The following is a 54,391-nucleotide window of genomic DNA, read 5'->3' on the forward strand; positions in this document are numbered from 1 at the left end:
GTAGTTGGGGGCTTCCCCCTGTGAGGATAGGACGTTGCCAGGCAATTGAAAAAGACCGATCTGCATCTTGCAGGTCGGTCTTTTTGTGTATGTTCATTTAGAGTTAAATTATTTGCAATTCACTTTTAAGATGATTACTATTAAATCAAACAATAGTCAAAGATGGTCAGAGAGGTGGTGCCCATGCAAAACATCACAGATATCATCGAAGCCTATTTAAAACAAATCTTAAATGATGAAACAAAAGTTGAAATCAAACGTCAAGAAATTGCCCAGCGTTTTGATTGTGTTCCTTCCCAAATCAATTATGTCATCAACACACGTTTTACAGTCGAAAAAGGCTATTTTGTCGAAAGTAAGCGTGGTGGTGGAGGGTATATCCGGATTCAGAAAATCGTTTTGCTAGATAGTCACGATCTCTTAGACGAGATGAGTGCCTGGGTCGGTGATCAATTAACCGAACAGGCTGCTGAAGATTATTTGATTCGATTAATGAATGAACAATTATTAACGCGACGTGAAGCGATTATCATCCAAGCGTTGTTACGAAAAGAAAGTCTACCGATGGATGTAGAAGATCAACACCGGATGCGAGCGCATCTGATGCAATCACTTCTCCAAACCATCAAGCGATTGTAGCATTGGAGGAATGCCATATGCGATGTCAACGTTGTTTAGAGCGCGAGGCAATCGTACGTGTCAAACTTCCACAAGAAACGGAAGGAGCAGAGCGTGTTTTATGTTCTGTATGTGTCCGAGAGCTTGCGCGCGAGTATCAAGGTACAACGTGTCCTTCTTGTGGTATGACACGACAACAGTTGTTGCATTTGAGAAAAGTTGGTTGTGCGACGTGTTACACCGTATTTAAGGATGAAGTCGATGGAATGGTCCGTCAATTCCAGCATGGCCACTCCAAACATTATGGATCACGCCCTGATGAAGAATCAGTCGAAAAGCGTTTGAAGCAACAGTTAAGCCGGTTAAAAGAACAACTCAATCGGAAGGTCTTGTCAGAAGATTACGAAGAAGCTGAACTGATTAAACAACAGATTGTTAGCGTCGAGGAGGATTTGCGCCATGTTTAAAGAATTATTGACGCATCCTTTAAGTGAAAAAATGAATCAACAAGCCCCTTATGATGACATCGTCGTCTCGACACGGATTCGTTTAGCTCGAAATGCGATGCAATATCCGTTCTCGACGATGCTGTCGGAAAAAGAGGCGAATGAACTGATTGATGAAACGGAACGCCAGTTGAGTGGACTAAAAGGATTCCGATTTGGACGGGTCGACCAGGCGGATGCGCTGACACGGACTGCTTTAGTGGAAAAACACTTAATCAGTCCCGCACTTGCATCCCATCCACGGACGGGATTGTTCATTAGTGAAGATGAACAGATTAGCGTCATGGTGAATGAAGAAGATCATTTCCGGATTCAAACATTGTTTCCGGGTCTACAACTCGAAGAAGCTTTTCGGATCGCGAAACAAGTCGATCAATTGATTAGTGAACGTTTTAAGATTGCCTTTGATGATACACTCGGTTATTTGACAACCTGTCCGAGCAATGTCGGGACGGGACTTCGCGCTTCTGTCATGCTGCATCTACCTGGACTTGTCTTGACGAATCAAATTCAAGGATACGTCAAGCACTTGAGACAGCTTGGTTTTGCGATTCGTGGCCGGTATGGTGAAGGCAGCGACGCCTCTGGGCGGATGTTTCAACTGTCGAATCAACGGACTCTTGGAGCGAGTGAAGATATGCTGATTACGGATTATCTTTTTGCTGTTGAAGCATTAATTGAGGCAGAACAGGCCGCAAGAAAAGGATTAATGGAGATGTATCAAGAAGAACTAGAAGACCGGTTATACCGGTCGTATGGCATTTTAACATCCGCCCGTTTAATTACGGCACGAGAAGCAACGGAACGTCTATCCGATGTTCGCTTAGCAGATGGGCTAGGATTAGCTGTCAATCTCGCACCGAATGTGTTTCATCATTTACTTGTATCCTTACAAACAGGTTTTCTACAAAAGCATTTCGGGAATCAATTAACAACAAGAGAACGGGACATCGAGCGAGCGAATGTGATTCGTCAGATGTTAACCGAACAGAAACACAGGGATCACACACAAGGAGGTTTTGCGTAATGATGTTTGGACGATTCACAGAACGTGCCCAACGCGTACTCGCACTTGCACAGGAAGAAGCAGTACGACTCGGACACCATAATATCGGGACAGAACATATTTTACTCGGGCTTGTACGTGAAGGAGACGGGATTGCTGCGAAAGCTTTAACAGCACTCGGACTCAGTTCAGATAAAATTCAAATGGAAGTCGAAGCATTGATCGGTCGTGGACAAGATGGTGCGACGACGATTCACTATACGCCGCGCGCAAAAAAAGTCATCGAACTTTCAATGGATGAAGCACGTAAGCTCGGTCATTCGTATGTCGGCACGGAGCACCTCTTACTCGGCTTGATTCGTGAAGGTGAAGGTGTTGCGGCACGCGTCTTAAACAACCTTGGAATCAGTCTTTCTAAAGCACGTCAGCAAGTATTGCAACTGCTTGGGAACAGCGAAACGACAGCTAACGCATCACAAGCAGGCTCAGGCGTCGCGACGCCAACGCTAGATGGCTTGGCACGCGACTTGACGCAACAAGCACGTGAGACACGTCTCGACCCAGTCATCGGACGCGCAAAAGAAATTCAACGTGTCATCGAAGTCTTGAGTCGTCGGACGAAAAACAACCCGGTTTTGATTGGGGAGCCAGGTGTTGGTAAAACAGCTGTCGTCGAAGGACTCGCCCAACAAATCATCAACAATGAAGTGCCGGAAACGTTACGGAATAAACGCGTCATGGTTCTCGACATGGGGACGCTCGTCGCCGGGACGAAATACCGTGGTGAGTTCGAAGACCGTTTGAAAAAGGTCATGGATGAAATCCGTCAAGCTGGAAACATCATTCTCTTCATCGACGAATTGCACACATTGATTGGTGCAGGTGGAGCAGAAGGCGCAATCGATGCGTCAAATATTTTAAAACCATCACTCGCGCGCGGTGAACTCCAATGTATCGGTGCGACGACACTTGACGAATACCGCAAATATATCGAAAAAGATGCAGCGCTTGAGCGTCGTTTCCAACCAATTCAAGTCGCTGAACCAACAGCGAACGAAGCAACACAAATCTTGTTTGGTCTTCGTGACCGTTATGAAGCCCACCACCGTGTCACGATCACGGATGAAGCGATTCAAGAAGCGGTGACGCTTTCTGACCGTTACATCTCAGACCGTTTCCTACCGGATAAAGCAATCGACTTGATTGACGAAGCGGCTTCAAAAGTTCGTCTTCGTTCATATACAGCACCACCGAACTTAAAAGAAGTCGAAGCAAAACTTGAAGGCATCCGAAAAGATAAAGACGAAGCCGTCCAAAGCCAAGAATTCGAAAAAGCAGCAAGCTTACGCGACACAGAGCAAAAACTTCGCGATGAGCTCGAGCGCTTAAAAGAAGAATGGCAGAACAAACAAGGCAATGAGAAGCTTGAAGTCACAAAAGATGATATCGCGCAGGTCGTCGCGAGCTGGACGGGTGTACCCGTAACGAAAATCGCTGAAGAAGAAACCGATCGTTTGCTCCGTCTCGAAGAAATTCTTCATAGTCGGGTCATCGGTCAAAATGAAGCGGTCAAATCAATCTCAAAAGCAATCCGTCGCGCACGTGCCGGACTCAAAGATCCTAAACGTCCAATCGGTTCATTCATCTTCCTCGGTCCAACGGGTGTCGGTAAAACAGAGCTTGCCCGTGCCGTCGCAGAATCGATGTTTGGTGACGAGGATGCCATCATCCGAATCGACATGTCAGAATACATGGAGAAACATGCAACAAGCCGACTCGTCGGTTCACCTCCTGGATATGTCGGATATGAAGAAGGCGGTCAATTGACTGAAAAAGTACGCCGTAAACCGTACTCCGTCATCTTGCTTGATGAAATTGAAAAAGCTCACCCTGAAGTCTTCAACATCTTGCTTCAAGTGCTCGATGATGGACGTCTTACGGATTCAAAAGGCCGGACAGTCGATTTCCGTAATACGATCATCGTCATGACGTCGAACGTCGGTGCAAGTGCCCTCAAACGGAATAAATACGTCGGGTTCACAGTGTCGGACGATACGGACCGCGAATACAAAGACATGAAGGGGAAAGTGATGGACGAACTGAAGAAAGCCTTCCGTCCTGAGTTCTTGAACCGGATTGACGAAACGATCGTCTTCCACTCACTTGAGAAAAAACACATCGAAGAGATCGTCAAACTCATGGCGAAGACTCTCGAAAAACGCCTTGCGGAACAACAGGTTCACTTTGAATTGACACCTGCCGCGCTTTCGAAGATTGCCGACATCGGATACGACCCAGAATACGGAGCTCGCCCAATCCGTCGTGCACTTCAACGAGAAGCTGAGGATCGTTTGTCGGAAGCATTGCTTGCGGGAGACATTCAAAAAGGAGAACGTGTTGCACTTGATGTAGAAAACGATGAATTCATCGTCCGCCGCCACCAAGTGGAACCGGCAACGACAGAATAAGTGATCAACAGGGTCCAGCTTTCGCAAGTACGAAGCGAAAGCTGGGCTTTTTCTTGGATAGAGAAAGGATGAACAGAGTGGCTAAAATGAAGACGAAATTTGTTTGCCAAAGCTGTGGGACGGAGTCACCGAAATGGATGGGACGCTGCTCCGGCTGTGGGGAATGGAATACGATGGTCGAAGAAGTCGTCGAGGAGAAGAAAGCACGACGCGGTTCCGCTTTTGTCCATACGACGACGAAACAATTGAAACCGGAACGTCTCGCAAATATCGTCTCACAAGAAGAAAGTCGTGTCTTCACGGGGAGTAGTGAATTTGACCGTGTGCTCGGCGGCGGGATTGTGCCCGGATCGATGGTCCTCGTCGGAGGTGACCCGGGAATTGGGAAATCGACGATTCTGTTACAGACAAGTGCGCGCCTTGCACAACGCGGCGAAAAAGTCCTCTATATCTCAGGTGAGGAATCGCTCAAACAGACAAAACTCCGCGCTGAACGGCTCGGTTTACCGACTCAAGACTTATTCGTGCTCAGTGAAACGGACATGAATATGATTGAGCGGGTCGTCGACGAAGAAAAACCAGGCTTTTTAATCATCGACTCGATTCAAACGGTCTATATCGATGAAATTCAGTCTGCCCCTGGTAGCGTCACGCAAGTACGTGAATGTACGGCGATGCTGATGAAAATCGCGAAGAGTCGCGGCATTGCCATCTTTATCGTCGGTCACGTCACGAAACAAGGTTCGATTGCCGGACCTCGTTTACTCGAACACATGGTCGATGCCGTCCTGTACTTCGAAGGGGAACGTCACCATACGTTCCGGATCCTCCGTGCCGTCAAAAACCGGTTTGGTTCGACGAACGAGATTGGAATCTTTGAAATGCGGGAGTCTGGTTTAGAAGAAGTCTTGAATCCATCGGAAATCTTCCTCGAGGAGCGGACGTCCGGTGTATCGGGTTCGACAATCGTTGCTTCGATGGAGGGGACACGGACTGTTCTCGTTGAGTTACAAGCCCTGATTTCACCGACATCATTCGGTAATCCACGCCGTATGGCAACAGGGATTGACCAAAATAAAGTGGCCTTGCTGATGGCAGTGCTTGAGAAACGATCTGGTTTACTGCTCCAGACACAAGATGCCTATTTGAAAGCAGCTGGTGGCGTCAAGCTCGATGAACCGGCGATTGACCTCGCCGTCTGTGTCGCGATTGCCTCGAGTTTTCGCGACAAGCCGACACGTCCGACAGATGTCGTCATTGGTGAAGTAGGTTTGACGGGAGAAGTCCGGCGCGTCTCACGGATTGAGCAACGCGTCGCAGAAGCTGCGAAGCTCGGATTCACACGAGCCATCATTCCGAAAAACAATCTCGGGGGATGGACCTATCCGGACGGCATCACGGTCATCGGTGTCGAAAGTGTTGACGAAGCGTTACGCGAAACCATCCCGTTTTAAACGCCTGAAATGTAGGAAAAGATGGGGAGGCTGTAATGGATATGTAAACAGTTTCCCCACCTTAAGGCGTAGGTGATTCAAATAAATACATGTTACAATGAACTTAAAATAATAGAAGGAGGTGGGAAGATTGAAAATCATCATTCGAATCTTTTTCGCGTTACTCGGTCTTGCGCTTGGTGTCTTGTTATTGCCCCAGTTATTTCAATTAATTGAAGCGGCGACAGGGATGACTTTCCCGGAATGGTTGATGACGACATACGTAACCGGAACGATTGGTGCACTCATATTTTTATTAATTGGATTATTCATTACGGATGCGGTTATTCGACTTCTCCGATTTTTAGAAGAAAAACTAGTAAAGGCGCCCGCTGCAGATTTATTCTTTGGAACATTTGGTCTCTTGCTAGGTCTCGTGATGGCATTTCTCGTCAGCATGTTGATTGAACTTGTCGGGATTCCGCTGCTTAGTAATGTCTTAACCATTTTCGCGACTGCCTTATTCGGATACCTCGGCTTTACGGTCGGATATCGCAAACGGCATGAGTTGACGAAAATCTTTTTACGGTCAAACAGTAGTAACTCGGATAAAAAGTCGACACCGGAACCCGTTGTTGTCGCAAAATCAAACAGTAAAGTACTCGATACGAGTGTTATCATCGATGGACGGATCACAGATATCGCGAAGACCGGATTTGTTGAAGGGAAACTGATCGTTCCGCAGTTCGTGATTGGGGAACTTCAATACATTGCCGATTCATCGGATACATTAAAACGAAATCGTGGACGCCGGGGGCTTGACGTCTTAAAAGAACTCCAATCAATCCCTGGAATGGAAGTCGAAATTTATGATGGTGACTTCGAGGATGTACCAGAAGTCGACATCAAACTGATTAAGCTGGCAGAGTTGATGAAAGGAATTGTCGTTACGAACGATTACAACTTGAATAAAGTGTGTGAAGTCCGGAACGTACCCGTCTTGAACATCAATGATTTAGCAAATGCCGTCAAGCAAGTTGTGATTCCGGGTGAAGAGATGATGGTGCTTGTCATCAAAGAAGGAAAAGAGCAAAAGCAAGGGATTGCCTACCTCGAAGATGGCACGATGGTCGTCGTCGAAGGTGGTAAACACTTGATTTCGAAAACGATTGGTGTTGTCGTGACGAGTGTCCTTCAGACGTCTGCTGGACGGATGATTTTTGCGAAGCCACAAGAAAAATAAGGGACTGCCACAACTGTGGCAGTCTTTACTTATGAGAAAAGAGGGAATGCAGTGATAGAACAGACATACCGCGTCGTCATTCCGGCAGCTGGTGCCGGAAAAAGAATGGGCGCAGATCGTAATAAACTGATGCTGCTGTTACGGGACCGTTCAATCATTGAGTGGACACTCGATGTGTTTGAAGCCGATCCCTTATGTGAAGAAATCATTCTTGCCATCAATCCGGCGGAACAAGTCTGGTTTGAGCAAGTGACGGACCGATACGCAACGCCTGTACGCCTTGTTGCCGGAGGACGGGAACGGCAAGAAAGTGTCTTACGCGGACTGGAAGTCATCGAAGCACCCGGTATCGTGTTGATTCATGACGGCGCCCGGCCATTCATCGAACAGACAGCGATTCATGCCGTCGTCGCGGCGGCAGTCGAGCACAAAGCAGCGATTCTCGCCGTCCCGGTCAAAGATACGGTCAAACGGATCATCGGAGAGACGATCGTCGAAACGGTTCCGCGTGACGAACTGATGGCAGCTCAAACACCGCAAGCCTTCGATCTCGACACGATCCGAACCGTCCATCAAAAAGCAGCAGAACACTATTTAGGTACAGATGATGCAAGTTTGATAGAATGGGACGGAGGAAAGGTGACGCTCGTCACCGGTCAGTATGAAAATATTAAAGTGACGACACCGGATGATTTATGGTTTGGTGAAGCGATCTTAATGAAACGAGGGAAATAACGATGATTCGAATTGGACAAGGTTTTGATGTACATGCATTCGCAGAAGATCGGAAACTCATTTTAGGTGGGATTGAAATCCCACATACGAAAGGATTACTCGGTCACTCGGATGCGGACGTCTTGCTCCATACGATTGCGGATGCAGCACTCGGAGCGATTGCAGAAGGGGATATCGGCAAACATTTTCCGGACACCGATCCTGAGTTCAAAGATGCGGACTCTGCTAAACTGCTCGAACATGTCTATGCACTCGTCAAGCGTAAAGGATATGAATTGAGTAACTTAGACGCGACCGTCATCGCGCAAGCGCCTAAATTACGCCCGTACATCGATACGATGCGTGCGCGGATTGCGGAACTGCTTGAAGCGGACATCGAGCAGATCAATGTCAAAGCGACGACGACGGAATGGCTCGGGTTTACAGGGCGCGAAGAAGGAATTGCGTGCCAAGCTGTGATTCTGCTGAAACGAATCGAAGAATAAGGTATACTAATTAAGCGAATTTGAGACTAAAGGAGTGATCGGCAATGGCAGAAGTACGTGTACGTTATGCACCAAGTCCGACCGGGCACCTTCATATTGGGAATGCACGGACGGCTTTATTCAACTACTTGTTCGCACGTCATGCGGGCGGGAAAATGATTTTACGGATTGAGGATACGGACCAAAAACGAAACATTGATGGTGGCGTTGAAAGTCAGATGAAGTACCTCGAGTGGCTCGGAATCGATTGGGATGAAGGTCCAGGCCGCGGTGGCGATTACGGTCCTTACTTCCAAATGGAACGGCTTGATCTTTATCAAAAATACACAGACGAGTTACTTGAAAAAGGACTCGCCTACCGTTGCTACATGACCTCGGAAGAACTTGAGGCGGAACGTGAAGCACAAATTGCACGTGGTGAAGCACCGCGTTATTCAGGTGCACACCGAGATTTATCGCAAGAACAAGAAGACGCATTCGTCGCGGAAGGACGGACACCATCGATTCGGATTCGTGTACCGGAAAGCGTGACATATACGTGGAACGATATCGTCAAAGAAGACGTATCGTTTGAATCAAAAGACTTCGGGGACTGGGTCATCGTCAAAAAAGACGGGATTCCGACGTATAACTTCGCCGTTGTCGTCGACGATCACTTGATGGCAATCAGCCATGTCTTACGTGGAGACGACCACATCTCGAACACGCCGAAACAGATGATGATTTATGATGCGTTCGGTTGGGAGTATCCAACATTTGGTCACATGACGCTCATCGTCAACGAAGAGCATAAAAAACTGTCGAAACGTGATCAATCAATCATTCAGTACATCGAGCAGTATAAAGACCTCGGGTATCTCCCGGAAGCGTTACTTAACTTCGTGACGTTGCTTGGTTGGTCGCCGGTCGGAGAACAAGAAATCTTTACGAAAGAAGAATTCATCGAGATCTTTGATGCGTCCCGCCTGTCGAAGAGTCCAGCTGTTTTCGATCAACAAAAACTCGCTTGGATCAATGGGCAGTACATGAAACATCAATCGTTCGAAGAAGTATTCGAAGCGAGTCTTCCATTCCTTCAAGCAGCAGGACGCGTCTCAAACAAGCCGTCAGCAGAAGAACTCGACTGGGCGAAGAACCTCGTCGGACTTTACCGTGAGCAGATGACACACGGAGCGGAAGTCGTTGAGCTTTCAGAGATGTTTTTTGAAGATGAAGTGGTGTATGATGAAGAAGCAAACACTGTCTTGAGTGGCGAAACGGTTCCGACCGTCTTAGCTGAATTCGCGAACCAATTGCGGACACTTGAAGAGTGGACGCCGGAAGCGATCAAAGCATCGATTAAGGCAACACAAAAAGCAACCGGTCAAAAAGGAAAAAATCTGTTCATGCCAATCCGCGTCGCAACGACGGGGCAAACACATGGTCCAGAACTTCCGAATACGATTCAACTATTAGGAAAAGACCGCGTACTTGCGCGACTAGACGTATAAATAAAGCGTAGATGAGGAAAGTAGTGTCAATGTTTCTTCTCCAGAGACAAGCTTGTGTGGTGCGAGAGCTTGAAGAAAATTGCCATGAAATGCCCCTCTGAGTGCTACCCGAAATCAGTGAGAGTAGGCGTAGACGTATCTCCGGCGTTAACGGACACGGAGAGGGACGATTGATTCGTCCAAACAGAGTGGGACCGCGCTAATTAGCGTCTCTGTGCAGCGATGCACGGAGGCGCTTTTTCTTATGGAGAGGAGATTGAACATGACACGTATACGAGAAGACATTCGCAATGTATTCAACCAAGACCCGTCTGCACGCAGTAGCATTGAAGTCATCTTGACGTACCCCGGCTTACATGCGATTTGGATGCACCGTGTAGCCCATCGGTTATGGAAGTTGAACTTAAAGTTACTGGGGCGAAGCATTTCACAGTTCAGCCGCTTCTTGACAGGGATCGAAATTCATCCGGGTGCGACGATTGGTCGTCGCTTCTTCATCGACCATGGGATGGGTGTCGTCATCGGAGAAACAGCCATCATCGGCGACGATGTGACGATTTTTCAAGGCGTGACGCTCGGCGGGACGGGCAAAGAGACGGGCAAACGTCATCCGACGCTCGGTAATGGCGTGCTCGTTTCAGCCGGAGCACGTGTACTCGGTGATATTTCGGTCGGGGATGCATCAAAAATCGGGGCAAGCTCAGTCGTCCTAAAAGACGTCCCTGCTAACGCAACCGTCGTCGGGATTCCGGGACGTGTCGTCATCCAGGACGGAATGAAAGTCGAGGCCCCTCTCGATCACCGTCTACCGGATCCCGTTAGTGAGTGCCAGGAACGGATTGAAATTGAAATCGAAGAACTAAAACGGGAAATTGAACGAATCAAAGGAGGACTTCGGAATGATACAACTCTACAACAGCATGACCGGAAAAAAGGAACCATTTAAACCGTTAGAAGAAGGTAAGGTCAAGATGTACGTCTGTGGACCGACCGTCTATAACTATATCCACATTGGTAATGCCCGCCCGGCAATTGTCTTCGATACAGTCCGCCGCTACTTTACGTACCGCGGTTATGAGGTTCAGTACGTCTCGAACTTTACGGATGTCGATGATAAAATCATTCGGACGGCAAATGAACTCGGTGAAGATTATCATGACTTAACGAAACGTTTCATTGCCGCGTATCATGCAGATACGGGCGCTTTGAACGTCCAACAAGCGGACGTCCATCCGCTCGTTACGGAGACGATGGATGATATCATCGACTTCATCAAAGTTCTCGTTGAAAAAGGGAATGCCTATGCTTCAGGCGGAGATGTCTACTTCCGGACACGGAGTTTTGAGACGTATGGTCAGTTGAGTCAGCAATCGATTGATGAATTACAATCGGGCGCGCGGATTGAAGTCGGCGAGAAAAAAGAAGATCCACTCGATTTCGTTCTTTGGAAAGCCGTTAAGCCGGACGAACCGTCTTGGACAAGTCCATGGGGTGAAGGACGTCCGGGCTGGCACATCGAGTGCTCGGCGATGGCAAAGAAATACCTTGGCGATACGATTGATATCCATGCCGGTGGACAAGACTTGAAATTCCCGCACCATGAAAATGAAATTGCCCAGTCGGAAGCATGCAATTCTCAAAAATTCGCGAACTACTGGATGCACAATGGATTCGTCAACATCGAAAACGAGAAGATGTCGAAATCACTCGGAAACTTTTTGACGGTCCATGAAGCGATTCAAGTCGTCGATCCAATGGTCTTACGCTTCTTCATGCTGTCTGTTCAGTATCGTCATCCGATCAACTACAGCCGTGAGCTGATTGATCAAGCGGTCAACGGTCTCGCGCGAATTCGGGAGTCGGTCGCAAACGTCGAGCATCGTCTCGCGATGACGGCAGATCTCGGAACGGCAAACGAAAAATGGTTAAAGCGGATTGAAGACATCAAGCAACATTTCATCACGTCGATGGATGATGACTTCAATACAGCGAACGCTGTAACGGATTTGTTCGATTTATCGAAAGAAGCAAATCTTTATCTTGCAGAAGCACAAGCGTCAAAAGAAGTTCTTGAGCGCTTCCTGACCGTTTTCAATGAATTGTCGGGCGTATTAGGTGTAACGTTGACGGTCGACCGCGGACTGCTCGACGAAGAAGTCGAACAGTTGATCACAGAACGAAACGAAGCACGGAAAAATCGTGATTTCGGACGGGCAGATGAAATCCGCGATCAGTTACGCGACCAGGGCATCTTGCTTGAAGATACAGCACAAGGGATGCGGTGGAAGCGCGGATGAAGAACTATAAACAATTGAACGCGCTCGCGCTCGCCTATATGGGAGATGTCGTCTATGAGATGCATGTAAGAGAGCGACTACTTGACCGTGGTTTCGTCAAACCAGGCGAGTTGCATAAAGCAGCGGTCCAGTATGTCCGGGCGCAAGCACAGGCGACCGTCGTTACACATTGGCTCAATCAGGGAACACTGACAGAAGAGGAACAAGCCGTCGTCCGGCGTGGGAAAAATGCGAAGTCCGGTTCTGTACCAAAAAGTACGGATGTCCATACGTACCGCTACGCGACGGCGTTCGAAGCATTGTTAGGCTACATTTATCTTTCAGAAGGAGGGGATCGTCTTGAAGAACTCATCGGGCAAGCGTTCGAATTACTCGAAGCCGAAACGACAGACGGAAAATAACCCAGTCGATCAAGGACAGCGCCCTAAGACTGGCGAAAAACGAAAACGTGTTGAAAAGAAACAAGAGGACCCGGTCGTCATCGAACCACTCGCGGAAGGGCAGGATTTCCTTTACGGACGAAATCCTGTTCTCGAAGCGTTACGAAGTGGACGCGAAATGAATAAACTCTTTATCCAGGAAGGTCAACAAAAAGGTCCACTCGCCGTCATCCACGCGATGGCGCAAGAAGCGAATGTCCAAATTCAAATCGTCCCCCGTTCAAAACTGCATGGTCTGACAGGGAGCGACAACCATCAAGGTGTCGTTGCGGCAGTTGCCGCCTATGAATACGCGGAACTCGACGATATCTTTGCCCTAGCAGAGAAGAAGGATGAGACACCACTCATCGTCTTACTCGACGAGCTGGAAGACCCGCATAACCTCGGTTCGATTCTTCGGACGGCAGACGCTGTCGGAGCGCACGGGGTCATCATTCCGAAACGCCGCTCGGTCGGATTGACACAAGTCGTCGCAAAAGCATCGACGGGTGCAATCGAGCATATTCCGGTCGTTCGCGTGACGAACTTAACGCGGACGATGGAAGACCTCAAGAAAAAAGGGCTTTGGTTCGTCGGGACGGATGCGCGTGAAAGTGATGATTACCGGACGCTTGACGGAACGATGCCGCTTGGAATCGTCATTGGTAGTGAAGGAAAAGGGATGAGTCGCCTCGTCCGAGAGAAATGTGATTTCCTTGTCCACCTTCCGATGGCGGGCCATGTCACGTCACTCAATGCTTCCGTTGCCGCGTCACTCTTATTGTATGAAGTGTACCGGACGAGAAAGCCGTACGCGCGATGAAATATGACCGTCTGATCGTTGATGGCTACAATATCATTGGCGCATGGCCGGAATTCCGGACATTGCGGGAGCAAGATTTTGAATTAGCACGGGAACGATTGGTCGATGCAATGGCGGAATATCAGGCAGTGACAGGAATTAGTGTCACCATCGTCTTTGATGCCTATCTTCAGCCAGGGCGCGAGTCACGCTTAAAAAAGAGTGGACTCGAGGTCATTTATACACGCGAGAATGAAACTGCTGACGAATGGATAGAAAAAACGGCAGCCGAGTGGTTACAAGACATCCGTGTCAAGCTGACGGTCGCGACGAACGACTTCACGGAACAATGGGTGATCTTTACGCTCGGCGCACTCCGCATCTCGGCACAAGAGTTGAGACGGGACTGGAAAGCAGCGGTCGCCGTCATTCAGGGACAGACGACGATGTCGAAGACGAGCAAGAAACCGCGGTCGACTATCGATTTGCCGGCAGATGTCATCGAACGGCTTGAACAAATCCGAAGAAGAAAAAATTCAGATCAGTAAGGGGGTCTCCCCTTAAAAATAAACCGTTTTCTTGACGTACCTGTCGAGAAGGCGGTTTTTTTAAGGGCGAAATACAGATAAAAAGAGGTCATGCCAATTTTCACTGTCGCAGGATAGGAAATTATTGTATAATTGTAGGCAATTGATTAGTTCGTCATAGAAGCTTGGAGGGATGAAGGATGAGTTTGGTTTCGTTCGACCAGTTTGAGTGCATGTCTGATGAGGCGCTTGTGGAACAAGCGAAGGTATTCGATAATAGCGATGCCCTTGAATTTTTGATCGAGCGCTATCGTAACTTCGTACGTGCGAAGGCCCGGTCATATTTTTTGATTGGTGCGGACCGCGAAGATATCATTCAAGAAGGTATGATTGGCCTATACAAAGCAGTACGTGACTACCGGACTGATAAGTTGGCTTCTTTTAAAGGATTTGCCGAACTCTGCATCACACGGCAAATGATCACGGCAATCAAGACGGCGACCCGTCAAAAACATATTCCTCTCAATTCGTACATCTCGCTTGATAAACCAATTTATGATGATGAATCTTCTGAACGGACGTTGCTTGATATCATCACTTCGACGGCACCATCGGATCCGCAAATCTTGATCGTCAACCGAGAAGAGTATGCAGACATCGAAACGAAGATGGATGAAATTCTTAGTGACTTAGAACGAAAAGTGTTGGCACTTTATCTCGACGGAAGAACGTACCAAGAGATTTCGGATGATCTCGATCGCCACGTCAAATCAATTGATAACGCGTTACAGCGTGTCAAACGGAAACTGGAGCGATACCTCGAGGCACGTGAGTTGATTGTCTAACCGCGAGGTGGATTGACCAATCCGACTACCGTATGCTACTGTATAAATAGCGCCTTACTAGCGAGACGCCGCTCATAGGCGTTTTTTTTTACGCTCTTTTTTGGAGGAATCTCCTCCGTTCGAGAGAGAGAGCGGCAAAGAAGGAGGTCTTTTGAGATGGCGAAGAAAGTAGGCCTTGCTTGTGATATTTGCGGTGCCCGCGATTATACGACGATGAAAAAAGAGGATGTCACAGTCCGCTTGGAATTGAAAAAATTCTGTCGGCGTTGTAACGCGCATACGATTCATAAAGAAGCGAAATAAGGCTTCATCTATCCCGATTTAATACATCCTGGAGGGAAAGTACGATGAAATTTTTGCGTGACGTATGGAATGAACTGAAAAAGACGAGCTGGCCAAAACGAAAAGAATTGACGAAGTACACATTGACGGTAATCGGTATGGTTATCTTCATGGGCGTCTTCATCTTTGGTATCGATTCTGGTCTCAGCGCACTCATGAGTTGGTTGATTAAGTAAAAGAAGAGGTGGCGTACCATGGATAAACAGTGGTTTGTCGTCCAAACGTACTCTGGATTCGAAAACAACGTCAAGGCTAACCTTGAACGTCGGATCGAGTCTATGAACATGGACGAGAAAATCTTCCGTGTACTCGTTCCGATTGAAACGGTACAGGAAGAAGTAACGAATAAAAAAGGCGAAACAAAAATCAAAGAGCGTGAAGTTAAGATTTTCCCGGGGTATGTCCTCGTTGAAATGGTCATGACGGATGATTCTTGGTATGTTGTTCGTAACACACCGAACGTAACCGGATTCCTCGGTTCAGTGGGTGGTGGATCGAAACCGACGCCGCTTCTTCCTGAAGAAGCTGAAAACATCCTTGGTTCAATGGGACTTGTCGACATGAAGAGTCGTTATGACTACTCACTCGGTCAAATCGTCCGAATCAAAGAGGGTGCCTTCGAGAACCTTGAAGGAACGGTTGAAGAGCTTGATACAGAAACAGAAAAAATGAAAGTTTCTGTAGATATGTTCGGTCGCGAAACGAAAGTAGAACTCGATTTTTCACAAGTTGAAAAAATCGATTAAGTTTCCTATTGCGAATGTTTTGTTTTAATGGTACAATTTTTCCTGTTTGATGTTGTGCTTATTTCGATAAATAACTCGTCGAATAGAATGAGTGGGAGGACGCGCAACGTCCAATTAAACCACATTAAAGAATTAAGGAGGTGTGTCTCGTGGCGAAGAAGGTTATGAAACTAGTTAAACTTCAAATTCCTGCGGGCAAAGCAAACCCAGCTCCACCAGTTGGACCGGCACTCGGTCAAGCAGGTGTGAACATCATGGGCTTCTGTAAAGAGTTCAACGCTCGTACACAAGACCAAGCCGGCTTGATTATCCCTGTAGTCATCACGGTTTTTGAAGATCGTTCATTTACGTTTATTACTAAAACTCCACCAGCAGCAGTTCTCTTGAAGAAAGCAGCTGGAATCGAGAGCGGTTCAGGCGAGCCTAACCGTAAGAAAGTAGCGACTGTCAAACGTGACAAAGTTCGCGAAATCGCTGAAACGAAAATGCCAGACCTCAACGCAGCATCTGTTGAAACAGCGATGTTGATGGTTGAAGGTACTGCACGTTCTATGGGTATCGTAATCGAAGACTAAGTCTTTCGAATTACAATGAACAACGATGAGGGTCGCAGGCGGATAGTTAATTGAAGCCTTGCTACCCTTTCATTATGTGGGAGGATTTTCCGCACAACCACAAAGGAGGAACCTAAAATGGGTAAGAAGTACAAAGAAGCTGCTAAACTTATCGATCGTACGGTTTCATACGAACTCGCTGAAGCTGTAGACTTAACTAAAAAGTCTGCAACAGCGAAATTCGATGAAACGATTGAACTTGCTGTTCGTCTCGGAGTCGATCCGAAGAAAGCAGATCAACAAATCCGTGGAGCAGTCGTATTGCCACACGGTACTGGTAAAACACAACGCGTTCTCGTCTTCGCGAAAGGTGAGAAATTGAAAGAAGCGGAAGCTGCTGGAGCAGATTACGCTGGTGATTCTGAGTATATCGCTAAAATCCAAAAAGGATGGTTCGACTTCGATGTTATCGTTGCGACACCTGACATGATGGGTGAAGTTGGTAAACTCGGTCGTGTTCTCGGACCTAAAGGCCTCATGCCTAACCCGAAAACAGGAACTGTTACATTTGACGTCACAAAAGCAATCAACGATATCAAAGCTGGTAAAGTTGAGTACCGTGTCGACAAATCAGGTAACATCCACGTTCCTGTCGGTAAAAAATCATTCGATAACGAGAAGTTGGTTGAAAACATCACTACCGTTATGGAAACTCTCGTAAAAGTTAAGCCTGCTACTGCTAAAGGTGTTTACCTTAAAAACATCGCGATCGCTTCTACAATGGGTCCTGGTGTTAAAGTATCTTCAGCTGACTTCGCGAAATAATTTCGTCTAAAACGAACTTGACAACGTTCTAAGAACGCTGTTACAGTATAAAACGTTGATATATTCGACATACCGTAGACAGAAGGTGCTCATCGATTGAGCTTAAACCCTTCCGAGGTGTTCTTGCTCAGAGAGCCTGTTTGTTCAGGTATCCTTTTTGACGATTACGCCTCCTCTGCCCTGCAGAAGGAGGCTTTTTATTTGAAATCGAGCAGCCCCTCGCGCCGGTACAATTTATTTACCAGGAGGTGCAACAGAAATGGCAAACGAAAAAGTTATCGCTGTCAAAGCGGATCTCGTATCTGAGATCGCTGAGAAAATGCAAGCGAGCGCTGGAACAATCGTCGTCGACTACCGTGGTCTCACAGTAGACGAAGTCACTGAACTTCGTAAACAACTCCGCGAAGCGGGTGTTGAATTCAAAGTTTACAAAAACGGTCTCCTTCGCCGCGCAGCAGTTCAAAGCAACCTTGAAGGTCTTGACGAAGTATTCACTGGTCCTAGTGCGATCGCATTCAGCAATGAAGACGTTATCGCGCCAGCTAAGATCTTGAACAACTTCTCTAAAGAACACAAGGCTCTCGAACTTAAAGGTGGTATCATCGAAGGCAAAGTCACTTCAGTAGAAGATGTCAAAGCCCTTGCAGAACTTCCATCACGCGAAGGTCTCCTTTCAATGCTCCTCAGCGTGCTTCAAGCGCCAATCCGCGGTCTCGCGGTGGCAACGAACGCAATCGCAGAGCAAAAAGAAGAACAATCTGCTTAATGTCCGCTTAGCGGGATAGGCAAACACACAATTTTTCAAACCCCAACGTGGGCTAAATCAAAGGAGGAAAACCATAATGGCTTTCAACAAAGAGCAATTTATCGAAGACCTCAAGGGCATGACTGTTCTTGAACTTAACGAACTCGTAAAAACAATCGAAGAAGAATTCGGCGTATCAGCAGCAGCTCCAGTAGCAGCAGCAGGTGCAGGCGCAGCAGCAGCTGAAGAGCAAACTGAATTCGACGTAATCCTTACTAGCGCAGGTTCTGGTAAAATCAACGTCATCAAAGCAGTTCGCGAATTGACAGGCCTCGGTCTTAAAGAAGCGAAAGCACTCGTTGACGGAACTCCGGCTCCAGTTAAAGAAGGCGTTTCGAAAGAAGACGCTGACGCAATCAAAGCTAAGCTTGAAGAAGCTGGCGCAAGCGTAGAAGTTAAGTAATTTTCTTCTTCCGCAGACAAAAGAAGCTCGCTTTGCGGGCTTCTTTTGTTTTCATCTTTAATCAAGAGAGGGGAAGGAAACATGGCAGACCATTATTATACGAATGATCCCTCCTCAAAACGAGATCCGAAATCATGGGAGTTCGTCCTACGCGGCGAAACGTTCCGCTTCACATCGGACCATGGTGTGTTCTCAAAAGGTGGCGTCGACTTTGGTTCGCGTCTATTGATTGAGGCATTCGTTGAGCCGGATGTACCGGGTGCGATTCTAGATGTCGGTTGCGGATATGGACCGATGGGGATTTCACTGGCAAAAGCGACCGGGCGTGACGCGAAACTCGTTGATGTTAACGAACGGGCACTTGAACTAGCGGCTGAAAATGCACGTGCGAATGGTGTTTCCGTGACGACCGGTGTAAGTGACGGGTATGTTGGCGTAGGTGATGAGACATTTGCAGCGATCGTGACGAATCCACCGATTCGGGCAGGAAAAGCAGTTGTTCATCGGATTTTACGTGAAGCTTATGATCACCTCGTAGTAGGGGGCGCCCTCTGGGTCGTCATTCAGAAAAAACAAGGGGGACCATCAGCGAAGAAACTGATGGAAGAAGTCTTCGGTTCTTGCGAGACAGTAACCCGCGATAAAGGGTATTCAATATTTAAATCAATTCGGTCTTGACAAATCGGGTGATTTGTCGTTGACCTTGTGTTGTGTCTATGATAGTATTATAAAATGCCATTGGAGTGATTTTTGGATAAGCAGGTTGAAAGTAGCTGGCGTTCTCGACTACAGATGATTGAGTAGACAAGACGTCGCTTTTTTGCGCTTATCGGTCAAAAAATGGCTTCAATGTTCGATATTACACCCGTCCTTCTCTAGAAGAAGAAGTGGGTCTGAGAGGTGAATCAGTTGACTGGTCAACTTGTTCAGTACGGTCGTCACCGTCAGAGAAGAAGCTATGCACGTATCAGCGAAGTATTAGAACTTCCAAATCTAATTGAGATTCAAACGAATTCATACGAATGGTTCCTACGGGAAGGTCTTCGTGAGATGTTTCATGACATTTCGCCGATTTCCGACTTCACAGGAAATCTCGTATTAGAATTCATCGATTACTCGCTCGGTGAGCCGAAGTATTCGATTGATGAATCGAAAGAACGCGACGTGACCTATTCGGCACCACTGCGCGTTAAAGTCCGTCTTCAAAACAAAGAGACGGGTGAATTGAAGGAACAAGAAGTCTTCATGGGTGACTTCCCGCTTATGACGGAGTCGGGAACATTCATTATTAATGGTGCGGAACGAGTTATCGTTTCTCAGCTTGTTCGTTCGCCAAGTGTGTATTACAACAATAAGTTAGATAAGAACGGTAAACGTGGATTTTCGGCAACGGTCATCCCGAACCGTGGAGCATGGCTCGAACTTGAGACAGATGCGAAAGATATCGTATATGTCCGAATCGACCGCACGCGTAAGATTCCTGTAACGGTTCTTTTACGTGCTCTTGGTTTCGGTACGGATCAGGAAATCATCGATCTCCTTGGAGATGATGAGTACCTCCGGAATTCGCTTGAAAAAGATAATACAGAATCAACGGAAAAAGCCCTCATCGAAATCTATGAGCGTCTACGCCCGGGTGAGCCACCGACAGTTGAAAATGCGAAAGCACTTCTCGTGTCACGGTTCTTCGACCCGAAACGTTACGACTTGGCAAACGTTGGTCGCTATAAAATCAATAAGAAGCTTCATCTGAAGAATCGTCTGTTCGGACAAAAGCTTGCGGAAACGCTCGTTGACCCTGAAACAGGTGAAGTAATCGCAGAAGCTGGAACGGTTCTTGACCGTCGTATGCTCGACAAAGTCTTGCCATTCCTTGAAGGATCTGTCGGTTACATCGAAGCGACGCCAACTGGCGGCGTAACACAAGGCGAAGCCTTCAACTTACAGTCGATCAAGGTGTTCGCACCGGACGATGCTGAAGGTGAACGCATCATCAATATCATCGGTAACGGTAACATCGATCGTGACATCAAGCACATTACGCCTGCTGACATGATTGCTGCAATCAACTACTTCTTCAACTTGTTGCATGAAGTAGGAACAACAGACGATATCGACCACCTCGGTAACCGTCGTCTCCGTTCTGTCGGTGAATTGCTCCAAAACCAGTTCCGTATTGGTCTTTCACGTATGGAACGTGTCGTTAAGGAACGTATGTCGATTCAAGATCAGAATGCGATCACGCCACAGGCATTGATCAACATTCGTCCTGTTATCGCGTCAATTAAAGAGTTCTTCGGTAGCTCACAGTTATCACAGTTCATGGACCAAACAAACCCGCTCGCTGAGTTGACGCACAAGCGTCGTCTATCTGCTCTCGGACCCGGTGGTTTGACACGTGAGCGTGCTGGCTTTGAAGTTCGAGATGTTCACTACTCGCATTATTCCCGTATGTGTCCAATCGAAACGCCAGAGGGACCAAACATCGGTTTGATCAACTCACTGTCTTCGTTCGCGAAAGTCAATGAGTATGGTTTCATCGAAGCACCATACCGCCGTGTCAATCCGGAAACGGGTGTTGTCACGGATGAAATTCACTACATGACGGCAGACGAAGAAGATCTCTACGTCGTTGCGCAGGCAAACATGTTGTTGACGGAAGAGAAGACGTTCCAAGATACACACGTCCTCTCGCGTTTCCGTGGACAAAACTTGTCTGTTGAGCCATCACGTGTCGATTACATGGATGTTTCTCCGAAACAGGTTGTTTCGGCAGCGACAGCATGTATTCCGTTCCTTGAGAACGATGACTCGAACCGTGCCCTCATGGGAGCAAACATGCAACGTCAGGCCGTACCACTTCTCGATCCAGAATCTCCGATTGTTGGAACTGGGATGGAGTACGTGTCTGCGAAAGACTCAGGAGCTGCCGTTGTTGCAAAACACTCTGGTATCGCTGAGCGCGTAACGGCTCGTGAAATCCTTGTCCGTCGTACGACGGAAGTCGATGGCAACATCGTTCAAGGTGAACTTGATCGTTATAAAATCCAAAAATTCATTCGTTCTAACCAAGGAACGTGCTATAACCAAAAACCAATCATCAAAGCAGGCGATCCTGTCGATAAAGGCGAGATTCTTGCAGATGGTCCATCAATGGACGGTGGGGAACTTGCGCTCGGTCGTAACGTACTCGTCGGTTTCATGACATGGGATGGTTACAACTACGAGGATGCCGTCATCATGAGCGAACGTCTTGTGAAAGATGATGTCTACACGTCGATCCACATTGAGGAATACGAATGTGAATCACGCGATACAAAACTCGGACCGGAAGAAATCACTCGTGATATTCCGAACGTCGGTGACGACGCCCTGAAAAACCTCGACGACCGCGGAATCATTCGTGTCGGTGCTGAAGTAAAAGATGGGGATATCTTAGTTGGTAAAGTTACACCTAAGGGCGTAACGGAATTGACAGCTGAAGAACGCCTGTTACATGCGATCTTCGGTGAAAAAGCACGTGAAGTGCGTGATACATCACTCCGTGTACCACACGGCGGCGACGGTATCATCCTTGACGTCAAAATCTTCGATCGTGATAACGGCGACGAACTATCTCCTGGTGTCAACCAGTTGATCCGTGCGTACATCGTTCAAAAACGTAAGATTCACGAAGGAGATAAAATGGCAGGTCGTCACGGTAACAAAGGTGTTATCTCACGTATCTTGCCAGAAGAAGACATGCCGTACATGCCAGACGGCACACCAATCGACATCATGTTGAACCCACTTGGTGTACCATCACGGATGAACATCGGGCAGTTGCTCGAGCTTCACCTTGGTATGGCTGCACGCCAACTCGGAATCAAAGTCGCATCACCGGTATTTGATGGTGCACGTGAGGAAGATGTTTGGGCAACGATTGAAGAAGCCGGTATGGATCGCGACGCGAAGACTGTTCTTTATGACGGTCGTTCGGGTGAAGCGTTTGATAACCGCATCTCGGTCGGTGTCATGTATATGATTAAACTCGCCCACATGGTCGATGATAAGCTTCACGCACGTTCGACGGGTCCTTACTCACTCGTTACGCAACAGCCGCTCGGTGGTAAAGCCCAGTTCGGTGGACAGCGTTTCGGAGAGATGGAAGTTTGGGCACTTGAAGCATATGGTGCCGCGTATACACTCCAAGAGATCTTAACGATCAAATCGGATGATACGATCGGTCGTGTTAAAGCGTATGAAGCGATCGTTAAAGGCGAAAATGTACCGCAACCGGGCGTACCGGAATCGTTCCGAGTTCTCATTAAAGAACTTCAATCACTTGGTATGGACGTTAAGATGATGTCTGCTGAGGACGAAGAGATCGAAATGAAGGACGACGACGAGGACAACATCCCGAACGCGACTCCAGCACTCGAAGAAGTTCAAGCGCCTGTCGCACCAGTTGTTACTGAAGAGGAATAAGCGAAAGGGAGGTCCACCCCTTGGTAGATGTTAATAGATTTGAATATATGAAAATCGGCCTCGCTTCCCCCGAAAAGATCCGTTCGTGGTCTTTCGGGGAAGTGAAAAAGCCGGAGACGATCAACTATCGTACGCTCAAGCCAGAGAAAGACGGCTTGTTCTGTGAACGGATTTTTGGTCCAACGAAAGACTGGGAATGTTACTGTGGGAAATACAAACGAATCCGTTATAAAGGAATCATTTGTGACCGCTGTGGCGTTGAAGTCACGAAGTCGAAAGTCCGTCGTGAGCGCATGGGTCACATCGAGCTTGCAGCACCGGTTTCGCACATTTGGTACTTCAAAGGAATCCCAAGTCGTATGGGTCTTGTCTTAGATATGTCACCACGTGCGCTCGAAGAGATCATTTACTTCGCATCGTACGTCGTTACAGATCCGGGCGAATCGACACTCGAGAAAAAACAACTCCTTTCAGAAAAAGAATACCGTGCATACCGTGAGAAATTCGGTAGCTCATTCACAGCTGAAATGGGTGCGGAAGCAGTTCGTAAATTGCTCCGCGACGTTGAACTCGAAAAAGAAGTAGCTGGTTTACGTGAAGACCTTCGAATGATTCAAGGACAACGTCGTACACGTGCGATCAAACGTCTTGAAGTCTTAGATGCTTTCCGCAACTCAGGCAACAACCCGGAATGGATGGTTCTCGAAGTATTGCCAGTCATCCCGCCGGAACTTCGTCCGATGGTCCAGCTTGATGGTGGACGTTTCGCGACATCAGATTTAAACGATTTATACCGTCGTGTTATCAACCGTAACAACCGTCTCAAGCGTCTTCTTGACCTTGGCGCTCCGAACATCATCGTTCAGAATGAAAAACGGATGTTACAAGAAGCGGTTGATGCCTTGATCGATAATGGTCGTCGTGGCCGTCCGGTCACTGGACCAGGTAACCGTCCATTAAAATCTCTTTCACATATGTTGAAAGGGAAACAAGGACGTTTCCGTCAAAACTTACTCGGTAAACGTGTCGACTACTCTGGTCGTTCGGTTATCGTCGTTGGTCCAAACTTGAAGATGTATCAATGTGGTCTTCCAAAAGAAATGGCCCTTGAGCTCTTCAAACCGTTTGTTATGAAAGAACTCGTCTCACGTGGTATCGCACCAAACATTAAGAGTGCGAAACGTAAAATCGAACGCGTTCAACCTGAAATCTGGGATGTACTTGAAGAAGTCATCCGCGAGCATCCGGTTCTCTTGAACCGTGCACCGACACTTCACCGTCTCGGTATTCAGGCGTTCGAACCAACACTTGTCGAGGGTCGCGCGATTCGTCTTCACCCGCTCGTATGTACGGCTTACAACGCCGATTTTGATGGTGACCAAATGGCGGTCCACGTACCACTTTCTGCAGAAGCACAAGCAGAAGCACGTCTTCTCATGCTCGCTGCACAAAACATCTTGAACCCGAAAGACGGTAAGCCTGTTGTTACACCATCGCAGGATATGGTCCTCGGTAACTATTACCTCACACTCGAACGCGAAAACGCGATCGGTGAAGGTAAAATCTTCTCGACTGTGAATGAAGCACTCATCGCCTACCAAAACGGGTATGTTCACTTCCATTCACGTGTTGCGATTCCTGCCGGCGTTCTTAAGAACCCGACGTTTACAGAATCACAAAACGAGAAATTATTGGTTACGACTGTCGGTAAGTTGATCTTCAACGAGATCCTCCCAACGACTTTCCCATACTTGAATGAGCCAACAATGAGTAACTTACAGGAAGCAACGCCTGAGAAGTACTTCCTTGAAAATGGAACGGATGTTGCTGCTGAAATCAAGAACCGTCCAATCATTGAGCCATTCAAAAAAGGATTCCTTGGAAATGTCATCGCGGAAGTCTTCAAACGTTTCGAAACGACGGAGACGAGCCGTATGCTCGACCGCATGAAAAACCTTGGTTTCAAACACTCGACACGTGCCGGTATCACAGTTGGTATCTCGGATATCATCGTACTTCCGGACAAACAGGAAATCCTGGTCGAAGCACAAGATAACGTGGATCGCGTTATGAAATCGTACCGCCGTGGTCTCATCACGGAAGACGAGCGCTATGAGCGTGTCGTCAAGTCGTGGAACGACGCGAAGGATGAAATTCAGTCTCGTCTGATGAAATCCCTCAACCGTCTAAACCCGATCTTCATGATGAGTGACTCTGGTGCCCGTGGTAACGCGTCAAACTTTACGCAGCTTGCAGGGATGCGTGGACTCATGGCCGCTCCAAGTGGACGGATTATCGAGCTCCCGATCAAATCTTCGTTCCGTGAGGGTCTGACGGTTCAGGAATACTTCATCTCGACGCACGGTGCGCGTAAAGGTCTTGCCGATACAGCCTTGAAAACTGCCGATTCAGGTTACCTGACTCGTCGTCTCGTTGATGTAGCGCAAGATGTTATCATTCGTGAAGATGATTGTGGAACGGATCGTGGTATCCGTGTCATGGCTCTTCGCGAAGGAACGGAAGAAATCGAAAGTCTTTACGACCGACTCGTCGGACGTACGGCATTCGAAAAAGTCGTTCACCCGGAAACGGGAGAAGTTCTTGTTTCTGTTAACGAACTCATCGACGAAGATATCGCGCGTACAATTACGGACGCTGGTATCGACAACGTTGAAATTCGTACTGCCTTCACTTGTAACACGAGTCATGGTGTCTGTAAGAAATGTTACGGACGTAACCTTGCAACGGGTAACGATGTTGAAGTCGGTGAAGCAGTCGGAATCATTGCGGCACAATCAATCGGTGAGCCAGGAACGCAGCTTACAATGCGTACCTTCCACACAGGTGGGGTTGCCGGAGATGATATCACGCAAGGTCTTCCACGTATCCAAGAGTTGTTCGAGGCCCGTAACCCGAAAGGTCAAGCGGTCATCTCGGAAATCGACGGACAAGTCATCGACTTTACAGAGTCGCGTGACAAACGTGAATTGACGATTCAAGGTCTGAGCGAAACACGCACATACACGATTCCATTCGGATCGCGTCTTCGTGTCCAACTCGGTGAAGAAGTCATTGCCGGTCAAGTGTTCACAGAAGGATCGATTGATCCGAAAGAACTCTTAAACGTTAAAGGTGTATCTGGTGTTCAGAACTACCTTCTTCAGGAAGTTCAAAAAGTATACCGGATGCAAGGAGTTGAAATCGGTGACAAGCACGTCGAGGTCATGGTTCGTCAAATGATCCGCCGCGTTCGCGTCATCGAGTCAGGTGAGACAACACTTCTCCCTGGTTCACTCGTTGATATCAGTACCTTTAAAGAAGCATGTAAAGAAGCGCTCCGTGCAGGAAAAGCACTCGCTTCCGCTAAACCAGTTCTCCTTGGTATTACAAAAGCATCGCTTGAGACAGACTCGTTCCTATCAGCTGCTTCGTTCCAGGAAACTACTCGTGTCCTTACGGATGCAGCAATCAAAGGGAAGAGCGACTACCTTCGCGGCTTGAAAGAGAACGTTATTATCGGTAAACTAGTTCCAGCTGGTACAGGAATGACACGTTACCGTCAAATCGGACTCGAAGTAGCTGGTGAAGCACCTGTAGAAGCAGATTCTCCTGTAGAATAAAACGCCTTGACACGTCGGTATGGCGGTGCTACTATGATATAGTGTTGCCAACCGGCCGTGTTATTTTGGAGGATATCTTCATGTCTTACAAAAAAGTAGTCGGCGCAGATTTGAAGTTTGTCGGTCAAAAGCAAACGCTCAAAGCATTGCGATCTGGCAAGGCGTCGGAAGTGATCATCGCGGATGACGCAGATGAACACGTAAAACAAGCATTGCTCGATGCGGCGAAACAAGCTAACGTTCCGGTTGTGAACGTGCCTTCTAAGCTTGAGCTTGGTAAGGTTTGTGGAATCGATGTCGCGGCAACTGCTGTTGCCATTAAGAAAGTTTGATAATACGTTTTGTGTGGCGATGGAATGCCTGAGCCACGCAAAACGTTTCATTATGACTTTCGATGAACCACCCGGCTCGGTGGTTTTGAAACTTGTCATGAATTCAGGAAGGGAGGATCTCAAAGATGCCTACTATCAATCAATTGGTCCGTAAAGGACGTCAATCAAAAGTTGTGAAATCAGATTCGCCAGCGCTGAACAAAGGGTACAACAGCTTCATTAAAGCTCGTACTGACATCAGCTCACCACAAAAACGTGGTGTTTGTACTCGTGTAGGTACAATGACTCCGAAGAAACCGAACTCGGCTCTTCGTAAGTACGCACGTGTACGCTTGACGAACACAATGGAAGTAACAGCTTACATCCCAGGTATCGGCCACAACTTGCAAGAACACAGTGTTGTTCTTATTCGCGGAGGCCGCGTAAAAGACTTACCAGGGGTACGTTATCACATCGTTCGTGGTGCACTTGATACAGCTGGAGTTGACGGCCGTATGCAAGGTCGCTCGAAATATGGTACTAAACGTCCAAAAGCAGCAAAAAAATAATCTAGATATCTGAAGATATCACCTCACTATATGAAAGGAGGGACTCGGAATGCCACGTAAAGGTCAAGCAGAACGTCGTGATGTAATGGCTGATCCGATCTACAACTCTAAACTCGTTACCCGCCTTATCAACCGTCTTATGTTAGATGGTAAAAAAGGTACTGCTCAACAAATCTTATACAAAGCTTTCGAAACTATCGCTGAACGTTCAGGTCGCGATGCAATGGAAGTTTTTGAAGAGGCGATGAACAACATCATGCCAGTTCTTGAAGTAAAAGCACGCCGTGTAGGTGGAGCTAACTATCAAGTTCCTGTCGAAGTCCGCCCTGAGCGCCGTACGACACTCGCACTTCGTTACCTCGTGAACTACTCACGTCTCCGTAACGAGAAAACTATGGATGCTCGTCTTGCTAATGAAATCATGGACGCTGCAAACAACACTGGTGCTTCTGTTAAGAAGCGCGAAGATATGCACAAAATGGCGGAAGCGAACAAAGCGTTTGCTCACTACCGCTGGTAAATCCGGAATTAACCACCTCATCTATGCCATTTTGTATGGAAATATGAGGTGGCTTTCGGGTATAGTCATGACGTGTGGCAACGCACGTACACTAAATTAAAATGCGAAAGGAGAATGTTTAAAGATGGCAAGAGAATTCTCCCTTAAGAACACCCGTAATATCGGGATCATGGCCCACATCGATGCTGGTAAAACAACAACGACTGAGCGTATCCTCTATTACACGGGTCGTATCCACAAAATCGGTGAAACGCACGAAGGTGCTTCACAAATGGACTGGATGGAGCAAGAGCAAGAACGTGGAATCACGATTACATCGGCAGCAACAACTGCACAATGGAAAGGTAACCGCGTAAACATCATCGATACTCCTGGACACGTAGACTTCACTGTTGAAGTTGAACGTTCACTCCGTGTACTTGATGGTGCGGTTGCAGTACTTGATGCTCAGTCTGGTGTTGAGCCACAAACTGAGACAGTATGGCGCCAAGCTACAACTTACGGCGTACCACGTATCGTTTTCGTAAACAAAATGGATAAAATCGGTGCAGACTTCCTGTACTCGGTCGGAACGCTCCGCGATCGCCTTCAAGCGAACGCACACGCAATCCAAATTCCAATCGGCGCTGAAGATGAATTCAAAGGAATCATCGACCTCGTTGAAAAGAAAACATACATGTACGGTAACGACATCGGTACTGATATCGAAGTAACGGATGGTTTCCCTGCAGAATTCGCAGACGAAGCTGAAGAACTTCGTGCATCATTAATCGAAGCTGTTGCGGATTACGAAGAAGAAATGATGATGAAATACCTCGAGGGCGAGGAAATTTCAATCGAAGAGTTAAAAGCGGGTATCCGTAAAGCGACTCTTACAGTTGATTTCTACCCTGTACTCGTTGGTTCGGCATTCAAGAACAAAGGTGTCCAGCTTATGCTTGACGCAGTCCTTGACTACCTCCCATCACCAGTCGACGTAAAAGCAATCACAGGAATTAACATGGATACAGATGAAGAGATCGTTCGTGAGTCTACTGACGAAGCGCCATTCTCTGCACTTGCATTCAAAGTTATGACTGACCCGTATGTTGGTAAATTAACGTTCTTCCGTGTGTACTCTGGTACAGCTTCGGCAGGATCATACGTTAAGAACTCAACAAAAGGTAAACGTGAGCGTCTTGGACGTATCCTTCAAATGCACGCGAACAGCCGTGAGGAGATCCCAATGGTCTTCGCTGGTGACATCGCTGCAGCTGTAGGTCTTAAAGATACGACTACTGGTGATACGCTTTGTTCTGAGAAAGACAACGTCGTTCTCGAATCAATGACATTCCCAGAACCAGTTATCTCGGTCGCAATCGAACCAAAAACGAAAGCCGACCAAGATAAAATGGGTCAAGCACTTGCTAAGCTTGCTGAAGAGGATCCAACGTTCCGCACTGAAACAAACCCAGAGACTGGTCAAACGATCATCTCAGGTATGGGTGAGCTTCACCTCGACATCATCGTTGACCGTATGCGTCGCGAGTTCAAAGTCGAAGCTAACGTTGGTGCTCCACAAGTAGCTTACCGTGAAACGATTCGCCAAGCAGCGAAAATCGATTCTAAGTTCGCTCGTCAATCAGGTGGTCGTGGTCAGTATGGTCACGTCGTCGTAGAATTCGAGCCGAACGAAGAAGGTGCTGGCTTCGAGTTCAACAACAAAATCGTCGGTGGTGTTGTTCCGCGTGAATACATCCCAGCGGTTGAAAACGGAATCGAAGAAGCACTTCAAAACGGTATCCTTGCTGGTTATCCAGTAGTTGACGTTAAAGCAGCACTCGTTTTCGGTTCATACCACGATGTCGACTCAAACGAGATGGCATTTAAAATCGCGGCTTCAATGGCAGTCAAACAACTTAAAGATAAGAGCGGCGCTGTTATCCTTGAGCCAATGATGAAAGTTGAAATCGTCATCCCAGACGAATACATGGGAGACATCATGGGTGACGTTACGTCACGCCGTGGACGCGTTGAAGGTATGGAAGCTCGTGGGAACGCACAAGTCGTTCGCTCGATGATTCCACTTTCGGAAATGTTCGGATATGCAACAGGACTTCGTTCGCGCACACAAGGTCGCGGTACGTACTCAATGCACTTCGATCACTACGAAGAAGTACCGAAATCAGTTGCTGAAGAAATCATCAAAAAATCAAACGGCTAATCCTTCACAGGTTGTCACGATTATTTGATTAGTGTAAGCTAAGGAAGGTGTACGTTATTCGACGATTCACCTTCCTAGTTATAAAAAATTATTAGACACATAGAGGAGGAATTCAGAATGGGTAAAGAAAAATTCGACCGTTCTAAACCGCACGTTAACGTTGGTACAATTGGCCACGTCGACCACGGTAAAACAACTTTAACAGCAGCTATCTCAGCTGTACTTGCAAAATCACAAGGTAAAGCTGCAACTAAGTTTGACCAAATCGATGGTGCTCCAGAAGAGCGCGAGCGCGGTATCACTATCGCAACAGCTCACATCGAGTACGAAACAGAAAAACGCCACTATGCACACGTTGACTGCCCAGGTCACGCTGACTATGTTAAAAACATGATCACTGGTGCTGCACAAATGGACGGCGCGATCCTCGTTGTTTCTGCAACTGATGGTCCAATGCCACAAACACGTGAGCACATCTTGCTTTCACGTCAAGTAGGTGTTCCTTTCATCGTAGTATTCATGAATAAAGTCGACATGGTTGACGACGAAGAGCTTCTTGAACTCGTTGAAATGGAAATTCGCGAACTTCTTTCTGAGTATGACTTCCCAGGCGATGACCTCCCAGTTATCCAAGGATCTGCTCTCGGCGCGCTTAACGGCGAAGCTAAATGGGAAGAAAAAATCATGGAACTCATGACAGCTGTTGATGAGTACATCCCTGAGCCAACTCGCGACACTGAAAAAGACTTCATGATGCCAGTTGAGGATGTTTTCTCAATCACTGGTCGTGGTACAGTAGCTACTGGCCGCGTTGAGCGTGGAGTTCTTAAAGTCAACGACGAGATCGAAATCGTTGGTCTTCACGAAGAAACTAAAAAATCAGTATGTACTGGTGTAGAGATGTTCCGTAAGCTTCTTGACTATGCTGAAGCTGGCGACAACATCGGAGCTCTTCTTCGTGGTGTATCACGTGACGACATCGAGCGTGGACAAGTTCTCGCGAAACCAAACACAATCACACCGCACAAAACTTTCAAAGCGCAAGTTTACATCCTTTCAAAAGAAGAGGGTGGCCGTCACACGCCATTCTTCGGTAACTACCGTCCACAGTTCTACTTCCGTACAACTGACGTAACTGGTATGTGCCAACTTCCTGAAGGTACTGAAATGGTTATGCCTGGGGACAACATCGAATTGACTGTTGAACTCATCGCACCAATCGCTCTTGAAAAAGAAACTCGTTTCTCAATCCGTGAAGGTGGCCGTACAGTAGGCGCTGGATCAGTTACAGAAATCGTTGAGTAATTTTTAAGCAAAAAGGTCTTCCGTCTCCCGTGACGGAAGACCTTTTTTTGTTTTCTGAAAAACAGTCTTGCAACATGGTCAGACATCTTATATACTGAGGAAAGTGTTTGTGCGAGTGGTGAGAGACTTGAAAACAAGTTCTAATTTATTTTGCTTGCATTCTTGCTTGGAATTAAGTAAACTAGAATATGTTGGTCACAAACACAACGCGATGAAGCGGGAGGTTATGACACACCAGGCGGCATTGCCATGGCTAGTGTGGAAATTTCCGCGGAGAATGTCTATTTACGAAATAGGCGAAAAGGAGGGAAACAACATGGCAAATGAAAAAATTCGGATCCGTTTGAAAGCATACGATCACCGCGTGCTTGATCAATCGGCTGAGAAGATTGTCGACACAGCAAAACGTTCTGGTGCTACTGTATCTGGACCGATCCCACTCCCAACGGAGAAAGCGATCTACACAGTACTTCGTGCCGTTCACAAGTACAAAGATGCTCGTGAGCAGTTCGAAATGCGTACACACAAACGTTTGATCGACATCGTTAACCCAACACCGAAAACAGTTGATGCGCTTATGCGTCTTGAACTTCCGTCGGGCGTTGACATTGAAATCAAACTTTAATTTTTCTTCTATAAATAGTTGATACTAGCCAGAAGATCAAAATCATTCAATATTAGGAGGTGTATCTCATGGCTAAAGGAATCTTAGGAACTAAACTCGGTATGACACAAATCTTCAACGAGTCAGGCGAAGTAGTACCAGTTACTGTCGTTTCAGTAGAAGGTAACGTTGTTCTTCAATTGAAGACAATGGAAGTGGACGGTTACGAAGCAGTCCAACTCGGCTTTGGTGATATCAAAGAAGGTCGTCAAAACAAACCGCAAAAAGGTCACGCTGCGAAAGCAAGTGCGACACCTAAGCGCTTCATTAAAGAAATCCGTACATCTGTAACAGATTTCGAAATCGGTCAAGAGATTAAAGCAGATACTTTCGCTGCAGGCGAAATGGTTGATGTAACAGGTACGTCGAAAGGTAAAGGTTTCGCTGGAGCAATCAAGCGTCACAACCAATCACGTGGTCCAATGGCTCACGGTTCGCGTTACCACCGTCGCCCAGGTTCAATGGGTCCTGTCGCTCCAAACCGTGTATTCAAAGGGAAATTGCTCCCAGGACGCATGGGTGGAGAACAAATCACTGTTCAAAACCTTGAAATCGTAAAAGTTGATGTAGAACGTGGCTTACTCCTCGTCAAGGGTGCTATCCCAGGCGCACGTAAGAGCCAAGTTGTCGTCAAAACTGCGGTTAAAGGCAACTAATCCGTTTGCAAGGAAAGGAGGAATAACGAATGCCTAAAGTAGCTTTGCTTAACCAAACAGGTACACAAGTTGGAGATATTGAGCTCGCAGATGCCGTTTTCGGAATCGAGCCAAACGAAGCAGTCGTATACGATGCAATCGTCATGCAACAAGCTTCACGTCGCCAAGGTACACATGATACAAAAGGTCGCTCGGAAGTTCGCGGTGGCGGCCGTAAACCATGGAAACAAAAAGGTACTGGTCGTGCACGCCAAGGTTCGATCCGTTCGCCACAATGGGTTGGCGGTGGAACAGTCTTCGGTCCAACACCACGTTCGTACGCTTATAAACTTCCTAAAAAGGTTCGTCGTCTCGCATTACGTTCAGCACTTTCTTCGAAAGTCGCTAACAACGAGTTCATCGTTCTTGAAGGTTTGACAATCGATGCTCCGAAAACAAAAGATATGATTTCGGTCTTCGCTGCTCTTTCAATCGAACGTAAAGTTCTTGTCGTTACTGCTGATTACAACGAGACAGTCGTTCTTTCAACACGCAACATTCCTGGTGTCACAGTCGTTGACGCTGCTGGAGTAAACGTCCTTGATCTTGTCGGACACGACAAAGTCATCTTCACGAAGGATGCAGTTGCGAGAGTAGAGGAGGTGCTTGCATAATGGCACATACACACGACATTATCAAACGTCCTGTAATTACTGAACGCTCAGTGAACCAAATGGCTGAGAAAAAGTACACGTTCGAAGTAGACGTGAAGGCATCTAAGACTCAAATCAAAGATGCTGTTGAAGCGATCTTCGGCGTTAAAGTTGAAAAAATCAACACACTTATCTCAAAACCAAAAGCAAAACGCGTAGGTCGTCACGCTGGTTACACAGCACGCCGCAAAAAAGCGGTCGTCACGCTTACTGCAGATAGCAAAGAACTCGATTACCTCGGTTAATCGGTACTCTGTAGAAAAGGAGGGAACTCTCGATGGGAATTAAAAAGTTTAAACCGACCACTAACGGTCGTCGTAACATGACTGCACTCGACTTTGCTGAAATTACGGCTTCACGTCCTGAAAAATCGTTAACTGAAAAGCTTTCGAAAAAGGGCGGACGTAACAACCAAGGTCGCTTGACAGTACGTCACCAAGGTGGCGGACACAAACGTAAATACCGTATCATCGATTTCAAACGTAACAAGGATGGCATCGCTGGCCGTATCGCTACAATCGAGTACGATCCGAACCGCTCTGCAAACATCGCTCTTGTACACTACATCGATGGTGAAAAACGCTACATCCTCGCACCTAAAGGATTGAAAGTTGACATGCAAATCATGTCAGGAGCAGAAGCTGACATTAAAGTCGGTAACGCTCTTCCACTTGTAAACATCCCAGTTGGTACGTTGATCCACAATATCGAACTTAAGCCTGGTAAAGGTGGTCAGCTCGTTCGTTCAGCTGGTACTTCTGCTCAGCTTCTCGGTAAAGATGGTAAATACGCGATTGTTCGTCTTCAATCAGGCGAAACACGTATGATCCTTGCTACTTGCCGTGCTACAATCGGCGCTGTCGGTAATGAAGAGCATGAGCTCGTCAATATCGGTAAAGCTGGTCGTTCACGCTGGCTCGGAAAACGTCCTACAGTTCGTGGTTCTGTAATGAACCCAGTTGATCACCCACACGGTGGTGGTGAAGGACGTGCTCCAATCGGTCGTTCGGGCCCACTTACTCCTTGGGGTAAACCGGCACTCGGATACAAAACTCGTAAGAAAAACAAAGCGAGCGATAAATACATCGTCCGCCGTTCTAAAAAATAATTACGTGATTTCTGAACGGTTCGTAGGAACCGTTCCTGAATCATGCCAAAGGGAGGTACAACTATGGGTCGCAGCTTGAAAAAAGGTCCATTTGCAGATCACCATTTGCTCGCTAAGGTTGATAAAGCCAACGAAGCTGGTGACAAGCATGTTATCAAAACTTGGTCACGCCGCTCGACAATCTTCCCAGAGTTCATCGGTCACACGATCGCTGTCTACGATGGTCGTAAACACGTACCGGTTTACGTGACAGAAGATATGGTCGGTCACAAACTTGGTGAATTCGCGCCAACTCGTTCTTATAAAGGACATGCTGGTAACGATAAGAAGACGAAACGTTAATCTGAGGGGAGGTACTCATTATGCAATCAAAAGCATCGGCTAATATGGTTCGCATTGCTCCTCGTAAGGCACGTCTCGTAGTAGACTTAATCCGCGGGAAGCAAATCGGCGAAGCTCTTTCGATTCTTGCTTACACGAACAAGGCAGCAACGCCAATCGTTGAAAAAGCATTGAAATCGGCAATCGCGAACGCTGAGCACAACTTCGACATGAACATCGAAAACCTCGTAGTAACAGAGGCTTACGTCAACGAAGGTCCAACGCTCAAACGTTTCCGCCCACGTGCAATGGGTCGCGCAAGCCGTATCAACAAACGTACGAGCCACGTTCACATCGTGGTATCTGAAAAATAAGGAGGGATTACCGTGGGTCAGAAGATTAACCCAACTGGTCTTCGCGTAGGTATCATCAAAGACTGGGAATCACGTTGGTTCGCAGATAAAGACTATGCTGATCTCCTTCATGAAGACTACGTAGTTCGTGAATATATCGAAAAACGTCTTAAAGACGCTAGTGTTTCTAAAATTGAAATCGAGCGCGCTGCAAACCGCTTGAACATTTCACTTCACACTGCTAAACCTGGTATGGTTATCGGTAAAGGCGGTTCTGAAATCGAAACACTTCGTACAGACATCACTAACCTTGCAAAAGGCAAACGCGTTCACGTTAACGTCGTTGAAGTGAAAAACCCGGATGCAGTTGCTAAACTTGTCGCTGAAAACATCGCTCGCCAACTTGAAGGCCGCGTATCTTTCCGTCGTGCAATGAAGCAATCAATCCAACGTTCTATGCGTTCAGGTATCAAAGGAATCAAGACTGAAGTTTCTGGTCGTCTTGGTGGCGCTGATATCGCTCGTTCAGAGAAGTATTCAGAAGGAACAGTTCCACTTCATACACTCCGTGCAGACATCGATTACGGTACTGCTGAAGCTGATACAACTTACGGCAAAATTGGCGTAAAAGTATGGCTCCACCACGGTGAAGTGCTTCCTACTAAAAAAGCAGCATCTAACGAACAATAATCCACATCCGTCTAGGGAAGGAGGCAACACAACATGTTGTTACCAAAACGTGTAAAATATCGTCGTGTTCACCGCGGCAACATGCGTGGTAAAGCGAAACGTGGTACTACAGTACACTTCGGCGAGTTCGGTATCCAAGCTCAAGAAGCTAGCTGGATCACTAGCCGTCAAATCGAATCAGCGCGTATCGCGATGACTCGTTATATGAAACGTGGTGGTAAAGTGTGGATCAAGATTTTCCCACATAAACCATACACTAAAAAACCTCTTGAAGTCCGAATGGGTTCAGGTAAAGGTGCTCCGGAGGGCTGGGTTGCAGTCGTTAAACCGGGGAAAGTAATGTTCGAAATCGCAGGAGTATCGGAAGAGATCGCACGCGAAGCTCTCCGTCTTGCATCACACAAACTTCCAGTAAAATGTAAGTTCGTAAAACGTGAAGAAAATGGTGGTGATACGAATGAAAGCAACTGATCTCCGTCAGCAAACTACAGAAGAGCTCAACGGTAAAGTCGGTTCGTGGAAAGAAGAGTTGTTCAACCTTCGTTTCCAACTCGCGACTGGTCAGCTTGAGAACCCTGCTCGTATCCGTGAAGTGCGCAAGTCGATTGCACGCGCGAAAACCGTTCTTCGTGAACGCGAACTCGGCATCAACAACGCATAATTCACTCGGATTCTGAGAGGAGGAACACTCAATGGAACGCACTAACAACCGCAAAGTATTAACTGGACGCGTCGTATCTGACAAAATGGATAAAACGATCGTTGTTTCAGTTGAGACTAAAGTAAAGCACAAGCTCTACGGCAAACGCGTAAACTACTCTAAGAAGTATAAAACGCATGATGAAAGCAACACAGCTAAAATCGGTGATGTTGTACGCATTCAAGAAACACGTCCACTTTCTAAGGACAAACGTTTCCGTCTCGTAGAAGTCGTCGAAAAAGCAGTAATCATCTAAACTCTAATTAGTTCGGATGAATAAACATCCGGAGGGAGGTACAATCGTATGATTCAACAAGAATCTCGCTTGAAAGTAGCAGACAACTCAGGAGCTCGTGAAGTCTTGACGATCAAAGTCCTCGGTGGATCTGGTCGCAAAACTGCTAACATCGGTGACGTAATTGTTTGCACAGTTAAACAAGCAACACCAGGTGGCGTTGTCAAAAAAGGTGAAGTTGTACGCGCAGTAGTCGTTCGTACTAAACGTGGCGTTCGTCGTAAAGACGGTTCGTACATCCGTTTTGACGAAAATGCAGCAGTCATCATCAAAGATGATAAAAGCCCACGTGGCACACGTATCTTCGGACCAGTCGCACGCGAACTTCGTGAAAAAGACTTCATGAAGATCGTCTCGTTGGCACCGGAAGTACTTTAATTCCAAAGAATTCCTACAAGGAGGTGCTCTAACGATGCATGTCAAAAAAGGTGATAAAGTTCAGGTTATGACTGGTAAAGATAAAGGCAAACAAGGCGTTATTCTTACTGCTATGCCTAAAAAAGATCGCGTTATCGTCGAAGGCGTTAACATGATCAAAAAACACACAAAACCTTCTCAACTTAACCCGCAAGGCGGAATTGTCGAGAAAGAAGCACCGATTCACGTATCGAACGTTATGCTCATCGACCCTAAGACAGGAACTCCAACACGCGTTGGTTTCACTGTGGTTGACGGCAAGAAAGTACGTATCGCTAAAAAATCGGGCGAAGCTTTAGATAAATAAGAAGATTTAAAGAAAGGAGGTCCACTTTCTGATGAACCGTTTAAAAGCTAAATACCAAGACGAAATCGTCAAAGTAATGATGGAGAAATTCAACTATACTTCTGTAATGCAAGCGCCGAAAGTCGATAAGATCGTAATCAACATGGGTGTTGGTGACGCTGTTACGAACACGAAAGCACTTGACATGGCAGTAGAAGAGCTTCAGCTCCTCACTGGTCAGAAGCCACTCATCACGAAAGCTAAGAAATCAATCGCTGGTTTCAAACTTCGTGAAGGTATGCCAATCGGTGCGAAGGTTACACTTCGCGGAGAGCGCATGTTCGAATTCCTCGACAAGTTGATCAACGTGTCACTTCCACGTGTACGTGACTTCCGTGGTGTATCGAAGAAATCATTCGATGGCCGTGGTAACTACACGCTAGGCGTGAAGGAACAATTGATCTTCCCAGAGATCGACTACGATCGCGTATCTAAAGTCCGTGGTATGGACATCGTTATCGTAACTACTGCTAATACGGATGAAGAGTCTCGTGAGCTTCTCACAGCACTCGGCATGCCATTCCAAAAATAAGGGAGGCCGCACACATGGCTAAGAAATCAATGATCGCACGTGAAGTAAAACGCCAAGCACTCGTAGAGCGCTACGCTGAACAACGCGCAGAATTGAAAGCACAAGGCGACTACATCGGCTTGAGCAAACTCCCACGTAACTCTTCAGCGGTTCGTTTACACAACCGTTGCAGTATCACTGGCCGTCCACACGGTTACATTGGTAAATTCGGTATCAGCCGTATTAAGTTCCGTGATCTTGCTCATAAAGGTCAAATCCCTGGTGTTAAAAAAGCAAGCTGGTAATTCATTAAAGTTGTGAAAGGAGGTACATCGCATGGTTATGACAGATCCGATTGCAGATATGCTTACACGCATTCGTAATGCAAACATGGTTCGCCATGAGAAGTTGGAAATGCCAGCTTCTACAATCAAACGTGAAGTCGCTGAAATCCTCAAACGTGAAGGTTTCATCCGCGATGTTGAATATCTCGAGGACAGCAAACAAGGTACGCTCCGCGTATTCCTTAAGTATGGCGCAAGCAACGAACGCGTTATCACTGGACTCAAACGTATCTCGAAACCAGGTCTTCGCGTTTACGCGAAAGCTGATGAAATCCCGAAAGTACTCGGTGGTCTCGGAATCGCTATCGTTTCAACATCTAAAGGTGTTATGACAGACAAAGAAGCTCGCCAACAAAAAGTCGGCGGCGAAGTGATCGCATACATCTGGTAATTCACGCATAAAAAGAACGGAGGTGTCTTAAATGTCACGTATTGGTAAAAAGCCGGTCGTTATCCCAGCAGGCGTTACAGTAACAGTTGAAAACAGCACAGTTACAGTAAAAGGTCCTAAAGGTGAACTCACACGTGAGTTCAACCCGACTATGGCTATCAACGTAGAAGGTAATGAATTGACTGTCGTTCGTCCAAACGACGAAAAGGCTAACCGTACAATTCACGGAACGACTCGTGCGCTTATCGCGAACATGGTCGAAGGTGTAAACAACGGTTTTGCTAAGACACTTGATATCCAAGGTGTTGGTTACCGTGCTCAAAAGCAAGGTAACAAAATCGTACTCAACCTCGGTTACTCACACCCAATCGAGTACACTCCGGAACAAGGCATTGAAGTCGAAGTTCCTACGAATACGCAAATCATCATCCGCGGAATCAACAAAGAGCGTGTTGGACACGTTGCTGCATTGATTCGTTCGTACCGTCAACCTGAGCCGTACAAAGGTAAAGGAATTCGTTACAGTGATGAAGTCGTTCGTCGTAAAGAAGGTAAAACAGGTAAGTAATTCGTTGATACGAATTGACCGGAAAGGAGTGGCATAAATGATCTCAAAGGCAGACAAAAACGCTACGCGTAAAAAGCGTCATGGTCGTGTACGTCGTACAATCATCGGGACTGCAACACGTCCACGCATGAACGTATTCCGTTCGAACAAGAACATTTACGTACAAGTCATTGACGATGCAACACATGCAACACTCGCATCTGCATCATCACTCGATCTTGAAAAAGGCAACACAGCTGACGCTGCAACAGCAGTCGGTAAGCTCGCAGCTGAACGCGCTCTTGAAAAAGGTATTGAAACAGTCGTTTTCGACCGTGGAGGATATCTCTATCATGGACGTATCAAAGCTGTAGCTGAAGCAGCTCGTGAAGCTGGTCTCAAATTCTAATAGAAAAGGAGGGAACCTCTACATGCGCCAGTTAGAAATTAACATGGATCAACTCGAAGAACGCGTTGTTACTGTAAACCGCGTCGCGAAAGTAGTAAAAGGTGGCCGTCGCTTCCGTTTTGCTGCACTCGTCGTCGTAGGTGACAAGAATGGTCACGTAGGTTTCGGTACGGGTAAAGCTCAGGAAGTGCCTGAAGCGATCCGTAAAGCAATCGAAGATGCAAAGAAAAACATGGTTAACGTTCCAATCGTTAACACTACAATTCCACACGAAATCAACGGAATTTTCGGTGCAGGTCACGTCTTCTTGAAACCTGCTTCTGAAGGTACTGGAGTCATCGCTGGTGGCCCAGTTCGTGCGGTTCTCGAATTAGCGGGAATCAACGACATTCTTTCGAAATCACTTGGATCAAGCACTCCAATCAACATGGTTCGTGCGACTGTTAAAGGTCTCACTTCACTTAAACGTGCTGAAGACGTTGCGAAACTCCGCGGTAAAACCGTCGAAGAACTTCGCGGTTAAGAAAGGGAGGGAATACAGATGGCGAAACTCGCAGTTACCCTCACACGCAGCATGATCGGTCGTCCGGAGAACCAACGCGTTACTACTCGTACGCTTGGTCTCCGTAAGATGCACCAAACGGTTGTCGTACCTGACAACGCTGCTATGCGTGGGATGATTAACCACGTGTCACACTTATTGACAGTTAAAGAAATTCAAGAGTAATAGAACGATATAATTTTATGAGGAGGTGCCCCACTATGAAACTCCATGAATTGAAACCAGCTGCTGGTTCACGTTCAGAACGCAACCGTGTAGGTCGCGGTATGTCTTCTGGTAACGGTAAGACTTCTGGCCGTGGTCACAAAGGTCAAAAAGCTCGTTCAGGCGGTGGTGTTCGTCCAGGTTTCGAAGGTGGACAAAACCCACTTTTCCGTCGTTTACCAAAACGCGGCTTCAACAACCCGACTCGTAAAGAGTTCGCGGTTATCAACCTTGACACACTTAACCGTTTTGAAGAAGGAACTGAAGTAACTCCTGAACTTCTTATCGAGACTCGCGCAGTCAAAGGTATGAAAGACGGCGTTAAGATCCTTTCAAACGGCAAGATTGAAAAGAAACTGACAGTAAAAGCTCACAAGTTCTCCGAAGCTGCGAAGCAAGCGATCGAAGCTGCCGGCGGTACGGTTGAGGTGATCTAATGTTTCAAGCGATCTCCAATATGTGGCGCGTAGCCGACATCCGTCGGCGCATTCTCTTTACCTTGGCCCTGATTATCGTGTTCCGGATCGGAGCGCATATCCCAGTGCCGATGGTAAACACTGAAGTATTCAAGATTGACGAGAATGGTATTCTCGGATTCTTGAACTCCTTCGGCGGGAATGCTTTGCAGAATTTCTCACTCTTTGCGATGGGAATCATGCCGTATATTACGGCCTCGATCGTTGTCCAACTCTTACAGATGGACGTTGTTCCAAAGTTTGCCGAATGGGCAAAACAAGGAGAGGCGGGCCGTAAGAAGTTAGCAACGGTAACGCGCTATGGAACGATCGTACTCGGCTTAGTCCAAGCGTTTGGAATCGCGCTTGGATTTAACCGTATCTATCCAGGTCTTGTCAATGAAGATTTTGGCACCTGGACGTACGTTATGATTGCACTTGTTTTGACGGCTGGTACAGCGTTCTTGATGTTCCTCGGTGAACTCATTACGGAGAAGGGCATTGGTAACGGGATATCAATGATCATCTTCGCTGGGATTGTCGCAGGCTTCCCGAACGCGTTCCGCCAGATTTACGAAACAAAGCTCCAAAATGCAGGGGATGCTTTGTTCGTCAATGTGCTTTATATCGTACTGTTGCTTTTAATCATCATTGCGGTCATCGTCGGTGTCATCTATGTGCAGCAAGCTGCACGTAAGATTCCGATTCAGTACGCTAAGCGTACGGTGAACCGTGCGCCAGTAGGCGGCCAATCGACACACTTGCCGATGAAGCTGAATGCTGCTGGTGTTATCCCAGTTATCTTCGCGGTATCGTTCATGGTGACTCCACCAACGATTGCAAGTTTCTTTGCGAGTCCGGAAAACGCGACGAAAATTCGTGACATCTTCGACTATACGAGTCCAATCGGAATGTCGATTTATGTTGCATTGATCATCGCCTTCTCGTACTTCTACACATTCGTTCAGGTCAACCCGGAACAAATGGCAGAGAACCTTCAAAAACAAGGCGGGTACATTCCTGGTATCCGTCCTGGTAAGCAAACGGAACAATACATCACGAAGATCCTCTATCGTCTGACATTCTTCGGTTCGCTCTTCCTTGCTGTCATCGCGGTAACGCCAACGTTCTTTATTAAGTTCGCTGGTTTACCGAACTCGGTGCAAATTGGTGGAACAAGCTTGCTGATTGTCATCGGTGTAGGTCTTGAGACGATGAAACAGATTGAAAGTCAACTGGTTAAACGACACTACAAAGGCTTTATCCGATAAGGCGGGAGGAAGGGGACCATCCCTTTCCTTTCTGTTGTGTCTATAGAGTCTATAGAAGTGGAGGCTACCGACATGAATCTTGTATTGATGGGCTTGCCGGGTGCTGGAAAAGGAACGCAGGCTGCGAAAATTATCGAAGACTACGCCATTCCACACATCTCGACAGGCGACATGTTCCGCGCGGCGATCAAAGATCAAACACCGCTCGGGCAGGAAGCGAAATCGTACATGGATAAAGGGGAACTCGTTCCGGATGAAGTCACAATCGGCATCGTACGTGAACGTCTCGCCAAAGAAGACTGTGCAAATGGTTTTCTTCTTGACGGTTTCCCACGCACAGTGAAACAAGCAGATGCTCTTGAAGCATTACTTGCGGATCTTAACAAACAAATCGATCACGTCATTCACATCGGTGTCAACCCGGAGAAACTTGTCCCTCGTTTGACAGGCCGCCGGATTTGCCCGACATGTGGAGCAACGTATCACGTCATCTATAACCCACCAAAAGTGGAAGGTGTCTGTGATATCGACGGATCAGCACTTGTTCAACGTGAAGATGATCAAGAAGAAACGGTTCGCCGTCGTCTTGAAGTCAACGTCGCGCAAGCGCAACCTTTGATTGACTTTTACGCTGAAAAAGGGTATCTTCGTAATTTGGACGGTGATCGTCCGATTAATGAAGTTTACTCCGATGTTCAAGCACTTCTTGGTGGTCAGTAATGATCATTACGAAAGCGCCGCGTGAAATCGACATTATGCGTAAGGCAGGACAAATCGTCGCTCGGACGCATAAGGAGCTTAAAGCTCACATTCGTCCAGGCATCACGACGGGGCAACTCGACGCGATCGCTGAACGTTATATTCGAAGTCAAGGGGCAACACCATCGTTTAAAGGTTATAATGGGTTTACTGGTAGCATCTGCGCATCAGTAAATGAAGAACTTGTCCATGGTATTCCGGGTGACCGCGTACTCCACGATGGAGACATCATCTCGATTGATATCGGGGCGGAGTATAATGGATATCACGGAGATTCAGCCTGGACATATCCGGTCGGTACAATCTCTGAAGAGACAAAGCAGTTACTTGACGTAACTGAAGAATCTCTGTATAAAGGATTGGAGCGCGCCAAAGCTGGTGTGCACCTGACAGATATTTCGCATGCGATTCAGTCACATGTCGAAGCAGCGAATTTTTCTGTAGTCCGCGAATATGTGGGCCACGGCGTGGGACAAAATTTGCATGAAGATCCGCAAATCCCACATTATGGACCACCGGGGAAAGGGCCGCGCCTGAAAACCGGCATGACACTGGCGATTGAGCCAATGGTCAACGTCGGGAAACGCTATGTTCGCACACTATCCGACAATTGGACGGTAGTGACAGTGGACGGTAGCATGTGCGCCCACTTTGAGCACACCATCGCCATCACAGACGACGGCTACGAGATCTTAACGGTCGATGCAGAGTGAGCTGTGCGCGTTATTGGTGTCACCTTTCTATAAGCCGCTATCCACTCGTGTTTGTGACCGATGATCTCTCAACGGCTACTGTAGAAAGCCCCTAAGCGCTACAAATCGTCTGGGCTCCCAATCAACTTTATAGAGAAAGGGGTATAATTGATGGCGAAACAAGATGTAATCGAAGTGGAAGGTACGGTTATCGAACCACTTCCAAATGCGATGTTTAAGGTGGAGTTAGAAAACGGCCACACGGTCCTCGCGCACGTCTCAGGAAAAATTCGGATGCACTTCATTCGGATTTTACCAGGAGATAAAGTAACAGTTGAGTTGTCACCATACGACTTAACTCGCGGACGGATCACATACCGTTTCAAATAAAAACTCCGATTTTTTCAGGAGGAGGTATTCACAATGAAAGTAAGACCTTCGGTTAAACCGATCTGTGAAAAGTGTAAAGTTATCCGCCGTAAAGGCAAAGTAATGGTTATTTGCGAAAACCCTAAGCATAAACAAAAACAAGGGTAATTAAACAAGGAGGTGCACACATGGCACGTATTGCTGGTGTAGATATTCCACGTGAGAAACGCATCGTTATCTCACTCACTTACATCTATGGTGTTGGTAAAACGACTGCTCAGAAAGTCTTGAAAGAAGCTGGTATCTCTGAAGATACTCGTACTCGTGAATTGACTGAAGAACAACTCAACCAACTTCGTGATGGTTTAGATAAAGTAAAAGTTGAGGGTGACCTTCGTCGTGAAATCTCACTCAACATCAAACGTTTGATCGAAATCGGTTGCTACCGTGGTGTTCGTCACCGTCGTGGTCTTCCAGTTCGTGGTCAAAACACTAAAAACAACTCGCGTACTCGTAAAGGCCCACGCCGTACAGTAGCGAACAAGAAGAAGTAAGGGAGGGTAAACTAATATGGCAAAACGTAAACAGAACGTTCGTAGTAAACGTAAAGTCAAAAAGAATATTGAGTCTGGTATCGTGCATATCCGTTCAACATTCAACAACACAATCGTTACGATCACTGATGTGCAAGGGAATGCAATCTCTTGGGCAACTGCAGGTAACATGGGCTTCAAAGGCTCACGTAAATCGACTCCATTCGCAGCACAACTTGCTTCTGAAACAGCTGCAAAAACTGCAATGGACAACGGTATGCGTACTGTAGAAGTCAACGTTAAAGGTCCTGGTGCAGGTCGTGAAGCTGCTATCCGTGCGCTTCAAGCAATCGGTCTCGAAGTTACAGCGATCCGTGACGTAACTCCAGTTCCACACAACGGTTGCCGCCCTCCAAAACGTCGTCGCGTGTAACCCGTCTTGTACTGCAAAGCGGGAAATCGAGTAGACTTTTGTTGATCGTTTGACCAAATCAAGCAGTAGACACGTACACGAGACGGTTGGCGATTGAACGCGATGGCCAACAGGACGATATTCAAGGAGGGGTTCAGATGATCGAAATCGAAAAACCGAAGATTGAAACGGTCGAATTAAGCGAAAACGCTACGTTTGGTAAATTCGTAGTAGAACCGCTTGAGCGTGGATTCGGTACAACGCTTGGTAACTCATTGCGTCGTATCCTATTATCTTCACTTCCGGGTGCTGCAGTCACTGCAGTCCAAATCGATGGCGTTCTTCATGAGTTCTCGACGATTGATGGCGTTGTAGAAGACGTTACCCAAATCATCTTGAACCTTAAGAAACTCGCCCTCAAAGTTTACTCGGAAGAAGAGAAAACACTTGAGATCGATATTCAAGGCGCTGGCGTTGTTACTGCGGCAAACATTACGCATGACAGCGACGTCGAAATCCTCAACCCAGAACTTCACATTGCAACACTTGCAGAAGGTGCATCACTTCATATGCGTCTGACAGCTCGTCGCGGTCGTGGGTATGTTCAGGCTGAAGATAACAAACGGGACGATATGCCAATCGGTGTGATCCCAATTGATTCGATTTACACGCCAATTCAACGTGTAAACTATCAAGTTGAAAAAACACGTGTCGGTCAAGATGCGAGCTTCGATAAATTGACGCTTGATGTTTGGACGGACGGTTCAATCCGCCCTGAAGAAGCAGTGTCACTCGGTGCGAAAATCATGACAGAACACTTAAACATCTTTGTTGGTCTTACGGACGAAGCGCTCCATGCCGAAATCATGGTCGAAAAGGAAGAAGATCAAAAAGAAAAAGTACTTGAAATGACGATCGAAGAACTCGATCTTTCAGTTCGTTCGTACAACTGTTTGAAACGCGCTGGTATCAATACGGTTCAAGAACTCGCGAATAAGAGCGAAGACGAGATGATGAAAGTTCGTAACCTCGGACGTAAATCACTCGAAGAAGTTCAAGCGAAGCTCGACGAACTCGGACTTGGTTTGCGTAAAGAAGACTAAAAACTATTAATTGCACGAAGGAGGGAATCCATCCATGGCATACTCGAAATTAGGCCGTACAAGCTCACAACGTAAGGCACTTTTGCGTGACCTTGCGACTGATCTCATCATCAATGAGCGTATCCAAACTACAGAACAAAAAGCGAAGGAACTTCGTCCAGTCGTTGAGAAACTCATCACTTTAGGTAAACGCGGTGATCTCCACGCTCGTCGTCAAGTTGCATCGTTCGTTCGCCGTGAAGCTGCTGGTCAAAACGCAGAGGGCAAAGCACAAGACGCGATCCAAAAATTATTCGCTGATGTTGCTCCACGTTTTGCTGAGCGTCAAGGTGGTTACACACGCATCATGAAAATGGGACCACGTCGTGGTGACGGCGCAGAAATGGTCATCATCGAACTCGTTTAATTTTTAAATGATTCGTTATAAAAGGGCAGTGCGTAACTCGCTTCTGCCCTTTTGTTACAAATGGAATTAATTGATTTGATGAAGGAGGAGTAGACATGACGAAGCTAATTGAACTGGATCACGTTACGTATCGGTATCCGGAACAGGAACAAGCTGCGTTACAAGATGTCTCTCTGACGATTCATTCTGGTGAATGGGTCGCCATCGTTGGACACAACGGCTCTGGAAAATCAACGCTGACTAAATTGTTTAATGGCTTGTTGCTTCCTGAATCAGGGACGGTGACCGTAGGCGAGACGTTCTCGAGTGCGAATCCGGAGCAACTATGGGAGATGCGTCGGGCAATCGGCATCGTCTTTCAAAATCCAGATAATCAATTTGTTGGCACGACCGTGCGCGACGACGTGGCATTTGCCCTTGAAAATTGGGGTGTGCCACGCGAGGAAATGGTTCGTCGTATTGACGACAGTCTAGCGCGCGTTGGCCTTACGGATTTTGTTGATCGGGAACCCCATCAACTATCCGGCGGACAGAAGCAGCGTGTCGCAATTGCTTCGGCACTTGCGATGCGCCCTGATGTTCTCGTGCTTGATGAAGCAACATCGATGCTTGATCCACTCGCACGTGAAGAGGTTATGTCGACCGTTCAAGAATTATATGAACGACATCCGATGGCGGTAGTCGCCATTACACATGAATTAGACGAGGTCTTACAGGCCAGTCGTGTCATCGTGATGGATGCCGGGAAAATCGTATTAGAAGGTACACCTCAAGAAGTCTTTGCGAAATCGGCGTTTCTCCAAGAAATCGGTCTCGATGTTCCTTTCATCGTTCGAGTTCAGGAGCAATTGCGGGCGCGAGGTCTCTCGTATGGGGACACGATACTAGATGAAAGTGAATTGGTGAACCGCTTATGCCAATCCTAATCCAGGAATTGAACTATACGTACCAACTTAATAGTCCGTTCGAACGAGTCGCGCTGCGTGATGTGAATCTTGAGATTCCGTCAGGGGCGCTTGTTGCGTTTGTAGGGCACACTGGGTCTGGGAAGTCGACGCTCGTCCAGCACATCAATGGATTGCTGAAACCGACGAGAGGAAAAGTCCAAGTCGATGACATCATCATTGAACCAAAACGAAAACAAGATTTAAAGGCACTACGAAAACGTGTCGGTCTCGTCTTTCAGTATCCTGAGTACCAGCTGTTTGAAGAAACAGTCTTAAAGGATGTCATGTTCGGTCCAATGAACTTCGGGCATGAGCAGGAAGAGGCGGAACGGCTCGCAAAAGAGGCATTACGCACAGTAGGGCTAGACGAAGTCTTCTGGTCCCGATCGCCGTTTGACTTGTCTGGTGGGCAAATGAGGCGTGTTGCGATCGCAGGCGTACTCGCTAGTCAACCAGACGTGTTGATCGTCGACGAACCGACCGCTGGACTCGATCCGCAAGGACGTAAGCAAATGCTGAGTCTTTTCGCCCGGCTTCATGCGGAAACGGGTTTGACATTACTCTTGATCACGCATGATATGGATCAAGTGCTCGAATATACGAATCGTGTCGTCGTCATGGAGCATGGACAAGTCGCGTATGATGGAGAGCCGATCGGATTATTCCAACAGGCGGAGCTGCTGAAGCAGTTCCATCTTGATCTTCCGCACGTCTTAGCACTTGCCTGGCCGGTGGCAGACCGACTCGGACTTTCGCGTCCGAACTTACGAACGGAACCGGAAGTCGTGGATTGGATTCTACAGGTACAGGGGGGACGTATATGATCGTCGGACAACATATTCCGGGTACGTCCTATCTTCATCGTTCTTCTGCGCTTGCAAAAATTATTTTTGCATTTTGTTTCATCCCGCTCGTGTTCCTCGCGAACAATGCAGCGACGAACATTTTTTTACTCATCTTTACGTTTTTAGCGTTAGCGAGTAGTAAATTGCCACTCCGCTACGTCTTGAAGGGCTTACGTCCGATTCTTTTCCTAATCGTCTTCACCTTCATCGTTCAACTGTTCTTTACGCGAGAAGGAACCGTCTTGTTCGAATTTGGATGGTTTAAAATTTATTCGGAAGGTCTGCGTCTCGCCATCATCGTCTCGCTCCGCTTCTTCTATTTGGTCTCGATCACGACACTCGTCACCTTGACGACGTCACCGATCGAGCTGACAGATGCAATTGAGTTGCTTTTGAAGCCATTCAAGGTCGTCCGCGTTCCGACGCATGAGATTGCCTTGATGCTCTCGATTTCGCTGCGGTTCTTACCGACATTGGCAGAAGAGACGGAGAAGATCATGAAAGCACAGCAGGCACGTGGTGTTGATTTAGCGGCAGGACCGATTAAAGAGCGTCTGCGGGCAATCATCCCACTTTTGATTCCATTGTTCATCTCGGCCTTTAAGCGGGCAGAGGACCTCGCGATTGCGATGGAAGCACGCGGCTACCGTGGGGGAGAAGGACGGACGCGTCTTCGGGAATCGAAATGGACGGCACGTGATACCGGTTTGATGGGTCTCCTCGTCGTCGTCGCGCTCCTGCTTGTTTACTTACGGGGAGGTTTCTGATGCGACGTTTTAAATGTACGATTCAATATGACGGGACGGGTTACTCTGGTTACCAAGTCCAACCGAATGGTGTAACGATCCAGGAGGTCGTCGAGAAGACGCTTGCGCGGATGCACAAGCACCCGGTCAAGGTGATTGGATCAGGGCGTACAGACGCTCGTGTGCACGCACAGGGGCAAGTCATCCATTTCGATACGGAACTTGCGATTGCGCCGGACAGCATGGTCAAGGCCTTAAATACGTTATTACCGGACGATATTCGTGTCCGGGACTGTAAAGAGGTCGCTTCTGACTTCGAAGCAAGGTATGATGTAGTGGGGAAAGAGTACCGGTACTTCGTACGCCGGACCGAAGATGCGTTTCGACGTCATCAATCGGTATTGATTCCGTACGCGCTTGATCTCGACGTGATGCGTCAAGCGATGACGTATTTAGTCGGCACCCATGATTTCAGTTCGTTTTGTGTCGCGAAGACGGAAACGGATAATCGGATCCGGACGATTTATGAAGCGGAGTTGATTGAGTACGGGGAAGAGCTGATCTTTCGGTTTAAAGGAAGCGGTTTTCTCTATAATCAGATTCGTATCATGGTCGGGACTTTGTTTGATGTCGGACGCGGACGTTTTGCCGCTACGGACATCAAGAAGATGCTTGCCGCGAAGGATCGAAACGTCGCTGGTGTGACGGCACCACCGCACGGGTTGTACCTTTGGGAAGTTTTCTACCCAGAGTCTAAAAAAGGCATTTGACATTAGCCGCTAAAAAACATACAATGTTTATTGGCATTTCATTTATTATGAAACCACAATCTTAGCCCCGTACACCTAAGATTCTGATAGATTCACACAGTGAATAAATGAAAAATCAAAAAAGAAACTTTTAAATTCCTTAGGAGGTATTTTACATGCGCACAACTTTCATGGCGAAAGCTACTGATGTAGAACGCAAATGGCTCCTTATCGACGCAGAAGGCAAAACACTCGGTCGTCTTTCGAGCGAAGTGGCTTCACTTCTCCGCGGTAAGCACAAACCTACGTTCACACCACACGTTGACTGTGGGGATCACGTTATCCTCATCAACGTTGAGAAAATCGTATTAACTGGTAACAAACTCGACAAAAAGGTCTACTACCGTCACTCTGGTCATCCAGGCGGCTTGAAGCAGACTGTCGCACGCGACTTACTCGCTAACAAACCTGAGCGTATGCTTGAACTCGCGATCAAAGGGATGCTTCCAAAAGGTAGCCTCGGTCGTCAAATGTTCAACAAACTCCACGTTTACGCTGGAGATACTCATAAGCAAGAAGCACAACAACCAGAAGTTTACGAACTTCGCGGTTAATACGAATTTAGGAGGAACTACACGATGGCAGATGTACGTTACTACGGCACTGGTCGCCGTAAACACGCGGCAGCTCGCGTTTTCCTCGTTGCTGGAGACGGTAAAGTCACAGTTAACGGGCGCGATATCAGCGAATACTTCGGTTATGAAACTTTAATCATGACTGCAAAAGAACCACTTGTACTCACAGAAACAGAAGGTAAATACGATATCATGGTAACGGTCAAAGGCGGCGGCTTCACTGGTCAAGCAGGCGCTATCCGTCACGGTATCTCACGTGCACTTCTTCAAGCGGATCCAGATTTCCGTGGAACACTCAAAGCTAAAGGCTTCTTAACACGCGATGCTCGTATGAAAGAACGTAAAAAATACGGTCTTAAAGCAGCACGTCGTGCACCTCAGTTCTCAAAACGTTAATCGTTTTATCTCTCATCCTTACGGGTGGGAGATTTTTTTATGCCAAAAGACCGCTCTCTAATTAAAAAAGCGGTCAAGCAACTGTCTGCCGTTCAAAACGTACGTCGTCGTATTGTTCGGATGAGGAATAAGAGTGCTGTGAGAGCAACAAACGTCAGCGGGATACTCCAGAGGAACAGATGCTGTAAAAATGCAAGAGGATCATTCGCCGTCTGTGAACCGACTGTACCGGTAAAAGACGTCTCCTGACTTAACACCGTGCTGTTTTCAGGGAGAGCGGGTTGATAAGCTACATTTGCTTCATGCCCTGCATAAAAGTAAATCGCATAGCCGATATGTAAGAAGACTGTGATGACGCTTGCGAAGACTAACATTTTTTTCATCAAAAAACTCCTTTTTCCGAATGCTTGGTGAGGATAAGTCCATCGTTAAGTATACCGGATTCTGTTTTCGGGAACAGAGGAGAAAGGAGTGTGGTGAAAGATGACACTATCAGTCAGTTGGTTGCTCGAACGAGCCAATCGAAAACTGAATGTTCCCGGACTCTCGCCGGAAGTCGCCCGAAAGACACGCCAAGTCATCCGGGAACTCCATGTCAAAGGAATTTATGTCGGAGTGGCCCAAGGCTTCCGTTCCTATGCCGAGCAGGAGAAACTCTATGCGCAAGGACGAACGACGCCGGGAGCGATTGTCACGCATGCCCGTGGAGGACAATCAAATCATAACCGCGGGATTGCCGTTGATCTGTTTCAATACTCCATGGACGGAACGGAAGCGATCTTTAATACCGATGCCAACTTTCAACAAATCGTCCAGGCAATGAAACGGCAATGTTTTTCCTGGGGCGGAGATTGGAGTGGATTTAAAGATTATCCGCACTTTGAGTTAAATACAGTGACGACGGATGTTTTAGTGCCTTATCCGGGACAGCCGCTCTATCGAGGGGCCGTCCAGATGAACAGTCGGGACATCGAGCGGATTCAGCGGGCGGTCAAGGCAACCGTCACGAAACGATTTGATGTAGAGACGGTTGAAAAGGTCCGTGCCTACCAAGCACGTCAAGGATTAGCAGTTGACGGAGTCGTCGGACCGGCAACCTGGAATCGGATGTTTTAACAGATCGGGAGATCCCTTTTAGCGACAGCGCGGAGGAGATCTCTTTTTTTGAAGCTGCTGGACTGATTCTTCCGGGTCGACAAGGAAATGTCATCCTTTATGAGCCGAAATGTGCAAGCGCTATCTTATTTTTGTTATACTGAAATGGAATAAATCGAACGTTCTCAGGGGGAAGGCACTATGTTGAATGAACAAGAAATTCGCGAGGTAGTCGGACAGTTAATTGATCCGACGATCGAACGCTCGCTTGCAGATACGAACGGGATTCGTGATGTCCGAATCAAAGGAGACTACGTCAGCCTGAAAATCGCACTTGCGCAAGCAGGTTCAGGTGAACAGTTGACGTTACAACAAGAAATCGTTAAAGAGTTAAAAGAAAAAGGCTTCAAGACGGTCGGACTTCGTTTCGAGGCACTCGGCGATCACGGGATTCAGGCAGCGACGACACCATCGATTCTTAAACCGGAGTCAGGGACGACGTTCATCGCGATCGCTTCTGGTAAAGGGGGCGTCGGAAAATCGACGGTTTCCGTCAACCTCGCAGTTGCCCTTGCACGGGCAGGTAAAAAAGTCGGTTTGATCGACGCGGATATCTATGGTTTTAGTGTTCCGGATATGATGGGAATTGAAACACGACCGACCGTCGTCAATGACCGGATCATTCCGCCAGAGCGGTTTGGCGTAAAAGTCATCTCGATGGGCTTCTTCGTCGAAGACAATGCACCAGTCATCTGGCGTGGACCGATGCTCGGGAAGATGCTCAATAACTTCTTCTCGGATGTTGAGTGGGGCGATCTTGATTACCTCTTGCTCGATTTGCCGCCAGGAACGGGTGACGTCGCACTTGATATTCACTCGATGCTCCCAAGCTGTCAGGAATTGATTGTCACGACACCACATGCGACAGCGGCATTCGTTGCAGCTCGTGCCGGTGCGATGGCGATTAAGACGAACCACCGTTTGCTCGGTATCATTGAAAATATGGCGTACTTCGAAAGCAAGGTAACCGGTGAAAAAGAGTATGTCTTCGGATCAGGTGGCGGAGAGAAGTTGTCAGAAGCGCTAAAAACAGATATTCTAGCTAAGATTCCACTTGGACAACCATATGCGAATGAATCGGACTTTGCACCATCGATTTATCGCGATGACCATCCATTTGAAACACACTATAATGAACTCGCAGCGCGTGTCATCGAAAAAGTAGAGGGATAATACATGAAGATTAAAGGATTTTTGAAGCTGTTCTGGATGACGCTCCTAATTGGGACGCTAGCCGGCTTCGTGTTTAACCTTGTCGCTGAACCAGGGTACGTCCGCAATCAATCGATTAGCGGATACATTACGGCCTTGGCATACAGTAGTACATGGACGGCAATCAGCCTGATGGGCTTTTTCTCTTATTTGATTTTGCACCGGGTCGGACTTGATCTGTTCCGCGGCGCAAAGTTATGGAATCGGGTTCAGGTCGTTTTGATTGCCTTCGCCTTGTTTGACGGCGTCTACTTACGTGGACTTGCGTTCGGATTCGATAAAACAAGCCTCTATATTGGTGAAATGGTTGTCTTATTGTTCGTCGCATTTCTCGTCGCGCGTACGAAAGCCCGTGAAACAAATTTCAGTGCTTTCATCCCGACGTTATTCTTAATGACGGTCATCACGTTGATTGAATGGGTACCAGCTCTTCAGGCAACGCAAGACAAGCGGATGCTTTGGGCCGCACTGGCGACACTCTTGGTTTGTAATGCGTATCAAATCCTGATGTTGCATCGCCTGCAAGAAAAGCCTGCTCCAGCGAAAGTACAGTCGCAAAAACAGGCATAAGAAAAGGACTCGAGGGATGGTTGTTCTGACCTATTCCATCGAGTCCATCTTTTTTAAAAGTTTTTTTAGAAAAACAGTTGACGTGAAAAACAAGAGTTGATATATTAATACATGTCGCTGAGGCACACACCGAAAGCGAGCGTCATACAACGAAAAAAACTTATAAAAAAGAATTGACATCAGTTAATACTTTACTGTAAGATTTAAAAGTCGTCAAATGACATATCGGACTTTGAAAACTGAACGATGAGGCAAAAAACGTATCTTCGGATACAAACAATGAATGAAGCGCGAGCTTCGTCAACGTGACTTTTAGTCACAAAAACGAGCAAGTCAAACACTTTATGGAGAGTTTGATCCTGGCTCAGGACGAACGCTGGCG

Annotated in this window: 70 protein-coding genes and 2 other annotated features; of the genes, 69 read left to right on the plus strand and 1 reads right to left on the minus strand. The window is 47.2% G+C overall.

Annotated features, from left to right (window positions below; genetic code table 11):
• Nucleotides 1-183: 183 nt before the first annotated feature.
• The 66 genes from KNP98_RS14280 (at nucleotide 184) to rpsI (ending at nucleotide 51,072) form a co-directional block, all read left to right on the plus strand.
• Nucleotides 184-639, plus strand: a complete 456-nt coding sequence (locus KNP98_RS14280; protein ID WP_088835991.1) for a CtsR family transcriptional regulator — start codon at nucleotides 184-186, stop codon at nucleotides 637-639.
• Nucleotides 640-656: 17 nt separating this feature from the next.
• The gene (locus tag KNP98_RS14285) at nucleotides 657-1,085 is read left to right on the plus strand and encodes a hypothetical protein (RefSeq protein WP_088835992.1); all 429 of its coding nucleotides are present in this window, start codon (nucleotides 657-659) and stop codon (nucleotides 1,083-1,085) included.
• Entirely contained in the window at nucleotides 1,078-2,151 is a 1,074-nt protein-coding gene (locus KNP98_RS14290; RefSeq protein ID WP_214771737.1) for a protein arginine kinase, read from the plus strand. Before KNP98_RS14285 ends, KNP98_RS14290 begins: the two co-directional genes overlap by 8 nt.
• Entirely contained in the window at nucleotides 2,151-4,598 is a 2,448-nt protein-coding gene (gene clpC / locus KNP98_RS14295) for an ATP-dependent protease ATP-binding subunit ClpC (RefSeq protein WP_088835994.1), read from the plus strand. The genes KNP98_RS14290 and clpC overlap by 1 nt, the downstream gene beginning before the upstream one ends.
• 77 nt (nucleotides 4,599-4,675) lie before the next feature.
• Nucleotides 4,676-6,052, plus strand: a complete 1,377-nt coding sequence (gene radA, locus KNP98_RS14300) for a DNA repair protein RadA (RefSeq protein ID WP_029332236.1) — start codon at nucleotides 4,676-4,678, stop codon at nucleotides 6,050-6,052.
• Between the two features lie 130 nt (nucleotides 6,053-6,182).
• Nucleotides 6,183-7,274: a PIN/TRAM domain-containing protein gene (locus KNP98_RS14305; RefSeq protein ID WP_088835995.1), complete on the plus strand. Its 1,092-nt coding sequence runs from the start codon at nucleotides 6,183-6,185 to the stop codon at nucleotides 7,272-7,274.
• A gap of 51 nt (nucleotides 7,275-7,325) precedes the next feature.
• Nucleotides 7,326-8,009: a 2-C-methyl-D-erythritol 4-phosphate cytidylyltransferase gene (ispD, locus tag KNP98_RS14310; protein WP_088835996.1), complete on the plus strand. Its 684-nt coding sequence runs from the start codon at nucleotides 7,326-7,328 to the stop codon at nucleotides 8,007-8,009.
• A gap of 2 nt (nucleotides 8,010-8,011) precedes the next feature.
• Entirely contained in the window at nucleotides 8,012-8,494 is a 483-nt protein-coding gene (ispF, locus tag KNP98_RS14315) for a 2-C-methyl-D-erythritol 2,4-cyclodiphosphate synthase (RefSeq protein ID WP_029332239.1), read from the plus strand.
• A 44-nt stretch (nucleotides 8,495-8,538) separates the two neighbouring features.
• The gene (gene gltX, locus KNP98_RS14320) at nucleotides 8,539-9,984 is read left to right on the plus strand and encodes a glutamate--tRNA ligase (RefSeq protein WP_214812139.1); all 1,446 of its coding nucleotides are present in this window, start codon (nucleotides 8,539-8,541) and stop codon (nucleotides 9,982-9,984) included.
• Nucleotides 9,984-10,201, plus strand: a binding site (T-box leader). Its footprint overlaps the gene before it by 1 nt.
• 45 nt (nucleotides 10,202-10,246) lie before the next feature.
• Complete coding sequence (cysE, locus tag KNP98_RS14325) at nucleotides 10,247-10,930, plus strand: serine O-acetyltransferase (RefSeq protein WP_088835998.1); 684 nt, start codon at nucleotides 10,247-10,249, stop codon at nucleotides 10,928-10,930.
• Nucleotides 10,884-12,281 carry a cysteine--tRNA ligase gene (cysS, locus tag KNP98_RS14330; protein WP_214812142.1) on the plus strand — a complete coding sequence of 466 codons (1,398 nt, stop codon included), beginning with the start codon at nucleotides 10,884-10,886 and terminating at the stop codon, nucleotides 12,279-12,281. The genes cysE and cysS overlap by 47 nt, the downstream gene beginning before the upstream one ends.
• The gene (locus tag KNP98_RS14335; RefSeq protein ID WP_214805995.1) at nucleotides 12,278-12,682 is read left to right on the plus strand and encodes a Mini-ribonuclease 3; all 405 of its coding nucleotides are present in this window, start codon (nucleotides 12,278-12,280) and stop codon (nucleotides 12,680-12,682) included. Before cysS ends, KNP98_RS14335 begins: the two co-directional genes overlap by 4 nt.
• A 79-nt stretch (nucleotides 12,683-12,761) precedes the next feature.
• Nucleotides 12,762-13,523, plus strand: a complete 762-nt coding sequence (gene rlmB / locus KNP98_RS14340) for a 23S rRNA (guanosine(2251)-2'-O)-methyltransferase RlmB (protein WP_088838388.1) — start codon at nucleotides 12,762-12,764, stop codon at nucleotides 13,521-13,523.
• Nucleotides 13,520-14,050 (plus strand): NYN domain-containing protein, encoded by a 531-nt coding sequence (locus KNP98_RS14345; RefSeq protein ID WP_088836001.1) that lies wholly within the window; start codon nucleotides 13,520-13,522, stop codon nucleotides 14,048-14,050. The genes rlmB and KNP98_RS14345 overlap by 4 nt, the downstream gene beginning before the upstream one ends.
• 179 nt (nucleotides 14,051-14,229) lie before the next feature.
• Nucleotides 14,230-14,874 (plus strand): RNA polymerase sporulation sigma factor SigH, encoded by a 645-nt coding sequence (gene sigH, locus KNP98_RS14350; RefSeq protein ID WP_088836002.1) that lies wholly within the window; start codon nucleotides 14,230-14,232, stop codon nucleotides 14,872-14,874.
• A 156-nt stretch (nucleotides 14,875-15,030) separates the two neighbouring features.
• On the plus strand, nucleotides 15,031-15,177 hold the full coding sequence (rpmG, locus tag KNP98_RS14355; RefSeq protein ID WP_029332247.1) for a 50S ribosomal protein L33: 147 nt from the start codon (nucleotides 15,031-15,033) through the stop codon (nucleotides 15,175-15,177).
• 44 nt (nucleotides 15,178-15,221) lie between these two features.
• Nucleotides 15,222-15,392, plus strand: coding sequence for a preprotein translocase subunit SecE (gene secE / locus KNP98_RS14360; protein WP_029332248.1), 171 nt, complete (start codon nucleotides 15,222-15,224; stop codon nucleotides 15,390-15,392).
• A gap of 18 nt (nucleotides 15,393-15,410) precedes the next feature.
• Nucleotides 15,411-15,962 carry a transcription termination/antitermination protein NusG gene (nusG, locus tag KNP98_RS14365; RefSeq protein ID WP_088836003.1) on the plus strand — a complete coding sequence of 184 codons (552 nt, stop codon included), beginning with the start codon at nucleotides 15,411-15,413 and terminating at the stop codon, nucleotides 15,960-15,962.
• Nucleotides 15,963-16,111: 149 nt separating this feature from the next.
• Nucleotides 16,112-16,537, plus strand: coding sequence for a 50S ribosomal protein L11 (rplK, locus tag KNP98_RS14370; protein WP_012368996.1), 426 nt, complete (start codon nucleotides 16,112-16,114; stop codon nucleotides 16,535-16,537).
• A 117-nt stretch (nucleotides 16,538-16,654) separates the two neighbouring features.
• Nucleotides 16,655-17,341 (plus strand): 50S ribosomal protein L1, encoded by a 687-nt coding sequence (gene rplA / locus KNP98_RS14375; RefSeq protein WP_029332250.1) that lies wholly within the window; start codon nucleotides 16,655-16,657, stop codon nucleotides 17,339-17,341.
• Nucleotides 17,342-17,395: 54 nt separating this feature from the next.
• Nucleotides 17,396-17,550, plus strand: a sequence feature (ribosomal protein L10 leader region).
• 50 nt (nucleotides 17,551-17,600) lie between these two features.
• A complete protein-coding gene (gene rplJ, locus KNP98_RS14380) occupies nucleotides 17,601-18,107 on the plus strand; it encodes a 50S ribosomal protein L10 (RefSeq protein WP_029332251.1) in 507 nt (168 codons plus the stop codon).
• Nucleotides 18,108-18,183: 76 nt separating this feature from the next.
• Nucleotides 18,184-18,549 carry a 50S ribosomal protein L7/L12 gene (rplL, locus tag KNP98_RS14385; protein ID WP_012368999.1) on the plus strand — a complete coding sequence of 122 codons (366 nt, stop codon included), beginning with the start codon at nucleotides 18,184-18,186 and terminating at the stop codon, nucleotides 18,547-18,549.
• Between the two features lie 81 nt (nucleotides 18,550-18,630).
• Nucleotides 18,631-19,227, plus strand: coding sequence for a class I SAM-dependent methyltransferase (locus KNP98_RS14390; RefSeq protein WP_088836004.1), 597 nt, complete (start codon nucleotides 18,631-18,633; stop codon nucleotides 19,225-19,227).
• A 231-nt stretch (nucleotides 19,228-19,458) separates the two neighbouring features.
• A complete protein-coding gene (gene rpoB, locus KNP98_RS14395; RefSeq protein WP_088838389.1) occupies nucleotides 19,459-23,016 on the plus strand; it encodes a DNA-directed RNA polymerase subunit beta in 3,558 nt (1,185 codons plus the stop codon).
• A 20-nt stretch (nucleotides 23,017-23,036) separates the two neighbouring features.
• Nucleotides 23,037-26,636 carry a DNA-directed RNA polymerase subunit beta' gene (gene rpoC / locus KNP98_RS14400; protein ID WP_088836005.1) on the plus strand — a complete coding sequence of 1,200 codons (3,600 nt, stop codon included), beginning with the start codon at nucleotides 23,037-23,039 and terminating at the stop codon, nucleotides 26,634-26,636.
• 80 nt (nucleotides 26,637-26,716) lie between these two features.
• Nucleotides 26,717-26,968 (plus strand): ribosomal L7Ae/L30e/S12e/Gadd45 family protein, encoded by a 252-nt coding sequence (locus tag KNP98_RS14405; protein WP_088836006.1) that lies wholly within the window; start codon nucleotides 26,717-26,719, stop codon nucleotides 26,966-26,968.
• A gap of 125 nt (nucleotides 26,969-27,093) precedes the next feature.
• Nucleotides 27,094-27,516: a 30S ribosomal protein S12 gene (gene rpsL / locus KNP98_RS14410; protein ID WP_012369004.1), complete on the plus strand. Its 423-nt coding sequence runs from the start codon at nucleotides 27,094-27,096 to the stop codon at nucleotides 27,514-27,516.
• 49 nt (nucleotides 27,517-27,565) lie between these two features.
• The gene (gene rpsG, locus KNP98_RS14415; protein ID WP_023466623.1) at nucleotides 27,566-28,036 is read left to right on the plus strand and encodes a 30S ribosomal protein S7; all 471 of its coding nucleotides are present in this window, start codon (nucleotides 27,566-27,568) and stop codon (nucleotides 28,034-28,036) included.
• A gap of 124 nt (nucleotides 28,037-28,160) precedes the next feature.
• Nucleotides 28,161-30,239 (plus strand): elongation factor G, encoded by a 2,079-nt coding sequence (gene fusA / locus KNP98_RS14420; RefSeq protein WP_029332256.1) that lies wholly within the window; start codon nucleotides 28,161-28,163, stop codon nucleotides 30,237-30,239.
• Between the two features lie 117 nt (nucleotides 30,240-30,356).
• Nucleotides 30,357-31,544: an elongation factor Tu gene (tuf, locus tag KNP98_RS14425; RefSeq protein WP_088836007.1), complete on the plus strand. Its 1,188-nt coding sequence runs from the start codon at nucleotides 30,357-30,359 to the stop codon at nucleotides 31,542-31,544.
• A 316-nt stretch (nucleotides 31,545-31,860) separates the two neighbouring features.
• Nucleotides 31,861-32,169, plus strand: coding sequence for a 30S ribosomal protein S10 (gene rpsJ / locus KNP98_RS14430; RefSeq protein ID WP_029332258.1), 309 nt, complete (start codon nucleotides 31,861-31,863; stop codon nucleotides 32,167-32,169).
• A gap of 68 nt (nucleotides 32,170-32,237) precedes the next feature.
• Nucleotides 32,238-32,864: a 50S ribosomal protein L3 gene (gene rplC / locus KNP98_RS14435; protein WP_029332259.1), complete on the plus strand. Its 627-nt coding sequence runs from the start codon at nucleotides 32,238-32,240 to the stop codon at nucleotides 32,862-32,864.
• 29 nt (nucleotides 32,865-32,893) lie between these two features.
• On the plus strand, nucleotides 32,894-33,517 hold the full coding sequence (rplD, locus tag KNP98_RS14440; protein ID WP_029332260.1) for a 50S ribosomal protein L4: 624 nt from the start codon (nucleotides 32,894-32,896) through the stop codon (nucleotides 33,515-33,517).
• Nucleotides 33,517-33,801 (plus strand): 50S ribosomal protein L23, encoded by a 285-nt coding sequence (gene rplW / locus KNP98_RS14445; protein ID WP_029332261.1) that lies wholly within the window; start codon nucleotides 33,517-33,519, stop codon nucleotides 33,799-33,801. The genes rplD and rplW overlap by 1 nt, the downstream gene beginning before the upstream one ends.
• Nucleotides 33,802-33,833: 32 nt before the next feature.
• The gene (gene rplB, locus KNP98_RS14450) at nucleotides 33,834-34,664 is read left to right on the plus strand and encodes a 50S ribosomal protein L2 (RefSeq protein WP_029332262.1); all 831 of its coding nucleotides are present in this window, start codon (nucleotides 33,834-33,836) and stop codon (nucleotides 34,662-34,664) included.
• A 63-nt stretch (nucleotides 34,665-34,727) separates the two neighbouring features.
• The gene (gene rpsS, locus KNP98_RS14455; RefSeq protein ID WP_012369013.1) at nucleotides 34,728-35,006 is read left to right on the plus strand and encodes a 30S ribosomal protein S19; all 279 of its coding nucleotides are present in this window, start codon (nucleotides 34,728-34,730) and stop codon (nucleotides 35,004-35,006) included.
• A gap of 20 nt (nucleotides 35,007-35,026) precedes the next feature.
• Nucleotides 35,027-35,359 (plus strand): 50S ribosomal protein L22, encoded by a 333-nt coding sequence (gene rplV, locus KNP98_RS14460; RefSeq protein WP_029332264.1) that lies wholly within the window; start codon nucleotides 35,027-35,029, stop codon nucleotides 35,357-35,359.
• Nucleotides 35,360-35,371: 12 nt separating this feature from the next.
• Entirely contained in the window at nucleotides 35,372-36,028 is a 657-nt protein-coding gene (rpsC, locus tag KNP98_RS14465; RefSeq protein ID WP_026834299.1) for a 30S ribosomal protein S3, read from the plus strand.
• 33 nt (nucleotides 36,029-36,061) lie between these two features.
• Nucleotides 36,062-36,499: a 50S ribosomal protein L16 gene (gene rplP / locus KNP98_RS14470; protein ID WP_012369016.1), complete on the plus strand. Its 438-nt coding sequence runs from the start codon at nucleotides 36,062-36,064 to the stop codon at nucleotides 36,497-36,499.
• Nucleotides 36,486-36,689: a 50S ribosomal protein L29 gene (gene rpmC, locus KNP98_RS14475; RefSeq protein WP_012369017.1), complete on the plus strand. Its 204-nt coding sequence runs from the start codon at nucleotides 36,486-36,488 to the stop codon at nucleotides 36,687-36,689. The genes rplP and rpmC overlap by 14 nt, the downstream gene beginning before the upstream one ends.
• Before the next feature lie 31 nt (nucleotides 36,690-36,720).
• Complete coding sequence (gene rpsQ / locus KNP98_RS14480; RefSeq protein WP_014969155.1) at nucleotides 36,721-36,984, plus strand: 30S ribosomal protein S17; 264 nt, start codon at nucleotides 36,721-36,723, stop codon at nucleotides 36,982-36,984.
• Between the two features lie 48 nt (nucleotides 36,985-37,032).
• On the plus strand, nucleotides 37,033-37,401 hold the full coding sequence (gene rplN / locus KNP98_RS14485; protein ID WP_012369019.1) for a 50S ribosomal protein L14: 369 nt from the start codon (nucleotides 37,033-37,035) through the stop codon (nucleotides 37,399-37,401).
• 34 nt (nucleotides 37,402-37,435) lie between these two features.
• Nucleotides 37,436-37,747, plus strand: a complete 312-nt coding sequence (gene rplX / locus KNP98_RS14490) for a 50S ribosomal protein L24 (protein ID WP_029332265.1) — start codon at nucleotides 37,436-37,438, stop codon at nucleotides 37,745-37,747.
• 31 nt (nucleotides 37,748-37,778) lie between these two features.
• Nucleotides 37,779-38,318, plus strand: a complete 540-nt coding sequence (gene rplE / locus KNP98_RS14495; RefSeq protein WP_029332266.1) for a 50S ribosomal protein L5 — start codon at nucleotides 37,779-37,781, stop codon at nucleotides 38,316-38,318.
• Between the two features lie 14 nt (nucleotides 38,319-38,332).
• The gene (gene rpsN, locus KNP98_RS14500; RefSeq protein WP_012369022.1) at nucleotides 38,333-38,602 is read left to right on the plus strand and encodes a 30S ribosomal protein S14; all 270 of its coding nucleotides are present in this window, start codon (nucleotides 38,333-38,335) and stop codon (nucleotides 38,600-38,602) included.
• A 31-nt stretch (nucleotides 38,603-38,633) separates the two neighbouring features.
• Complete coding sequence (gene rpsH / locus KNP98_RS14505) at nucleotides 38,634-39,032, plus strand: 30S ribosomal protein S8 (protein ID WP_012369023.1); 399 nt, start codon at nucleotides 38,634-38,636, stop codon at nucleotides 39,030-39,032.
• 31 nt (nucleotides 39,033-39,063) lie between these two features.
• Nucleotides 39,064-39,600 carry a 50S ribosomal protein L6 gene (gene rplF, locus KNP98_RS14510; RefSeq protein ID WP_029332267.1) on the plus strand — a complete coding sequence of 179 codons (537 nt, stop codon included), beginning with the start codon at nucleotides 39,064-39,066 and terminating at the stop codon, nucleotides 39,598-39,600.
• 37 nt (nucleotides 39,601-39,637) lie between these two features.
• Nucleotides 39,638-39,988, plus strand: coding sequence for a 50S ribosomal protein L18 (rplR, locus tag KNP98_RS14515; protein WP_029332268.1), 351 nt, complete (start codon nucleotides 39,638-39,640; stop codon nucleotides 39,986-39,988).
• A gap of 22 nt (nucleotides 39,989-40,010) precedes the next feature.
• Complete coding sequence (gene rpsE, locus KNP98_RS14520; RefSeq protein WP_012369026.1) at nucleotides 40,011-40,511, plus strand: 30S ribosomal protein S5; 501 nt, start codon at nucleotides 40,011-40,013, stop codon at nucleotides 40,509-40,511.
• An 18-nt stretch (nucleotides 40,512-40,529) separates the two neighbouring features.
• Nucleotides 40,530-40,715 carry a 50S ribosomal protein L30 gene (rpmD, locus tag KNP98_RS14525; RefSeq protein ID WP_012369027.1) on the plus strand — a complete coding sequence of 62 codons (186 nt, stop codon included), beginning with the start codon at nucleotides 40,530-40,532 and terminating at the stop codon, nucleotides 40,713-40,715.
• Between the two features lie 35 nt (nucleotides 40,716-40,750).
• Nucleotides 40,751-41,191 carry a 50S ribosomal protein L15 gene (gene rplO, locus KNP98_RS14530; RefSeq protein WP_029332269.1) on the plus strand — a complete coding sequence of 147 codons (441 nt, stop codon included), beginning with the start codon at nucleotides 40,751-40,753 and terminating at the stop codon, nucleotides 41,189-41,191.
• Nucleotides 41,191-42,480 carry a preprotein translocase subunit SecY gene (gene secY, locus KNP98_RS14535; protein WP_088836008.1) on the plus strand — a complete coding sequence of 430 codons (1,290 nt, stop codon included), beginning with the start codon at nucleotides 41,191-41,193 and terminating at the stop codon, nucleotides 42,478-42,480. Before rplO ends, secY begins: the two co-directional genes overlap by 1 nt.
• A 72-nt stretch (nucleotides 42,481-42,552) precedes the next feature.
• Nucleotides 42,553-43,200 carry an adenylate kinase gene (locus KNP98_RS14540; RefSeq protein ID WP_026834297.1) on the plus strand — a complete coding sequence of 216 codons (648 nt, stop codon included), beginning with the start codon at nucleotides 42,553-42,555 and terminating at the stop codon, nucleotides 43,198-43,200.
• Nucleotides 43,200-43,952 carry a type I methionyl aminopeptidase gene (gene map, locus KNP98_RS14545; protein WP_029332271.1) on the plus strand — a complete coding sequence of 251 codons (753 nt, stop codon included), beginning with the start codon at nucleotides 43,200-43,202 and terminating at the stop codon, nucleotides 43,950-43,952. The genes KNP98_RS14540 and map overlap by 1 nt, the downstream gene beginning before the upstream one ends.
• 150 nt (nucleotides 43,953-44,102) lie before the next feature.
• Nucleotides 44,103-44,321: a translation initiation factor IF-1 gene (gene infA, locus KNP98_RS14550; RefSeq protein ID WP_012369032.1), complete on the plus strand. Its 219-nt coding sequence runs from the start codon at nucleotides 44,103-44,105 to the stop codon at nucleotides 44,319-44,321.
• A gap of 33 nt (nucleotides 44,322-44,354) precedes the next feature.
• A complete protein-coding gene (rpmJ, locus tag KNP98_RS14555) occupies nucleotides 44,355-44,468 on the plus strand; it encodes a 50S ribosomal protein L36 (protein WP_003156543.1) in 114 nt (37 codons plus the stop codon).
• Nucleotides 44,469-44,488: 20 nt separating this feature from the next.
• Nucleotides 44,489-44,854 (plus strand): 30S ribosomal protein S13, encoded by a 366-nt coding sequence (gene rpsM, locus KNP98_RS14560; protein ID WP_012369033.1) that lies wholly within the window; start codon nucleotides 44,489-44,491, stop codon nucleotides 44,852-44,854.
• A 16-nt stretch (nucleotides 44,855-44,870) separates the two neighbouring features.
• Nucleotides 44,871-45,266 (plus strand): 30S ribosomal protein S11, encoded by a 396-nt coding sequence (rpsK, locus tag KNP98_RS14565; protein WP_029332272.1) that lies wholly within the window; start codon nucleotides 44,871-44,873, stop codon nucleotides 45,264-45,266.
• A gap of 137 nt (nucleotides 45,267-45,403) precedes the next feature.
• Nucleotides 45,404-46,348, plus strand: a complete 945-nt coding sequence (locus tag KNP98_RS14570; protein WP_029332273.1) for a DNA-directed RNA polymerase subunit alpha — start codon at nucleotides 45,404-45,406, stop codon at nucleotides 46,346-46,348.
• Between the two features lie 34 nt (nucleotides 46,349-46,382).
• Nucleotides 46,383-46,754: a 50S ribosomal protein L17 gene (gene rplQ, locus KNP98_RS14575; protein WP_023466649.1), complete on the plus strand. Its 372-nt coding sequence runs from the start codon at nucleotides 46,383-46,385 to the stop codon at nucleotides 46,752-46,754.
• Nucleotides 46,755-46,849: 95 nt separating this feature from the next.
• Nucleotides 46,850-47,680: an energy-coupling factor ABC transporter ATP-binding protein gene (locus KNP98_RS14580; RefSeq protein WP_029332274.1), complete on the plus strand. Its 831-nt coding sequence runs from the start codon at nucleotides 46,850-46,852 to the stop codon at nucleotides 47,678-47,680.
• Complete coding sequence (locus tag KNP98_RS14585; RefSeq protein ID WP_029332275.1) at nucleotides 47,668-48,525, plus strand: energy-coupling factor transporter ATPase; 858 nt, start codon at nucleotides 47,668-47,670, stop codon at nucleotides 48,523-48,525. Before KNP98_RS14580 ends, KNP98_RS14585 begins: the two co-directional genes overlap by 13 nt.
• Entirely contained in the window at nucleotides 48,522-49,313 is a 792-nt protein-coding gene (locus KNP98_RS14590; protein WP_088836011.1) for an energy-coupling factor transporter transmembrane component T family protein, read from the plus strand. Before KNP98_RS14585 ends, KNP98_RS14590 begins: the two co-directional genes overlap by 4 nt.
• Nucleotides 49,313-50,062, plus strand: a complete 750-nt coding sequence (gene truA, locus KNP98_RS14595; RefSeq protein WP_029332277.1) for a tRNA pseudouridine(38-40) synthase TruA — start codon at nucleotides 49,313-49,315, stop codon at nucleotides 50,060-50,062. Before KNP98_RS14590 ends, truA begins: the two co-directional genes overlap by 1 nt.
• A 155-nt stretch (nucleotides 50,063-50,217) precedes the next feature.
• Entirely contained in the window at nucleotides 50,218-50,655 is a 438-nt protein-coding gene (rplM, locus tag KNP98_RS14600; protein WP_012369041.1) for a 50S ribosomal protein L13, read from the plus strand.
• Between the two features lie 24 nt (nucleotides 50,656-50,679).
• Complete coding sequence (gene rpsI, locus KNP98_RS14605; protein ID WP_012369042.1) at nucleotides 50,680-51,072, plus strand: 30S ribosomal protein S9; 393 nt, start codon at nucleotides 50,680-50,682, stop codon at nucleotides 51,070-51,072.
• Between the two features lie 92 nt (nucleotides 51,073-51,164).
• Here rpsI and KNP98_RS14610 read toward each other — a convergent pair whose 3' ends face one another.
• A complete protein-coding gene (locus KNP98_RS14610) occupies nucleotides 51,165-51,455 on the minus strand; it encodes a hypothetical protein (RefSeq protein ID WP_088836012.1) in 291 nt (96 codons plus the stop codon).
• Between the two features lie 100 nt (nucleotides 51,456-51,555).
• On the opposite strand from KNP98_RS14610, the gene KNP98_RS14615 reads away from it, so the two are divergent.
• The 3 genes from KNP98_RS14615 to KNP98_RS14625 all read left to right on the plus strand — a co-directional run bounded on the left by KNP98_RS14615 (nucleotide 51,556) and on the right by KNP98_RS14625 (nucleotide 54,009).
• Nucleotides 51,556-52,188, plus strand: coding sequence for a M15 family metallopeptidase (locus tag KNP98_RS14615; RefSeq protein ID WP_214805988.1), 633 nt, complete (start codon nucleotides 51,556-51,558; stop codon nucleotides 52,186-52,188).
• A gap of 180 nt (nucleotides 52,189-52,368) precedes the next feature.
• Nucleotides 52,369-53,400 carry an Mrp/NBP35 family ATP-binding protein gene (locus tag KNP98_RS14620; protein ID WP_029332281.1) on the plus strand — a complete coding sequence of 344 codons (1,032 nt, stop codon included), beginning with the start codon at nucleotides 52,369-52,371 and terminating at the stop codon, nucleotides 53,398-53,400.
• A gap of 3 nt (nucleotides 53,401-53,403) precedes the next feature.
• Nucleotides 53,404-54,009 carry a KinB-signaling pathway activation protein gene (locus KNP98_RS14625; protein WP_088836014.1) on the plus strand — a complete coding sequence of 202 codons (606 nt, stop codon included), beginning with the start codon at nucleotides 53,404-53,406 and terminating at the stop codon, nucleotides 54,007-54,009.
• Nucleotides 54,010-54,391 lie beyond the last annotated feature (382 nt).

Origin of the sequence: Exiguobacterium sp. s127, assembly GCF_018618695.1 — a bacterium.
GTDB lineage: Bacteria > Bacillota > Bacilli > Exiguobacteriales > Exiguobacteriaceae > Exiguobacterium_A > Exiguobacterium_A oxidotolerans.

Coding starts and splice junctions, on each gene's coding strand:
- ispF (WP_029332239.1), top strand. CDS start 8,012: ATGATTCGAATTGGACAAGGTTTTGATGTACATGCATTCGCAGAAGAT.
- rplJ (WP_029332251.1), top strand. CDS start 17,601: ATGGCAAACGAAAAAGTTATCGCTGTCAAAGCGGATCTCGTATCTGAG.
- rpmG (WP_029332247.1), top strand. CDS start 15,031: ATGGCGAAGAAAGTAGGCCTTGCTTGTGATATTTGCGGTGCCCGCGAT.
- rplE (WP_029332266.1), top strand. CDS start 37,779: ATGAACCGTTTAAAAGCTAAATACCAAGACGAAATCGTCAAAGTAATG.
- KNP98_RS14590 (WP_088836011.1), top strand. CDS start 48,522: ATGATCGTCGGACAACATATTCCGGGTACGTCCTATCTTCATCGTTCT.
- rplM (WP_012369041.1), top strand. CDS start 50,218: ATGCGCACAACTTTCATGGCGAAAGCTACTGATGTAGAACGCAAATGG.
- tuf (WP_088836007.1), top strand. CDS start 30,357: ATGGGTAAAGAAAAATTCGACCGTTCTAAACCGCACGTTAACGTTGGT.
- KNP98_RS14625 (WP_088836014.1), top strand. CDS start 53,404: ATGAAGATTAAAGGATTTTTGAAGCTGTTCTGGATGACGCTCCTAATT.
- rpsQ (WP_014969155.1), top strand. CDS start 36,721: ATGGAACGCACTAACAACCGCAAAGTATTAACTGGACGCGTCGTATCT.
- KNP98_RS14620 (WP_029332281.1), top strand. CDS start 52,369: ATGTTGAATGAACAAGAAATTCGCGAGGTAGTCGGACAGTTAATTGAT.
- cysS (WP_214812142.1), top strand. CDS start 10,884: ATGATACAACTCTACAACAGCATGACCGGAAAAAAGGAACCATTTAAA.
- rpsI (WP_012369042.1), top strand. CDS start 50,680: ATGGCAGATGTACGTTACTACGGCACTGGTCGCCGTAAACACGCGGCA.
- KNP98_RS14285 (WP_088835992.1), top strand. CDS start 657: ATGCGATGTCAACGTTGTTTAGAGCGCGAGGCAATCGTACGTGTCAAA.
- rplB (WP_029332262.1), top strand. CDS start 33,834: ATGGGAATTAAAAAGTTTAAACCGACCACTAACGGTCGTCGTAACATG.
- rplF (WP_029332267.1), top strand. CDS start 39,064: ATGTCACGTATTGGTAAAAAGCCGGTCGTTATCCCAGCAGGCGTTACA.
- rplP (WP_012369016.1), top strand. CDS start 36,062: ATGTTGTTACCAAAACGTGTAAAATATCGTCGTGTTCACCGCGGCAAC.
- rpmC (WP_012369017.1), top strand. CDS start 36,486: ATGAAAGCAACTGATCTCCGTCAGCAAACTACAGAAGAGCTCAACGGT.
- KNP98_RS14280 (WP_088835991.1), top strand. CDS start 184: ATGCAAAACATCACAGATATCATCGAAGCCTATTTAAAACAAATCTTA.
- rplL (WP_012368999.1), top strand. CDS start 18,184: ATGGCTTTCAACAAAGAGCAATTTATCGAAGACCTCAAGGGCATGACT.
- KNP98_RS14610 (WP_088836012.1), bottom strand. CDS start 51,455: ATGAAAAAAATGTTAGTCTTCGCAAGCGTCATCACAGTCTTCTTACAT.
- nusG (WP_088836003.1), top strand. CDS start 15,411: ATGGATAAACAGTGGTTTGTCGTCCAAACGTACTCTGGATTCGAAAAC.
- KNP98_RS14585 (WP_029332275.1), top strand. CDS start 47,668: ATGCCAATCCTAATCCAGGAATTGAACTATACGTACCAACTTAATAGT.
- secE (WP_029332248.1), top strand. CDS start 15,222: ATGAAATTTTTGCGTGACGTATGGAATGAACTGAAAAAGACGAGCTGG.
- rpsE (WP_012369026.1), top strand. CDS start 40,011: ATGCGCCAGTTAGAAATTAACATGGATCAACTCGAAGAACGCGTTGTT.
- sigH (WP_088836002.1), top strand. CDS start 14,230: ATGAGTTTGGTTTCGTTCGACCAGTTTGAGTGCATGTCTGATGAGGCG.
- rplO (WP_029332269.1), top strand. CDS start 40,751: ATGAAACTCCATGAATTGAAACCAGCTGCTGGTTCACGTTCAGAACGC.
- rpsH (WP_012369023.1), top strand. CDS start 38,634: ATGGTTATGACAGATCCGATTGCAGATATGCTTACACGCATTCGTAAT.
- rpsL (WP_012369004.1), top strand. CDS start 27,094: ATGCCTACTATCAATCAATTGGTCCGTAAAGGACGTCAATCAAAAGTT.
- rpmJ (WP_003156543.1), top strand. CDS start 44,355: ATGAAAGTAAGACCTTCGGTTAAACCGATCTGTGAAAAGTGTAAAGTT.
- rplR (WP_029332268.1), top strand. CDS start 39,638: ATGATCTCAAAGGCAGACAAAAACGCTACGCGTAAAAAGCGTCATGGT.
- KNP98_RS14615 (WP_214805988.1), top strand. CDS start 51,556: ATGACACTATCAGTCAGTTGGTTGCTCGAACGAGCCAATCGAAAACTG.
- KNP98_RS14570 (WP_029332273.1), top strand. CDS start 45,404: ATGATCGAAATCGAAAAACCGAAGATTGAAACGGTCGAATTAAGCGAA.
- rplC (WP_029332259.1), top strand. CDS start 32,238: ATGGCTAAAGGAATCTTAGGAACTAAACTCGGTATGACACAAATCTTC.
- KNP98_RS14580 (WP_029332274.1), top strand. CDS start 46,850: ATGACGAAGCTAATTGAACTGGATCACGTTACGTATCGGTATCCGGAA.
- cysE (WP_088835998.1), top strand. CDS start 10,247: ATGACACGTATACGAGAAGACATTCGCAATGTATTCAACCAAGACCCG.
- rplV (WP_029332264.1), top strand. CDS start 35,027: ATGCAATCAAAAGCATCGGCTAATATGGTTCGCATTGCTCCTCGTAAG.
- rplN (WP_012369019.1), top strand. CDS start 37,033: ATGATTCAACAAGAATCTCGCTTGAAAGTAGCAGACAACTCAGGAGCT.
- KNP98_RS14345 (WP_088836001.1), top strand. CDS start 13,520: ATGAAATATGACCGTCTGATCGTTGATGGCTACAATATCATTGGCGCA.
- rpsM (WP_012369033.1), top strand. CDS start 44,489: ATGGCACGTATTGCTGGTGTAGATATTCCACGTGAGAAACGCATCGTT.
- KNP98_RS14335 (WP_214805995.1), top strand. CDS start 12,278: ATGAAGAACTATAAACAATTGAACGCGCTCGCGCTCGCCTATATGGGA.
- KNP98_RS14405 (WP_088836006.1), top strand. CDS start 26,717: ATGTCTTACAAAAAAGTAGTCGGCGCAGATTTGAAGTTTGTCGGTCAA.
- rplD (WP_029332260.1), top strand. CDS start 32,894: ATGCCTAAAGTAGCTTTGCTTAACCAAACAGGTACACAAGTTGGAGAT.
- rplW (WP_029332261.1), top strand. CDS start 33,517: ATGGCACATACACACGACATTATCAAACGTCCTGTAATTACTGAACGC.
- map (WP_029332271.1), top strand. CDS start 43,200: ATGATCATTACGAAAGCGCCGCGTGAAATCGACATTATGCGTAAGGCA.
- rpsS (WP_012369013.1), top strand. CDS start 34,728: ATGGGTCGCAGCTTGAAAAAAGGTCCATTTGCAGATCACCATTTGCTC.
- rpmD (WP_012369027.1), top strand. CDS start 40,530: ATGGCGAAACTCGCAGTTACCCTCACACGCAGCATGATCGGTCGTCCG.
- KNP98_RS14390 (WP_088836004.1), top strand. CDS start 18,631: ATGGCAGACCATTATTATACGAATGATCCCTCCTCAAAACGAGATCCG.
- secY (WP_088836008.1), top strand. CDS start 41,191: ATGTTTCAAGCGATCTCCAATATGTGGCGCGTAGCCGACATCCGTCGG.
- clpC (WP_088835994.1), top strand. CDS start 2,151: ATGATGTTTGGACGATTCACAGAACGTGCCCAACGCGTACTCGCACTT.
- truA (WP_029332277.1), top strand. CDS start 49,313: ATGCGACGTTTTAAATGTACGATTCAATATGACGGGACGGGTTACTCT.
- gltX (WP_214812139.1), top strand. CDS start 8,539: ATGGCAGAAGTACGTGTACGTTATGCACCAAGTCCGACCGGGCACCTT.
- rplQ (WP_023466649.1), top strand. CDS start 46,383: ATGGCATACTCGAAATTAGGCCGTACAAGCTCACAACGTAAGGCACTT.
- rplX (WP_029332265.1), top strand. CDS start 37,436: ATGCATGTCAAAAAAGGTGATAAAGTTCAGGTTATGACTGGTAAAGAT.
- rpsG (WP_023466623.1), top strand. CDS start 27,566: ATGCCACGTAAAGGTCAAGCAGAACGTCGTGATGTAATGGCTGATCCG.
- rpsN (WP_012369022.1), top strand. CDS start 38,333: ATGGCTAAGAAATCAATGATCGCACGTGAAGTAAAACGCCAAGCACTC.
- rpsK (WP_029332272.1), top strand. CDS start 44,871: ATGGCAAAACGTAAACAGAACGTTCGTAGTAAACGTAAAGTCAAAAAG.
- rplA (WP_029332250.1), top strand. CDS start 16,655: ATGGGTAAGAAGTACAAAGAAGCTGCTAAACTTATCGATCGTACGGTT.
- KNP98_RS14540 (WP_026834297.1), top strand. CDS start 42,553: ATGAATCTTGTATTGATGGGCTTGCCGGGTGCTGGAAAAGGAACGCAG.
- infA (WP_012369032.1), top strand. CDS start 44,103: ATGGCGAAACAAGATGTAATCGAAGTGGAAGGTACGGTTATCGAACCA.
- fusA (WP_029332256.1), top strand. CDS start 28,161: ATGGCAAGAGAATTCTCCCTTAAGAACACCCGTAATATCGGGATCATG.
- rpsJ (WP_029332258.1), top strand. CDS start 31,861: ATGGCAAATGAAAAAATTCGGATCCGTTTGAAAGCATACGATCACCGC.
- KNP98_RS14290 (WP_214771737.1), top strand. CDS start 1,078: ATGTTTAAAGAATTATTGACGCATCCTTTAAGTGAAAAAATGAATCAA.